Origin of the sequence: Pseudomonas kairouanensis, from assembly GCF_004682055.1 — a bacterium.
GTDB classification, from domain to species: Bacteria; Pseudomonadota; Gammaproteobacteria; order Pseudomonadales; family Pseudomonadaceae; genus Aquipseudomonas; species Aquipseudomonas kairouanensis.
Genome location: NZ_QUZU01000028.1, coordinates 1 through 57,216, shown reverse-complemented (window position 1 = coordinate 57,216; position 57,216 = coordinate 1). Strand labels below are relative to the sequence as shown.

At 61.3% G+C, this 57,216-nt stretch carries 53 protein-coding genes, 1 tRNA gene and 3 pseudogenes (1 of these 57 only partly in view); 19 read left to right on the top strand and 38 right to left on the bottom strand.

The genetic code is table 11. The features are described from left to right. The 4 genes in view from DYL59_RS20500 to DYL59_RS20485 are tightly spaced (at most 15 nt apart) and all read left to right on the top strand, a layout consistent with a single transcriptional unit that may run on beyond the window. Window positions 1-51, top strand: the end of a protein-coding gene (locus DYL59_RS20500) for a type III secretion protein (RefSeq protein ID WP_238340738.1). 369 nt of this gene lie to the left of the window's left edge; the window shows 51 of its 420 coding nt (coding positions 370-420); its start codon lies off the left edge, out of view; the stop codon is at window positions 49-51. 15 nt (window positions 52-66) lie between these two features. Then, complete coding sequence (gene sctC, locus DYL59_RS20495) at window positions 67-2,208, top strand: type III secretion system outer membrane ring subunit SctC (protein ID WP_135290791.1); 2,142 nt, start codon at window positions 67-69, stop codon at window positions 2,206-2,208. After that, window positions 2,205-2,408: an HrpT family type III secretion system protein gene (gene hrpT / locus DYL59_RS31760; protein ID WP_135290790.1), complete on the top strand. Its 204-nt coding sequence runs from the start codon at window positions 2,205-2,207 to the stop codon at window positions 2,406-2,408. The genes sctC and hrpT overlap by 4 nt, the downstream gene beginning before the upstream one ends. After that, a complete protein-coding gene (locus DYL59_RS20485; RefSeq protein ID WP_135290789.1) occupies window positions 2,405-2,722 on the top strand; it encodes a transcriptional regulator in 318 nt (105 codons plus the stop codon). Before hrpT ends, DYL59_RS20485 begins: the two co-directional genes overlap by 4 nt. Here the strand turns inward: DYL59_RS20485 and sctU are convergent, their stop codons facing one another. From sctU to sctW, 11 genes are read right to left on the bottom strand one after another with little or no spacing between them, the layout of a single operon-like run. Next, complete coding sequence (gene sctU / locus DYL59_RS20480) at window positions 2,723-3,820, bottom strand: type III secretion system export apparatus subunit SctU (protein WP_135290788.1); 1,098 nt, start codon at window positions 3,818-3,820, stop codon at window positions 2,723-2,725. Next, complete coding sequence (sctT, locus tag DYL59_RS20475; protein WP_135290787.1) at window positions 3,817-4,605, bottom strand: type III secretion system export apparatus subunit SctT; 789 nt, start codon at window positions 4,603-4,605, stop codon at window positions 3,817-3,819. The genes sctU and sctT overlap by 4 nt, the downstream gene beginning before the upstream one ends. Before the next feature lie 11 nt (window positions 4,606-4,616). After that, window positions 4,617-4,880, bottom strand: a complete 264-nt coding sequence (gene sctS / locus DYL59_RS20470) for a type III secretion system export apparatus subunit SctS (protein ID WP_135290786.1) — start codon at window positions 4,878-4,880, stop codon at window positions 4,617-4,619. Between the two features lie 7 nt (window positions 4,881-4,887). Continuing rightward, window positions 4,888-5,541, bottom strand: coding sequence for a type III secretion system export apparatus subunit SctR (sctR, locus tag DYL59_RS20465; RefSeq protein ID WP_135290785.1), 654 nt, complete (start codon window positions 5,539-5,541; stop codon window positions 4,888-4,890). Then, window positions 5,538-6,569 carry a FliM/FliN family flagellar motor switch protein gene (locus DYL59_RS20460; RefSeq protein WP_135290784.1) on the bottom strand — a complete coding sequence of 344 codons (1,032 nt, stop codon included), beginning with the start codon at window positions 6,567-6,569 and terminating at the stop codon, window positions 5,538-5,540. The genes sctR and DYL59_RS20460 overlap by 4 nt, the downstream gene beginning before the upstream one ends. After that, complete coding sequence (locus tag DYL59_RS20455; RefSeq protein ID WP_135290783.1) at window positions 6,566-7,015, bottom strand: type III secretion system HrpP C-terminal domain-containing protein; 450 nt, start codon at window positions 7,013-7,015, stop codon at window positions 6,566-6,568. The genes DYL59_RS20460 and DYL59_RS20455 overlap by 4 nt, the downstream gene beginning before the upstream one ends. Further along, window positions 7,012-7,425, bottom strand: coding sequence for a type III secretion system stalk subunit SctO (sctO, locus tag DYL59_RS20450; protein WP_135290782.1), 414 nt, complete (start codon window positions 7,423-7,425; stop codon window positions 7,012-7,014). Before sctO ends, DYL59_RS20455 begins: the two co-directional genes overlap by 4 nt. Continuing rightward, window positions 7,412-8,770, bottom strand: coding sequence for a FliI/YscN family ATPase (locus tag DYL59_RS20445; protein ID WP_135290781.1), 1,359 nt, complete (start codon window positions 8,768-8,770; stop codon window positions 7,412-7,414). Before DYL59_RS20445 ends, sctO begins: the two co-directional genes overlap by 14 nt. After that, window positions 8,767-9,660, bottom strand: coding sequence for an FHA domain-containing protein (locus DYL59_RS20440; protein WP_135290780.1), 894 nt, complete (start codon window positions 9,658-9,660; stop codon window positions 8,767-8,769). Before DYL59_RS20440 ends, DYL59_RS20445 begins: the two co-directional genes overlap by 4 nt. 9 nt (window positions 9,661-9,669) lie before the next feature. Continuing rightward, window positions 9,670-11,763, bottom strand: a complete 2,094-nt coding sequence (sctV, locus tag DYL59_RS20435; protein ID WP_135290779.1) for a type III secretion system export apparatus subunit SctV — start codon at window positions 11,761-11,763, stop codon at window positions 9,670-9,672. Further along, window positions 11,760-12,833 (bottom strand): type III secretion system gatekeeper subunit SctW, encoded by a 1,074-nt coding sequence (gene sctW / locus DYL59_RS20430; RefSeq protein WP_135290778.1) that lies wholly within the window; start codon window positions 12,831-12,833, stop codon window positions 11,760-11,762. Before sctW ends, sctV begins: the two co-directional genes overlap by 4 nt. 260 nt (window positions 12,834-13,093) lie before the next feature. On the opposite strand from sctW, the gene DYL59_RS20425 reads away from it, so the two are divergent. Both DYL59_RS20425 and DYL59_RS20420 read left to right on the top strand, forming a co-directional pair. After that, complete coding sequence (locus tag DYL59_RS20425) at window positions 13,094-13,645, top strand: RNA polymerase sigma factor (protein WP_135290777.1); 552 nt, start codon at window positions 13,094-13,096, stop codon at window positions 13,643-13,645. Window positions 13,646-13,857: 212 nt separating this feature from the next. Next, window positions 13,858-13,934: transfer RNA gene (locus tag DYL59_RS20420), tRNA-Met, on the top strand. Window positions 13,935-14,138: 204 nt separating this feature from the next. Here the strand turns inward: DYL59_RS20420 and DYL59_RS20415 are convergent. The 10 genes and pseudogenes from DYL59_RS20415 to DYL59_RS20375 form a co-directional block, all read right to left on the bottom strand. Further along, on the bottom strand, window positions 14,139-15,716 hold the full coding sequence (locus tag DYL59_RS20415; protein WP_135290776.1) for an ABC transporter ATP-binding protein: 1,578 nt from the start codon (window positions 15,714-15,716) through the stop codon (window positions 14,139-14,141). A gap of 15 nt (window positions 15,717-15,731) precedes the next feature. Further along, window positions 15,732-16,754, bottom strand: coding sequence for an ABC transporter permease (locus DYL59_RS20410; protein WP_135290775.1), 1,023 nt, complete (start codon window positions 16,752-16,754; stop codon window positions 15,732-15,734). Beyond that, on the bottom strand, window positions 16,754-17,818 hold the full coding sequence (locus DYL59_RS20405; protein ID WP_135290774.1) for a microcin C ABC transporter permease YejB: 1,065 nt from the start codon (window positions 17,816-17,818) through the stop codon (window positions 16,754-16,756). The genes DYL59_RS20410 and DYL59_RS20405 overlap by 1 nt, the downstream gene beginning before the upstream one ends. Then, on the bottom strand, window positions 17,805-19,655 hold the full coding sequence (locus tag DYL59_RS20400; protein WP_420359296.1) for an extracellular solute-binding protein: 1,851 nt from the start codon (window positions 19,653-19,655) through the stop codon (window positions 17,805-17,807). The genes DYL59_RS20405 and DYL59_RS20400 overlap by 14 nt, the downstream gene beginning before the upstream one ends. Before the next feature lie 63 nt (window positions 19,656-19,718). Then, on the bottom strand, window positions 19,719-22,607 hold the full coding sequence (locus tag DYL59_RS20395; protein ID WP_420359295.1) for a TonB-dependent receptor: 2,889 nt from the start codon (window positions 22,605-22,607) through the stop codon (window positions 19,719-19,721). Between the two features lie 116 nt (window positions 22,608-22,723). Beyond that, a pseudogene (locus DYL59_RS20390) lies at window positions 22,724-22,918 on the bottom strand (hypothetical protein); the annotation flags it as partial. 14 nt (window positions 22,919-22,932) lie between these two features. Next, entirely contained in the window at window positions 22,933-23,058 is a 126-nt protein-coding gene (locus tag DYL59_RS32130) for a hypothetical protein (protein ID WP_272948867.1), read from the bottom strand. Window positions 23,059-23,073: 15 nt separating this feature from the next. Then, on the bottom strand, window positions 23,074-23,448 hold the full coding sequence (locus DYL59_RS31755) for an STN domain-containing protein (RefSeq protein ID WP_238340737.1): 375 nt from the start codon (window positions 23,446-23,448) through the stop codon (window positions 23,074-23,076). A gap of 192 nt (window positions 23,449-23,640) precedes the next feature. Further along, window positions 23,641-24,594 carry a FecR domain-containing protein gene (locus DYL59_RS20380; RefSeq protein WP_135290772.1) on the bottom strand — a complete coding sequence of 318 codons (954 nt, stop codon included), beginning with the start codon at window positions 24,592-24,594 and terminating at the stop codon, window positions 23,641-23,643. Beyond that, a complete protein-coding gene (locus tag DYL59_RS20375) occupies window positions 24,591-25,103 on the bottom strand; it encodes a sigma-70 family RNA polymerase sigma factor (RefSeq protein ID WP_135290771.1) in 513 nt (170 codons plus the stop codon). The genes DYL59_RS20380 and DYL59_RS20375 overlap by 4 nt, the downstream gene beginning before the upstream one ends. A 312-nt stretch (window positions 25,104-25,415) precedes the next feature. Between DYL59_RS20375 and DYL59_RS20370 the strand changes: the two genes are divergently transcribed. Next, window positions 25,416-26,195 (top strand): PhzF family phenazine biosynthesis protein, encoded by a 780-nt coding sequence (locus DYL59_RS20370; protein ID WP_135290770.1) that lies wholly within the window; start codon window positions 25,416-25,418, stop codon window positions 26,193-26,195. Between the two features lie 35 nt (window positions 26,196-26,230). Further along, window positions 26,231-28,060, top strand: coding sequence for a gamma-glutamyltransferase (ggt, locus tag DYL59_RS20365; protein WP_135290769.1), 1,830 nt, complete (start codon window positions 26,231-26,233; stop codon window positions 28,058-28,060). A gap of 15 nt (window positions 28,061-28,075) precedes the next feature. Here ggt and ddlA read toward each other — a convergent pair whose 3' ends face one another. From ddlA to DYL59_RS20345, 4 genes are read right to left on the bottom strand one after another with little or no spacing between them, the layout of a single operon-like run. Next, on the bottom strand, window positions 28,076-29,170 hold the full coding sequence (gene ddlA, locus DYL59_RS20360) for a D-alanine--D-alanine ligase (RefSeq protein WP_135290768.1): 1,095 nt from the start codon (window positions 29,168-29,170) through the stop codon (window positions 28,076-28,078). Window positions 29,171-29,214: 44 nt separating this feature from the next. After that, on the bottom strand, window positions 29,215-29,850 hold the full coding sequence (locus DYL59_RS20355) for a LysE family transporter (protein ID WP_135290767.1): 636 nt from the start codon (window positions 29,848-29,850) through the stop codon (window positions 29,215-29,217). Window positions 29,851-29,875: 25 nt separating this feature from the next. Further along, window positions 29,876-30,097, bottom strand: coding sequence for a helix-turn-helix domain-containing protein (locus DYL59_RS20350; protein WP_135290766.1), 222 nt, complete (start codon window positions 30,095-30,097; stop codon window positions 29,876-29,878). Between the two features lie 7 nt (window positions 30,098-30,104). Then, window positions 30,105-30,668, bottom strand: coding sequence for a DUF2975 domain-containing protein (locus tag DYL59_RS20345; RefSeq protein WP_135290765.1), 564 nt, complete (start codon window positions 30,666-30,668; stop codon window positions 30,105-30,107). 207 nt (window positions 30,669-30,875) lie between these two features. On the opposite strand from DYL59_RS20345, the gene DYL59_RS20340 reads away from it, so the two are divergent. Further along, window positions 30,876-31,685, top strand: coding sequence for an AraC family transcriptional regulator (locus tag DYL59_RS20340; RefSeq protein WP_135290764.1), 810 nt, complete (start codon window positions 30,876-30,878; stop codon window positions 31,683-31,685). 121 nt (window positions 31,686-31,806) lie between these two features. Here DYL59_RS20340 and DYL59_RS20335 read toward each other — a convergent pair whose 3' ends face one another. Beyond that, window positions 31,807-33,150, bottom strand: coding sequence for an MFS transporter (locus DYL59_RS20335; protein ID WP_135290824.1), 1,344 nt, complete (start codon window positions 33,148-33,150; stop codon window positions 31,807-31,809). Window positions 33,151-33,272: 122 nt separating this feature from the next. Between DYL59_RS20335 and DYL59_RS20330 the strand changes: the two genes are divergently transcribed. Beyond that, window positions 33,273-34,157 (top strand): LysR family transcriptional regulator, encoded by an 885-nt coding sequence (locus tag DYL59_RS20330; protein ID WP_135290763.1) that lies wholly within the window; start codon window positions 33,273-33,275, stop codon window positions 34,155-34,157. 3 nt (window positions 34,158-34,160) lie between these two features. Here the strand turns inward: DYL59_RS20330 and DYL59_RS20325 are convergent, their stop codons facing one another. From DYL59_RS20325 to DYL59_RS32120, 3 genes and pseudogenes are all read right to left on the bottom strand, one after another. Continuing rightward, entirely contained in the window at window positions 34,161-34,736 is a 576-nt protein-coding gene (locus DYL59_RS20325) for a flavin reductase family protein (RefSeq protein WP_135290762.1), read from the bottom strand. Between the two features lie 49 nt (window positions 34,737-34,785). Further along, window positions 34,786-35,217 (bottom strand): annotated as a pseudogene (locus DYL59_RS32125) (methyl-accepting chemotaxis protein); the annotation flags it as partial. A gap of 108 nt (window positions 35,218-35,325) precedes the next feature. Further along, window positions 35,326-36,012, bottom strand: a pseudogene (locus DYL59_RS32120) (PAS domain-containing protein); the annotation flags it as partial. A gap of 298 nt (window positions 36,013-36,310) precedes the next feature. On the opposite strand from DYL59_RS32120, the gene DYL59_RS20315 reads away from it, so the two are divergent. Next, window positions 36,311-37,681: a GntT/GntP/DsdX family permease gene (locus DYL59_RS20315; RefSeq protein ID WP_135290760.1), complete on the top strand. Its 1,371-nt coding sequence runs from the start codon at window positions 36,311-36,313 to the stop codon at window positions 37,679-37,681. Between the two features lie 41 nt (window positions 37,682-37,722). On the opposite strand, the gene DYL59_RS20310 is transcribed toward DYL59_RS20315, so the two are convergent. The 3 genes from DYL59_RS20310 to DYL59_RS20300 form a co-directional block, all read right to left on the bottom strand. Continuing rightward, a complete protein-coding gene (locus tag DYL59_RS20310; RefSeq protein ID WP_135290759.1) occupies window positions 37,723-38,220 on the bottom strand; it encodes a DUF4411 family protein in 498 nt (165 codons plus the stop codon). Further along, the gene (locus DYL59_RS20305) at window positions 38,217-39,353 is read right to left on the bottom strand and encodes an XRE family transcriptional regulator (protein WP_135290758.1); all 1,137 of its coding nucleotides are present in this window, start codon (window positions 39,351-39,353) and stop codon (window positions 38,217-38,219) included. Before DYL59_RS20305 ends, DYL59_RS20310 begins: the two co-directional genes overlap by 4 nt. Before the next feature lie 71 nt (window positions 39,354-39,424). Then, the gene (locus tag DYL59_RS20300) at window positions 39,425-40,729 is read right to left on the bottom strand and encodes an MFS transporter (RefSeq protein WP_135290757.1); all 1,305 of its coding nucleotides are present in this window, start codon (window positions 40,727-40,729) and stop codon (window positions 39,425-39,427) included. A gap of 185 nt (window positions 40,730-40,914) precedes the next feature. On the opposite strand from DYL59_RS20300, the gene DYL59_RS20295 reads away from it, so the two are divergent. From DYL59_RS20295 to DYL59_RS20280, 4 genes are all read left to right on the top strand, one after another. Continuing rightward, the gene (locus tag DYL59_RS20295; protein ID WP_122514145.1) at window positions 40,915-42,333 is read left to right on the top strand and encodes a short-chain fatty acid transporter; all 1,419 of its coding nucleotides are present in this window, start codon (window positions 40,915-40,917) and stop codon (window positions 42,331-42,333) included. Window positions 42,334-42,403: 70 nt separating this feature from the next. Further along, on the top strand, window positions 42,404-44,104 hold the full coding sequence (locus tag DYL59_RS20290; protein ID WP_135290756.1) for an acid phosphatase: 1,701 nt from the start codon (window positions 42,404-42,406) through the stop codon (window positions 44,102-44,104). Between the two features lie 122 nt (window positions 44,105-44,226). Next, complete coding sequence (locus tag DYL59_RS20285; RefSeq protein ID WP_135290755.1) at window positions 44,227-45,396, top strand: hypothetical protein; 1,170 nt, start codon at window positions 44,227-44,229, stop codon at window positions 45,394-45,396. A gap of 158 nt (window positions 45,397-45,554) precedes the next feature. Further along, window positions 45,555-46,052, top strand: coding sequence for an SET domain-containing protein (locus DYL59_RS20280; protein WP_135290754.1), 498 nt, complete (start codon window positions 45,555-45,557; stop codon window positions 46,050-46,052). Between the two features lie 5 nt (window positions 46,053-46,057). On the opposite strand, the gene can is transcribed toward DYL59_RS20280, so the two are convergent. Further along, entirely contained in the window at window positions 46,058-46,702 is a 645-nt protein-coding gene (gene can, locus DYL59_RS20275) for a carbonate dehydratase (RefSeq protein WP_003188288.1), read from the bottom strand. Window positions 46,703-46,841: 139 nt separating this feature from the next. Here can and DYL59_RS20270 point away from each other — a divergent pair, with 139 nt between their 5' ends. Further along, entirely contained in the window at window positions 46,842-47,144 is a 303-nt protein-coding gene (locus DYL59_RS20270; RefSeq protein WP_135290753.1) for a serine kinase/phosphatase, read from the top strand. A 57-nt stretch (window positions 47,145-47,201) separates the two neighbouring features. Here DYL59_RS20270 and rimI read toward each other — a convergent pair whose 3' ends face one another. After that, window positions 47,202-47,654 carry a ribosomal protein S18-alanine N-acetyltransferase gene (gene rimI, locus DYL59_RS20265; RefSeq protein WP_005784514.1) on the bottom strand — a complete coding sequence of 151 codons (453 nt, stop codon included), beginning with the start codon at window positions 47,652-47,654 and terminating at the stop codon, window positions 47,202-47,204. Continuing rightward, complete coding sequence (locus DYL59_RS20260) at window positions 47,647-48,393, bottom strand: energy transducer TonB (RefSeq protein WP_135290823.1); 747 nt, start codon at window positions 48,391-48,393, stop codon at window positions 47,647-47,649. The genes rimI and DYL59_RS20260 overlap by 8 nt, the downstream gene beginning before the upstream one ends. Before the next feature lie 187 nt (window positions 48,394-48,580). Between DYL59_RS20260 and mksB the strand changes: the two genes are divergently transcribed. The 3 genes from mksB to mksF are packed head-to-tail and all read left to right on the top strand — an operon-like array spanning window position 48,581 to window position 53,380. Continuing rightward, window positions 48,581-49,858: an Mks condensin complex protein MksB gene (gene mksB / locus DYL59_RS20255; RefSeq protein ID WP_135290822.1), complete on the top strand. Its 1,278-nt coding sequence runs from the start codon at window positions 48,581-48,583 to the stop codon at window positions 49,856-49,858. Next, window positions 49,848-50,555 carry an Mks condensin complex protein MksE gene (gene mksE, locus DYL59_RS20250; RefSeq protein WP_135290752.1) on the top strand — a complete coding sequence of 236 codons (708 nt, stop codon included), beginning with the start codon at window positions 49,848-49,850 and terminating at the stop codon, window positions 50,553-50,555. The genes mksB and mksE overlap by 11 nt, the downstream gene beginning before the upstream one ends. After that, entirely contained in the window at window positions 50,552-53,380 is a 2,829-nt protein-coding gene (gene mksF, locus DYL59_RS20245) for an Mks condensin complex protein MksF (protein WP_135290751.1), read from the top strand. The genes mksE and mksF overlap by 4 nt, the downstream gene beginning before the upstream one ends. 167 nt (window positions 53,381-53,547) lie before the next feature. Here mksF and DYL59_RS20240 read toward each other — a convergent pair whose 3' ends face one another. The 3 genes from DYL59_RS20240 to DYL59_RS20230 are packed head-to-tail and all read right to left on the bottom strand — an operon-like array spanning window position 53,548 to window position 57,113. Beyond that, complete coding sequence (locus tag DYL59_RS20240) at window positions 53,548-55,851, bottom strand: PqiB family protein (RefSeq protein ID WP_135290750.1); 2,304 nt, start codon at window positions 55,849-55,851, stop codon at window positions 53,548-53,550. After that, complete coding sequence (locus DYL59_RS20235; RefSeq protein ID WP_135290749.1) at window positions 55,844-56,467, bottom strand: paraquat-inducible protein A; 624 nt, start codon at window positions 56,465-56,467, stop codon at window positions 55,844-55,846. Before DYL59_RS20235 ends, DYL59_RS20240 begins: the two co-directional genes overlap by 8 nt. Further along, window positions 56,454-57,113, bottom strand: a complete 660-nt coding sequence (locus tag DYL59_RS20230; RefSeq protein WP_135290748.1) for a paraquat-inducible protein A — start codon at window positions 57,111-57,113, stop codon at window positions 56,454-56,456. Before DYL59_RS20230 ends, DYL59_RS20235 begins: the two co-directional genes overlap by 14 nt. Between the last annotated feature and the right edge of the window lie 103 nt (window positions 57,114-57,216).

Genomic DNA, 57,216 nt, shown 5'->3' with positions numbered 1-57,216 from the left:
AAACCTGCGCACACGCGCCAGGCCTTGGCGCTACGTAAGCCGCTGCACTGAAACCGAGAACCTGCCATGTACAACAAGACCCCCAAGCACGCTGGCTTGCACTCACGCTTGCTCGCTGCGGTTACAAAACCCGTCGGCTGGCGCAGCCTGTTCGCCCTGCCGTTGTTGCTGTTGCCGGTGCACAACAGCCTGGCGGCCATCCCCGCCGAATGGAAAAACACGGCCTACGCCTACGAGGCCGAGCACAAACCGCTGCGCGAAGTGCTCGACGATTTCGCCCAGACCTTCGGCATCCAATTGCAGATCGAAGGCCTGCTGGATGGCAACGTCAATGGCAAGATTCGCGCAAATACCCCGCAGTCGATGCTCGACCGCCTGGGGGTGGAACATCGCTTCCAATGGTACCTGTACAACAATACGCTCTACATCAGCGCCCTGGACCAACAGGACTCCGCACGCCTGGAAGTGTCGAGCGAAACCGTGAGCGACCTCAAGCAGGCGCTCACCGATATCGGGTTGCTCGACAGCCGCTTCGGCTGGGGGGAGCTGCCCGAGGACGGCGTGGTGCTGGTGTCCGGCCCCAGGCGCTATATCGAGCAGATCAAGCAGTTCAGCAGCCAGCGTCGCTCAACCGACGAGAAGCACAGCGTGCTGACCTACTCGTTGAAATTCGCAAACGCCGCGGACCGTCAGATCGATTATCGGGGTGAAAAGATGATCATCCCCGGCGTCGCCAGCATGCTGCGCGGGCTGCTCGAACCTCGCTCGGCCACGTCGCAGGTCACCCAGGCGCCGTCATCGGGCGCTGCGGCGGCGGTGCCCTTGGCCCAGGGTTTCCCCAGGCTTGGCAACCCGCTGCTGGGCCAGATGCTAGCCCAGCCGACCAGCCAGGCGCCGCTCAACAACGCAGTGGCCGTCACCCCCCGGGCAGCGGTAGCGCCTGGTCGTATTCGGGTTGAGGCCGATGTGCGCAACAACGCGGTGATGATCTATGACTTGCCGGAACGCCAAGGCATGTACCGCGACCTGATCACCCAGCTCGACGTGGCGCGCAAGCTGGTGGAAATCGACGCCATCATTCTGGATATCGAACGGACCCAACTGCGGGAACTGGGCGTGAATTGGGGCTTTCGCAACGGCAACTTCCAAGGTGGCGTCAACAACATTGCACCGGGCACCTCATCGCAACTGTCGATCAACAATCGGGACGGTTTCTTCGCTGCGGTAAGGGCCCTGGAACAGCGCGGCCTGGCGACCCTGGTGTCCAACCCCTCGGTACTGACCCTGGAAAACCAACCGGCGGTGATCGACTTCAACCGCACGCAATACCTCACCGGGGGCAGCGAAATCGCAACCATCCTGCCGGTCACCGTTGGCACCAGTTTCCGGGTGGAGCCTCGCGTGATCACCTCCCGTGGCAGCCACCAGATTCATTTGTCGGTCAACATCGAGGATGGCAATTTCGATGAATCCAACCCCAACCGTACCCAACTCGATGTGCGCAAGGGCTCGGTCAGTACCCAGGCGGTAATGGCGGAAAAACGCTCGCTGGTGGTGGGTGGTTTTCATGTCACGGACAACACCGACCAGCTCAACAAGATCCCACTTCTGGGTGATATTCCCCTGCTGGGCAAGGCCTTGTTTTCATCCACCGAACGAAAGAACAACCGGCGTGAGCGCCTGTTTATCATCACCCCGCGCGTCATCGGTGATCAGGCTGACCCGTCGCGCTACTTGCCACAAGCCGACCAGGCAGAACTGCAGGCCGCCCTCAAGCCCCTGGCCCGACGCATGGCCCCTCACGCCCCCGAGATCAAGCGCAATGACCTGATCCACGCACTGGCCACCCTGGTCAGCGGGCAAGTGCCCAAGGCCTTCATGGCGGCGCCTATGCCGCTGGGCCTGAACACCCTGTGCTCGACCCGTGACCTGCTCGCGCTCAACCCCGAGCGCAGCCAGTGGTACAGCGGCCCGCAGTTCAACGTCGCGGTGGTGGTGCTACGCAACCAACACGACCGGCATGTGCGCATCGATGAAAAAGAGTGCAGCAACTCACAAACACTGGCAGTAACGGCCTGGCCACGGGCCTGGCTCAAGCCGGGTGAAGAAGCGGAAGTGTTCATCGCCATGCGGCCAGTGGTCAAAGACGAACACATCGGCGTCTCGCGCCCCTCCTTGATCGTACCTACCGGAAAGAAACCAGAATGATCCGCCTACTGCGTTGCCTCACGCTGATAAGCCTGCTGCCGGTCGTGGCCAGCTGTACCTCTACCTGCCGCGGCGACTCCTGCTCCCGTCCGCAATCGAGCGCCGATACGATGGTGATCTGGTGGCCCGAACACATGCGTACCCAGCCCGGCCCTTCCGGCGAACGTTCGGATCACCAGACGATTTCTCTGGAACGATGACCCCTGGCCTGCATGACCTGGTGAGTGGCGCGACCACTCACCTGCCCCTGTCAAAAGGCATCGTGTTGCGCATGCTGAACGCCGGAGCGCAACGAGGCCTGGCGCTGCAGATCAACCGCGAGGCATTGCAAGCCAGGCAAGTGCAACGGGCGCTGGAACGGCGCTTTGAACAAGCCCTGGCGTACGACGGGTGTTTTGTATTTTCCACTGCCGATGACGCCCTGGTGCTTTGGCACAACATCGACCCTGCGGGCACGGCGCCGGAAGGCGTCCTCGACCGCTTACTGTCGCTGGCGGGGCTGGACCACGGCTGATCAACGTTGATCCAGTTCGGGCAACTCCAGGGTTTCGCGCTTGGCCTGCGCGTCCAGCTCACGCAAGGTGCGGTAGATGAAGGCAACCGCTTGAAGCGTATCGCGAGGAATGCTCTTGCCCAGTGCCTGCTTGTACAGCGTACGCGCCAACCACACGCATTGGATCACCGGTATATCCGCCGCCTTGGCTCGGTCGATCAATCGACGGGCCTGGGCATCGGTGCCTTTTTCCACTAACCGCGGCAAGGGTGTCTCGCCGGGTCGGTAGTACAGGGCAACGGCAAAGTGCGTTGGGTTGACCACCAGCATGTCGGACTCCTCAAGCTTGGGCAGCTTGACCTTAGGTTCCTCATTCGCCAGTTCGTAGGCCAGCTGGCGGCGCTGGCCCTTGACGTGAGGGTCGCCCTCCATGTCCTTGTACTCCTTGACCACCTCCACCTGGGTCATGCGCATGCGCTTGGCAAAAAAATACTTCTGCAGGGCCAGGTCGATCAGCGCCAATACCAGCAGCAGCCCGAGGCACACATGCAGCAGGTGGCGAAACAACGCGATCAAGGCCCGGACATAGCTCTGTAGATCGCTGTTGGCCAGACTGATCAGCACCCCCAATTCCGGACCAATCACCACGTATAGAATCAGGCTCAGCAGCACCGCTTTGGCCAAGCCCATCAGCAGGGTCATCAAGGACTGGCCAGAAAACATCTGCTTGGCTTGATTGAGCGGATTGAGCCGATTGAAATCAGGCTTCAAGGTGTGCGGTGCGAACAGCAGCCCGAACTGCATCCAACTGCTGATCAGTTTGACGGCAATCGCCACCCCAGCCATCAACAAGGCAAAACCGATAAAAACCAGCAAGCCCTCCACCAGCACTTCTTCCAGTGCCCGTACAAAGGGTTGGCCCATGCGGTTCATGGGCAGCACCAGCAATTGTTGAAAACGCTGCATGCTGGGCTCGGCAGTGAACAACGCGATTTCGCTAAGGGCGGTGAGCACCAGCAACTTGCCGACGTCCTGGCTCTGGGCGACCTGGCCCTTCTTGCGCTGATCTCGAAGTTTTTTGGCCGAGGCCGGGTGTTTTTTCTCGCCGGAATCGCTCAAGGTTGTGCCACCCGAAACATCACGCCAAGGGCATGCTTGAGGTCGCCCAACAGGCTCATGCGGCCAACGATCAGGTCTTGCAGCAACGGTAGATACAACAGCAGGAACGCCAACCCGGCCAGGCATTTTACCGGCATCGCCAGCGACGATACCTGCAACTGCGGGCTGTAGAGGCTCAGCAGCGCCACGCCGAACTCCAGCAACAGCAACACCGCGATAAAGGGCGCCGCGTACAGCATCATGTGGGTAAAGGTATCGCCCATCACCCCCAGGAACACCGTGAAACCGCCCACTGCGGGGAGTGGCAACCAGCTCGTGGCGGGCCAGATCAGGTAGCTGTCCCAGATCACCTGGGTCAGCACGCCCAACCCCAAGGTGACCATCAACAAGAAAATCGCCAACTGTTTGAACATATGGCCAATGGGCGTGGCGTCCGGCCCGAGGGAAGGGTTGATCTGCCCCCCCGTCAACGCGCCGCGCTGGTTGTCCAGCAAAGCCCCTACCGACTCGAACAACCAGAACGGCATAGCCAACAACACGCCGAGCAGAATGCCCAGGGCAGTCTCTTTCAACACCAGCCCGGCAATCATCGCGGCTGAATGATCCTGGTCTTGCAAAGCCGCGTGGATACCCGGCGTCGGCAGCAATGCCATGACCATCACGATGACGTGGCGGGGCATGCCGCGAATATGCTGAAAGCAAAACGCCGGCACCAGAATCGCGCAGGGATAGATACGCGCCATGCCGATCACGAGGCTGGGCAGATATTCAAGATAGGCCTGCAAGCGTATTTACCTCAGTTCAATGCCGAGCGCGCGATCATGTCGAAGGTCAGGTTGATCAACTGGATCAATTCCACGCCAATCCAGCGGCCCGTCATCACCAGCGTGATGCCCACTGCGACCAGCTTGATACCAAAGGGCAAGGTCTGGTCCTGGATCTGCATCAACGCCTGCACCAGGGAGGTGAGCACCCCCACGATGACGGCCACAATCAGCGGTGGCGCCGAAAGCACGACCACCAGCAACATGCCCTGTTTGAACAGCATGGTCGGGTCCATAAGCGCCTCAAAGGTAAGACAGGAACAGGCTGTCGAGCAGCCGAGACCACCCGGAAACCAGCACGAACAGCAGCAGTTTGAGGGGCAGCGAAATGGTCATGGGCGAGACCATCTGCATGCCCAGTGCCAGCAGCAGGTTGGAGACAATCAGGTCGATGACGATAAACGGGATGTAGATCAGGAACCCGATCTCGAACCCCGACTGCAACTGCGACAGCACGTAGGCGGGAATCAGCAGGACCAGGTCGTCACGATGCGTCGCCTGGGCCATTTCCGGTGGCCACAGGCGCACGCTGCTTTCCACCAAGTGGGTAAGAATGTCGGGGTCGGTATTGCGTGCCATGAAGGCGCGTAATGGCTGGATCGCGTGGCCACTCGTGTCCTGAAATGCTTGCACACTGCTCATATCCACCGGCGTGGCCTTGACCGCCTGTGCGATTTCATGGCCTACCGGCGCCATGATGAACAGCGTGGCTGCCAGGGCGATGCCATTGATGGCCATGCTCGGCGGCACCTGCTGCACGCCGAGGGCGTTGCGTGTGATCATCAGCACAATGACGATCTTCAGGAACGCCGTGCACACGATCAGCAGCATCGGCATCAGTGACAGCGCGCCGAGAAACAGCGCCAGCAGAACGGGATCGATGCCCTGCAAATTCATCGAGAAAAAATCACGCGGGACAACTGCAGACCCAAGCGGCCATCCACGTCCACCAATTTGCCGTGGCCGATGGGGCGGTCACCGTAATACAGCCCGGCCATCCCCGGCGCATACCCTGTAACCCCCACAATCGCACCGGGCGCCAATTGGCGTAATTCCCCCAGGGACAACTGCAACGCACCACAGCGCACGTTCAAGTTCATCGCCAACTCATCAAACGGCTCATGCCCGAATACATCCACCGGTGCCCGATCCCCGGCAGACGATGCGTCGGTCAAATCGTAGCCCTGGCCCTGGTCTGTCAACACCTCATCCACACACATGTCCTCGATAGAAATAAGAGTGAACCGCAAGGCGCCCTGGTCATCGTCCAGGCGCCCCTGCAGGCGATGGCGGCCCAGCCGCACATGCCCTTCGCCGCTGGGGTAAAACATCGGGTGTTGCACCATCAGCACGTCACCGCAGCGTATGCAGCTGACCTGGCTGATCGGCAACTGCGAATGCCCAAGTAGCAGTGATACCGAGAGCGGCAACGACGTCGGTAGCGGTTGCGCCAGCGGTTGCCAGGGGCCAGCCGCGCACAAGGCCAGGAACGTATCCGGGGCCAGCGCCAGGCAATCGACCACCCGCGACGCTCCCAGCCTCACTGTCAGCCGACAGCGGAACGCGGCGGGCCGCACACCTGCTTGCAAGCGTATGAAGCCGAGCAGCGACTGCACTTGAGGGCTGAGCTGATGCTGGAAGAACGCCCAGAACCAGGCATCCGGGTCGTTGCCCTGTGCGGCCAACGTCACCGGGCAATCCCCAAGCAAGCTGAGCACGGGGCCCGGCTCACCGAATACCAACACGCCACAGGCGGTTTCAAAACCAAAGGAGGCCCGCCCGGACGGCGCAATGCCCGGTTCCATGATCAACTCGCCGTGCTGGCCCGCCACCTGAAAGGGCATGCGCAAACCACGCCCAAGCCGACGTAGGGCGGCTGCCGTCATGCTGTCGACCACAGGCAATGTCAGCGCAGAAATCCTCATGAGCGAACCGCATCTGCCAGGGACAGATGCACAGGCCCTCCAAGATCGGCGCTCAAGCGGTCCTGGCAGTGCTGTCGCAGGCCTCCCAGCCATGCACGCGTGCGCTCCTCCTCTGCGGCCATCTCCAGGTGCCAGGCCCCTTGCTCGCGCCGCACGCTGACATCGACCCGGCCCAGGCGCGGTAGAAAAAAAGCCGCCTGCAAGGGCCATTGGGTTGCGGTGGTGAGGCGTGGCACCAGTTGCTCGGCAAAGGCCTCGACCAGTGCCAGGTCGGCAGTGGCTTTTGCCGCCCCCAGGGAACGGCTGGAGCCTTCCCTTTTGCCCTCGCCGGCAAACAGTTGGGAAAAGAGGCGCCCCTGCTGCTCCCACGGCAACACAACGCCTGGTCCCGACTCGCGCTCATCACGCGGCGGGCGCTCCGTTTTGCTGGACGCGACCTGAGTCATGACGCCTCCTGTGCCAGCAGCGTCGAAAGCTCCTGGAGTTTTTCCACTTGGCGCAGGCATTGGCTGACCTGCTGTTGGGCGACTTGCACTTCGCTCACCTGTGCCGCCTTTTGCCCGTGCAGAGCCTGCAAACGGCCCTCCTCGCGGCGCGTATCGGCGGACAAGGTGTGCTCCTTGGCGGCCCAGGACTTGAGCGCCTGCAACGAAACGACCTGGCCCTGATGCGCGTCCAGCAACTGTGCGCTTTGCAGGGCTTGCTGTTGCCGCGTCTGCTCCAACGTTGCCTCGGCGTGTTGAATGTGCGCGAGCAAGGTTTGCTGTTGTCGTTTTGCCTCACGCAACGTGCGCTCGGCACGGTCGGCCCGGTGCCTGCGCAGGCGCCTTAGGGTCTCCAGTTCAGAAAGGGACATACGCCGTCAGCTCCGTCAGTTGTTCAAGGGTCGAGGCCAGTGGCGAAGGCTCGCGCAGGTCCTGGCGCAAAAAGTCATCAACCGCCTGCCGGGTTTCCACCGCCTGGTCGGTGAGGGCATCGTTACCGGCCTGGTATTCCCCCAGCTTGAGCATCAGTTCTATTTGCTGATACGCCGATAACAGCCGCCGCAGCGCAGTGCCGGCCTGTATGTGCGCGAGCTCGGCCACATTGCCGAGGATCCGCGAGAGGCTGGCCAGCACATCCACCGCCGGGTAATGCCCGCGCTCGGCAAGCTTGCGCGACAGCACGATGTGGCCGTCCAGCAATGAGCGCACTTCATCGGCCACCGGGTCGCTCATGGAGTCCTGTTCGATCAGCACGGTGTAGATCGCCGTGATCACGCCCTCCTGAGTCAAGCCGGCGCGCTCCACCAGTCGCGGTAGCAGGCTGTAGACCGACGGCGGCAGCCCCCCTCGGCCCAACGGCTCGCCCGCCGCCAGACCGATTTCTCGCTGGGCTCGCGCAAAGCGGGTCAGGGAGTCAACCAGCAGCAGTACCCGCAGGCCCTTGCGGCGAAACCCTTCGGCCAGGGCCGTGGCGGTAAACGCGGCACGCGCGCGCTCCATGCTGGAGCGATCCGAAGTGGCACATACCAACACCGCCTTGGCGCGCAGTTGCTCGTCCAGTTCATGATCGAGAAATTCACGCAGTTCGCGACCGCGCTCGCCTATCAAGCCAAACACAATCACGTCGCACGTCACGTTACGGGCGATCTCCGCCAGCAAGGTGGTCTTGCCGCAACCGGCACCGGCAAAGAGGCCAACCCGCTGGCCTTCGCCCAGGGTCAGCAACCCATCGATCGAACGCACGCCGGTGGCCAGCGCCTGGCTGATCCGGGGGCGCTCGGTGGGCAGCGGCGCCTCACACAGCACGTTGGTCGCCGCCTCGGTGTCGCCATCGACAAATGCACCCGCGCCCTCCCCCGAAATGGGTCGCCCAAACCCATCGAGCACCTGCCCCAGCAGGTCATCGCCCACCCGCACGCGATGGGGTACGCCGAGGCGCTCAACGCTGGCGCCCACCTGCACGCCTTCCAGGTTACCCAAGGCGCTGAGCACCGCATCTTGCTGGTCGAAGCCGATGATTTCGGCCAGCATGCTGTCACCGCCCGCCTTGTCCACTTTGCACAAATCGCCGATGCGCGCCTGGGGCAATCGGCATTGCAACAACATGCCGTTGACACGCTGGATGCGGCCTCGCACCGCCACCGGTGCAAACGCGGCCAGATGAGTGGCCTGGCGCAGTTGCCAGGCATCAAGACGAGCCTGCAGGTCCTGGGTCACCAGCGCACCTCGTAGCGCTGATGGCCGTCGAAGACCAATCGCCCGTTGTCGATGGACACCAGCCGCAAGCCATCCACTTCATCCCCCAGGAACAGACGCTGCCCGTCCTCCAGGACGACGTGGCCGTTCGGTCCACCGACGATCTGCACAATCTTGAACGGCGGCTGGCTGCTGCCCTCGCGTACGCGGCTCAAGACCGGTACCGGGCTGTCGAACTGCTCGGCAAAGCGCACGAGCATGCGTGACAGCAATGCCATTTGTTCCTGGGATACATCGCCACTGAGGGCAACCTGGCCATTGACCACCTGCAACGTGACGCGCTGCGCCAGATCGCGCTCGCTGAGCATTTTGAGCAACTGCTGGCGCACCTCGGGCACCGTGGCCAGCTCAATGCGTGATGACGCCGCCGGCATCAGTGAGGCTTGGGGCTGACTGTCTGAGGCGTTCATCATTCCCACCACCGTGACCAGCACGGCGACCACCAGCAGCCCTCCCAGCCAGCGCGTTTGGGTCGACTTGGGCATCGTGCTCAACGGCAGGTCCTGCGGTGTATCGCGGGACGTTTCCAATACCGCTGGCTCAGGCTCTGCGGGCCACGGTCGATCCGCAAGGGACACACACAGTCGAATGCCGCTGATGGAAAACGGCAGGTCCGCCGCCAGGTCGGCGATCTGCGCGACCAACGTTCCCGAAGCGTCCAGTACCAGCCCCGCCTCGGCTTGCACACTCCAGCGGTCCGCCACCCGGCGCACCCACACATGGCGCTGCGCAATGGCCGGATCGTGAAGCACCAGGTCGGCTTCCGGACTGGCCCCGATGCACCACTGCTCTCCGAACAACGGCAAGGCAGCGCCCTGTTGCGAACCGTTGAGCACGCGCAACTCAAACATCGTGCCCCCTCATGCCACCGCCTCATGCAATTGACCGTCACCGTCCAGGTCAAAGCGCCCCAGCACTTTCACCTTGGAGGCACTGCTCAACTCGGCAAAAGACAGCACCGGCACATGGTTGAATTCTTCGAGCAACAACGTGCGCAGAGGGCTGCGCAGGTCTTGCGCCACAAGCAGCACACGCTTGCTTTTAACCCGCAACGCGAAAGCCTGTTTGAGCAAGCTGATCAGCACCGCGCTGCTGTCGTTATCGAGGGCGAAGAACACCCCGGTCTGAGTCTGGCGCAGGGCTTCGCGCAGGATGTTCTCGGTTTGGGGCGACAGCAGCCAGGCATGCAGTCCGTCGGCTTCGCTGTATTGGTGGAAGATATGGGCCTTGAGGGCGATACGGGCATAATCGGCCAGGGCTTCCGGCTCGCGTTCGTGCTGGCCGTACTCCACCAGTGACTCCACAATCAGGCGCACGGCGCGCAGCGGTACACCCTCACTCGCCAGGCGTTGCAGCACGGCGGAGAAACGGGACAACGGCATGATGCGCTGCACCTCCTGGACCAACTCAGGCTGGCTGGCTTCTAACCAACTGAGTATCGACTTACTCTCCTGCACGCCCAGAAACTGCGGGCCGCTGAGCATCAGCGCCCGGCTCATGCGCTCCAGGAGCAACGCCTCTGCCGTAAAGCGCTCCACCTGCGGGTCATCGAACAACGGATGATCCGGTGCCAACCACGTCCATGCCTCTTCTTCTCGGCAGACCTGACCCCTTGTGCCCTGTTCCACCGGCGTCGCCAGGGCGGCGTGCTCCACCGCGACCCAAGGGCCGATGGTTGCTCTGAGCACGGGGATTTCATGCACGCAAAAGCACAGCTCATCGTCCTCAAGGGTTGGCAGGAACTCGACTTCAAACGCCGGCAGGGTCAGGCCCAGGTTGGTCACCAGGCCATTGCGGGTCTGGCGAATGCGCTGCATCAACTCCGTTGCAAGGCGGCTGCCGTGCAGCCGGGAGGGAAACTGCAGCACATAGGGCCGTGAAGGATCGAAGGCGCGCAAGTCTTCATCGCCATTGTCGTGTGGCGCCACGGCGTGGGTGTCCGCCATCTCGGGCATGTCCTGTTTTTTACGCTCCTGCGCCAGGTAATACCCCAGCAAGCCGGTCACCAGCGCAATGAGGATAAACACCAGCGTCGGCATCCCCGGCAACGTGGCAAACGCCAGCATGCCTACCGAAGCGATCATCCAGCTCTTGGGTTCACTGGTCATTTGCCGGGCAATTTCAGCGCCCATGTGGGTCACGCCACGGCGCCCGTCCGGGGCGACGCGGGTGATGATCATGCCGGCGGTCAGGGAGATCAGCAGCGCGGGGATCTGCGCGATCAGGCCGTCACCGATGGTCAGTACCGAGTACAGCGCCATGGAGTCGCCGGCACTCATGCCGTGCTGGAACATGCCGGTGGAGAAGCCTCCCAGCAGGTTGATCAGCACGATCACCAGGCCCGCAATCGCGTCGCCCTTGACGAACTTCATCGCGCCGTCCATGGCGCCGAACAACTGGCTTTCACGGGATAACTGCTCGCGCTTGTCCCGCGCCTGCGCACCGTCGATCAGGCCGGCGCGCAAGTCGCTGTCGATGGACATTTGCTTGCCCGGCATTGCGTCCAGGCTGAACCGCGCGGCCACTTCGGCCACCCGTTCCGAGCCCTTGGTGATCACCAGGAAGTTGACGAGGGTGAGGATCATGAAGATCACCAGGCCCACTGCCAGGTTGCCGCCCACCACAAAATTGCCAAAGGCCTCGACGATGTCACCGGCGTCCTGCTCCAACAGGATCAAACGCGTGGTAGCGATCGACAACGCCAGGCGGAACATGGTGGTCAGCAGCAGAATCGATGGGAACGACGAGAACGCCAAGGGCCCGGGCAGGTACAACGCCAGCACGATCAACAGGCAGGAGATACAGATGTTGAGCGCGATCAGGATGTCCACCAGCCAGGTGGGCAGCGGCACAATGAAGATAAACACGATGGCCATGACCACCACCGCGCCCAGCACTTCGGCACGTTGCGCCACCTTGAGCAGCATACGGTTGACGCTCGCCAGTGCCGTCACCCGTTGGCCCTCGATGCATCAGCAAGGCGCGGGGCCAGTTTTTCCTGGCGCGTGAGTTCGTCCATCACCAGCAGAACGTTATGCAAGCCCTCTTGGCGCCCACGGTTGTCGCGCCACAACGCCAGCGGCAGGCTCTTGAGCATCGGGTACAACCCGTTCAGCGTGGTCAACTGGCCCGCAGGCGCGGCACCGGTCAAGTCTGCGGCCAACCGCTGAACCTCGGCACACGCGATACCGCCACCGGCATACCCCAACAAGCGCTGCAACAACACCACCGCGTCGTGCTCGATCTTCAGGCGCTGGATCAACAGCCCGCAGTCGCTCAAGACACTGCCCAGTTGCCCGCAGCTTTGCAGCCCCAGCAGAAGCGTGCGCAACTTGGCGCTGGGAATCGATGAGGCCTGCGCGGCGATATCGTCCGCCAAGGCCCGGCGCATCACATTGAGCCCGGCCGCGAACTGCTCGCCCCCATACACCCCCAGCAGTGACTGCATCATGGTCGCCAGGGATTGACGCACCACCACGCTGGCGTAGTACAGCGCACGCATCGCCTGGCGCTCTTGAGGGTCATCACTGGCGGCTTGCAATGCCAGGGCGATGTTGAGGCCGGCCTGTATCTCGCGCTGGTACCGGGCCTCCAACCGGGCCAGGGCATCCCGGGCCAGCGCCGCTTCGGTCTTGCGCACCTCGGCTTCGGCCTGGGCCGTCACCTGGCGCAGCACAACGTAGGTGCGGGCCGGATCATTGCCGGTGAGGTCCAGCAGCTTGTCGACGCTGGGCTGTTGCAACAGTTGCAGGCGCACACGCCGCGTGATTGCCGCAAGGCTCGCCTGGGCAGGGTGCCCCAACTGGTCATACAGCTGCGACAGCTGTTCGACCGGCGTTACGCGTGCGCCGATGGCGCGCTGGCTCAGGGCCTTGCTGTTGAGCGCCACTTCCTGGCTGAACAGATTGGCCAGGTGATCGGCACTGTGCGCTGGCGCCGAGACGGAGGAACGGGCCGCGCTGCCAGCGCCAACCAGGTCAAGGCTTGGGAGCGTTTGCACATCGCAAATGGATTCGATTTTCATGGGCGTGCCGCACAGGAAGTGTGTGCTTGTGTGGCAAGCCCTCTTGATTCGGTTCCACGACGCTCAACTTTACCCGGCACATTGAAAAGGTCGGCACAGCCTTGGGCGGCCTTGTGCAAACAGTTGCACGAAAAGCATCAATTTCAAGATATTTATTTATATAAATCAACTAGTTATGCGGTTTTTCCATTTGGCACAACCAGTGCTAAAGGGCTTTGCGTCGAACCCGTTTCGATCGCGTCTACCCTGAGGAAAAAATCATGGATATCCCTATTGGTGCTTTAGCTCACCTTGTTGGCGGCTCGCCTCAATTCATGCTCCACCTGACGGACGACCATCAGAAAAAACTCCGACGTTTTATCCACAAACGCGTACTCAACCCCGAGGATGCCGATGACATCCTGCAACTGACCTACCTGGAAGCCTGGCGCAACCGCGATCGCTTCAGCGGCCAGGCCACCCTCAGCACCTGGATGTGCGGGATCGCCCAGAACCTCATACGCAACCACTTCCGGCGCTTGTATGCCAAACCGGTGCATTGCGAATTCGATGAGGCGCTCTGGCATGGACAAGAGGAAAACAACAACCTGGACTGGGAGTTCGAGATCAACCGTCGACTGGAAAAAACCCTGATCGCCATAAAGCACCTGCCATTGGAAATGCGCAGAACGCTGTACGCCTCCCTTGAGACCGATGGCAGCTACCAGGACACTGCCGACGCCTTGGACATCCCCATTGGTACCGTGCGCTCACGCCTGTCGCGAGCACGCGAGCAGCTCAAACGCGTCACCCACACCCCGCAGCACCGGTAAGCCCGGCTAACCGGCAGTCGTTGGGCGGCAGGGATATCTGCCCAACTCGCACCCTCTGAAAACCACCGCTGCCACAATCGATCGCCCTCACCGCAAAGCCCGCCGCTCGTCGCCCAATCGGCTGTTTTTTCTTAAACAGTTGAAAGCGTAGATAAAAATTCAAATTAAACGCTTGACGCATTCCCGTTCTACGCGAATAATGCGCGCCACTTGGCTACATAGCTCAGTTGGTTAGAGCATAGCATTCATAATGCTGGGGTCCGGGGTTCAAGTCCCTGTGTAGCCACCAAGTACCGATCCATAGATGTCTACAGCAGTCTATGGATCACCTCAAGAAGCCCGCCTAGTGCGGGCTTTCTTGTGTCTGGCCATCTCTGTTTGTATTGCCCTGTACCCTCTCTCCCTGTAGCGCGCAAGCAGCCCTGCCCCTAGCGCCGCTGATCCGCAATGGTGCTGGGGCGGGAAACTGGCCAGAACGCCTCTGGTACGCCACTCACTCCCGCCGCAACGAAGACGCCACCAACAAGTCCCGCGTATAGGGGTGCTGCGGCGCATCGAACAGTTGCTCCGTACTCCCCGCTTCCACGACCACGCCGTCCTTGACCACGATCAGGTCATGGGCCAGGGCGCGGACCACGGCGAGGTCGTGGCTGATGAACAGATAGGTCAGGCCGTGCTCTTCCTGCAAGCGACGCAGCAGGCTGACCACTTGTTTTTGCACGGTACGGTCGAGGGCCGAGGTGGGCTCGTCGAGCAGGATCAGTTCGGGCTTGATCACCAACGCCCTCGCGATGGCGATGCGTTGGCGCTGGCCGCCGGAGAATTCGTGGGGGAAGCGGTGCCGGGTATCCGGGTCGAGTCCAACATCCTTCAGGGCCACAATCACTTCGGCCTCCCGTTGCGCCGCGTCCAGGCTGGTGTGCACGCGCAAGCCTTCCTCAATGATCTGCTGCACGCTCATGCGCGGGCTGAGGCTGCCGAACGGGTCCTGGAACACCACTTGCAGTTGCCGACGCCACGGGCGCAAGGCCTTGCCCTTGAGCCGGTCAAGGGCCTGCCCCTGGAAGCGGATGCTGCCTTGGGCGTCGATCAAGCGCAGGATCGCCTGGCCCAGGGTCGACTTGCCCGAGCCGGACTCGCCGACAATGCCCAGCGTCTTGCCGCGCTGCAGGCGCAGGTCAATCCCGTCTACGGCTTTGATCGGCGGTTTGCGCCGCAACAGGCTGCCCTGGGCGAACCACACCCGCAACGCGTCCACTTCCAACAGGTTGGGCGCCGGCGCACGACTGACCGCACGCCCCTGCGGCTCGGCCTCCAGCAGTTGGCGGCTGTAGGCATGCTGCGGCGTAGCGAACAGCACCTCACAATCGGCCTGCTCGACGATCTTGCCCGCCCGCATCACCGCCACGCGCTGGGCGATGCTGCGCACCACATTGAGGTCATGACTGATCAGCAGCAACGCCATGCCCAGGCGCTGCTGCAGGTCTTTGAGCAACGCCAGGATGCGCCGCTGCACTGTCACGTCCAGTGCCGTGGTGGGCTCATCGGCGATCAACAACAGCGGCTCGCACGCCAGCGCCATGGCAATCATCACCCGCTGACGCTGCCCGCCGGACAATTGATGCGGGTAGGCATTTAGGCGCTGACGCGGTTCGTGGATACCCACCAGTTCCAGCAATTGCACCACCCGTTCGCGTGCGGCGCCGCCGCCCACCCCCTTGTGCAGCGCCAGGGTTTCGGCCACTTGCCGCTCCACGGTGTACAGCGGGTTGAGCGAGGTCATTGGCTCCTGGAAGATCATCGCGATGCGATCACCGCGGATCTGGCGCAGGCGTTGCGCCCGTGCTCCGAGCAGTTCCTCACCCTGATAGCGAATGCTGCCACGGGTTCGGGTGATGTGCGGCGGCAACAATTGCAGGATCGAATGGGCCGTCACCGACTTACCCGAGCCGGACTCGCCCACCAGCGCCAGGCACTCGCCCGCGTGAATATCCAGGTCAATGCCCCGCACGGCTTTATGCCCTTCGAAGGCCACCTGCAAGTTACGGATTTGAATCAGTGCATCGCTCACACACACGCTCGCTTATCAGGATCGAGGGTCGAAGGCATCGCGGCAGGCTTCGCCGATAAATACCAACAGGGACAGGATCAGCGCCAACGCAAAAAACGCGGTCAGCGCCAGCCACGGGGCTTGCAGGTTGTTTTTGCCCTGGCCGATCAACTCGCCCAGGGACGCGGTGCCCGTGGGCATGCCAAAGCCAAGGAAATCCAGGGCGCTCAGCGTGGAAATCGCACCGGTCAAAATGAACGGCAAGTAGCTCAAGGTGGCCGTCATCGCATTCGGCAGGATATGCCGCAGCATCACCTGAAAGTCGCCCACGCCCAACGCCCGCGCGGCCTTCACGTACTCCAGGTTGCGCCCGCGCAGGAACTCGGCGCGCACCACGTCCACCAGGGCCAGCCAGGCAAACAGCGCCATGATCCCCAGGAGCCACCAGAAACTGGGCTCTACAAAACCCGACAGGATGATCAGCAGGTACAGCACCGGCAGCCCGGACCAGATCTCGATCAGGCGCTGGCCCAACAGGTCGATCCAGCCTGCGTAGTAGCCTTGCAGGGCGCCGGCAGCCACACCGATCAGCGTGCTCACCACGGTCAACGCCAGGGCAAACAACAACGACACCCGCGTGCCGAAAATCACTCGCGCCAATACATCCCGTGCCTGATCGTCGGTGCCCAGCCAGTCTTGCGCGGAGGGTGGTGTGGGCGACGGTGCGTTGAGGTCGTAGTTGACCGTGTCATAGCTGAACGGTATCGGCGGGAACAGCAGCCAGCCACCCTGCCCTTCAATCAGTTCACGCACGTAGGGGTCGCGGTAATCCGGTTGAAATGGCAGCGTGCCGCCAAAGTCCTGTTCGGTGTAGCGCTTGAAGGCCGGGAAATACAGCTCGCCCTGATACGACACCACCAGCGGTTTGTCATTGGCCACCAGCTCACCGCCCAGGCACAGCGCAAACAGCGCGGCAAAGATCCACAGCGACCACCAGCCCCGACGGTTGCGCTTGAAATGCAGCCAGCGTCGCCGGGTGATCGGAGAAAAAACCGCCATCAATGGGACCTCCCGGCAAAATCCAGGCGCGGGTCCAGCAGCCGATAGCACAGGTCGCCCAACAGCTTGATCACCAACCCCACCAACGTGAAGATAAACAGCGTGCCAAACACCACCGGATAGTCCCGTGCCACCGCTGCTTCATAGCTCAAGCGCCCCAACCCATCGAGGGAAAAAATCACCTCGATCAGCAGCGAGCCGCCAAACAGCATGGTCGTCAGCGCCTGGGGCAGGCCGACCACGATCAATAACATCGCATTGCGGAACACATGCTTGTACAGCACCTGTTTTTCGCTGAAACCCTTGGCCCGCGCGGTCACCACATACTGGCGACTGATCTCATCCAGGAAGCTGTTCTTGGTGAGAATGGTCAGGGTGGCAAACCCACCGATCACCAGCGCCAGCACCGGCAGCACTAAATGCCAGAAGTAATCCACCAGCTTGCCTGCCCACGACAACGCGGCGAAGTTTTCCGAGACCAGCCCGCGCACTGGAAACCAGTCCAACAGGCTGCCGCCACCAAACATCACGATCAGCAGCAAGGCGAACAGAAACGCCGGCATGGCATGGCCGATGATGATCGCCGCACTGCTCCACACATCGAAGCGGCTGCCATGGCGCACCGCCTTGCGAATGCCCAGCGGGATCGACACCAGGTAACTGATCAGCGTGGCCCAGATGCCCAGGGACAAGGTCACCGGCAGCTTCTGCAGGATCAGGTCGGTGACCTTTGCACCACGAAAAAAGCTGTCGCCGAAATCCAGCCGTGCATAGCTGCTGAGCATCAACCACAGGCGTGCGCCCAAGGGCTTGTCAAAGCCATATTGGCGCTCGATATCGGCGACCAGCGCCGGGTCCAGGCCCCGCACCGAGCGCGACTCCCCGCCGACGCTTTCCACATGGCCACCGGCCAGCGAAGCCTGGCCGCCAATACCCTGCAAGCGCGCGATGGCTTGCTCCACCGGCCCACCGGGCGCGGCCTGCACGATAAAAAAATTCACCAGCAAGATGCACAACAAGGTGGGCACGATCAGCAGTAATCGACGCGCGCTATAGGCCAGCATGTTGGCGCTCTCCAGTGTGTTGGCGCATTTGCGCGGTGGTCAGCGGGCTTGGGCTGATTTCCCACCAGGTATCAATGCCCACATCGTTAAGCGGCGCGGTCTGCGGGCGGCCGAAGCGGTTCCACCACACCGACGACGTACCCGGCGGGTAGTAGTTGGGAATCCAGTAGAAGCCCCACTGCAGCACGCGATCCAAGGCATGGGCGTAACGCACCATGGTGGGCCGGTCGTTGGCACGCACCAGGCCATCGATCAAGGCATCCACTGCCGGGTTGCGCAGCGCCATGAAGTTGTTGGAGCCCGGATCATCGGCACTTTCCGAGCCGAAATAATTGGTCAGCTCACGGCCCGGCGAAAGGCTGACCGGATAGCCATTGACGATCATGTCGTAGTCGCGCGCACGCACGCGGTTGGCGTACTGCGCTGCATCGATCAGGCGGATATGGAAGCCGATGCCGATCTGCGCAAGGTTGCGTTTGTAAGGCAACAACAAGCGCTCGAAACCCTTCTGGTTGCTAAGAAAGGTGAACTGCAACGGTTCACCCTGGGCATTCACCAACTGGTCGCCCCTGGGCGTCCAACCGGCTGCCTCCAGCAGCTTTAACGCCTGCGCCTGTTGCGGGCGTATGCGCCCGCTGGCGTCGGTGTGCGGGGGCTCGTAAACGCGGTCAAACACCTCATCGGGGACTTGTCCGCGCCAGGGTTCGAGCAGCTTGCGTTCCTCGCTATCCGGCAGTTGGCTGGCGGCCAGTTCGCTGCGGGAAAAGAAGCTGCGCTGGCGCAGGTACATGCCGTGCATCATTTGCCGATTGCTCCAGTCGAAATCCCACAGCAGGCTCAACGCCTGGCGCACACGGCGGTCCTGGAACTGCGGCTTTTGCAGGTTGAACACAAACCCCTGGGTGCCCTGCACCGCTTCAGGCGCCAGATGTTCACGCTGGAGGCGGCCGTCGCGCAGGGCCTCCCCGTCGTAGCCCACGGTGTAACTGGTGGCCGAGAACTCGCGATTGAAGTCATAGCCCTGGGCACGCAGGATCTGGCGCGCCACGTCGGTGTCGCCAAAAAACTCCAGGCGCAAGGTGTCGAAGTTGTACTGCCCTCGATTGATCGGCAGGTCGTTGCCCCACCAGTCCTTGACCCGTTCGAACGTCACGCTGCGGCCGTTGTCCACCGCACTGATGCGATACGGGCCGTTGCCCAGCGGCGCTTCAAAGCCACCACCGTTGGCGAAATTGCGCGATTGCCACCAATGCTGCGGCAGTACCGGTAATGACGCGATGTCCAACGGCAAGGTGCGGTCGGCCGTGGTTTTGAAGGTGAATCGCACCTGGCTGGGCGACTCCCGCAGCACTTGATCGACATCGGCGAAACGCTGGCGGTACACCAGGCTGCCTTCGCGGCGCAGCAGGTTGAAGGTGTAGATCACATCCTCTGCCGTCACCGGTGTGCCGTCGGCGAAACGCGCCTTGGGGTTGAGGTAAAAGCGAATCCACGAATGGTCATCTGCCAGCTCCATGCGTTGTGCGACCAGCCCATACACGGTGTAGGGCTCATCCTGCGAGCGATAGGCCAATGGGCTGTAAAGCCAGCCCTGGATCTGCGCGACACCCATGCCTTTGTCGACATAGGGAACCAGGTGATCAAACGCGCCATCCTCCATTGACGAACGTCGGAACGTGCCGCCCTTGGGGGCCTGTGGGTTGACGTAATCCAGGTGACTGAAACCCGCCGGGTACTTGGGCGCCTCGCCGTACACCGTCAAGGCATGCACCGGCTTGGCCAGCAGCGACGGCGCCCACAGGCCCCATAACAACGCCCAAACCACTGAACGAAACAGAATCACAGACGCAGCTCCACGCAATAGTGGCCGACACCCGCGTGGGTGTCGGCCATGACCTGATCAAAAGTTGTAGGAAACCCGGCTGTATAACGTGCGGCCAAAGGGGTCTGAGTAACGCGGGTCGTAGCCGCTCTGGAAGGTTGAGGTCTGGTTGCTGAACGGCGGCTCCTTGTCGAACAGGTTCTGCACGCCGACGGTGATCTGCGCGGTGTCGCGCCAGGTGTAAGTGCCAGCCAGGTCCCACACGCTCCAGGCGCCGACCTTGTCGTGGAACGCACGGTTGTAGTCGTTGTAGCCACTGGTGTAGCGGTTGGTCAGGGTTGCGCCGAGCGGGCCTTTGTTCCAGGTGCCGTTCCAGCTGTGGCGCCAGCGAGCCACGGCACCGGCCGAGGCAAAGTCGCCACCGCGATAATCACCGGCCTTGTCGATGTAGGCGCCCTTGATCTGCTGCTGGTACACATAGCGGTCGACATAGGTGCCTTGCAGGTTGGTGCCGAACTGGCCCAGCCTGGTTTCGGGCAAGCGGTAGTCAAAGGTCACGTCGACCCCGTTGGTCTTGACCTTACCCAGGTTGGCCAGCCCGGTGACGATGTGATCGATGGAGCCGTCGGCCTTGCGTACGATGCGGTCGGGGTACAGGTCTGGCTGTTCAAACACCGCCGATTCCGGGAATTCGGCGATCTGATTGGCGATCTTGATCCACCAGAAATCCAGGCCCAGGGACAGGTTGTTGATGGGCTGGTAGACAAAGCCCAGCGTCACGTTGCGTGCGGTCTCGGGATTGAGGTCCGGGTTACCGCCACTGCGGCTGAAAAACTGTTGCGCGCAATCGCGGTTGGCCAGGCCGCCGTTGCTCGGCGTGCCGCCGGCACACAAGCGCGGGTCGTTGTAGTTGGCCACGGTGAAGGTGGTTGCGGTGGGGTTGTAAAGCTCATACAGGGAAGGCGCGCGGAAGCCTTCGCTGTAGGCGCCGCGCATCACCAGTTCGCGGAACGGCTGGAAGCGGAACGAGTATTTCGGGTTGGTGGTGCTGCCAAAGTCACTGTACTTGTCGTGCCGCACCGCCGCCGACAGTTCCAGGCTATCGAGTACCGGCACGTTGACCTCCGCGTATTGCGCCGACACCGAACGGTCGCCGGCCACGCTGGCGGCGGGGTCGATGCCAAGGCTTTGCACATTGGCGGCGAAGTCTTCGAAGTTTTGGTGAAAATCCTCCTTGCGGTACTCGCCGCCCAGGGCCAGGGCCGATGGGCCCGCACCGAACCAATCACCGATGTCGCGGCTGATGCGACCATCGATGCTTTTGACCCGGCCAACACCGGTGGCGTAGTCGCCGTCCACCGCATTCGCCGCCAGCAACGCGGCACCCGCCGCCGACTGTGGCCCGAACGGGTTGATGATGCCGTTGTTGATGCCGTCGGTAACGGCGCGGTCATCCACATAACCGCTTTTGATCGTGTTGGTGACCTTGTTCTGGTTGTAGGCGGCCCCGACGTTGTAGTCCCAGCCGAGCAGCGTGCCTTCGAAGGTCAGCAAGAGGCGCTGGCCGACGTTATCGTCTTCATGGCGGCGCGGGCCCACTTCGCTTTCACGCCAGTTCGTGTCTACCGGCTGAGTGGGGTCGAGGGCGAAGGTGGTGGGGCCGGGGATAATGCCGTTGCCAGGGTAGTACGGCGTACCGGGTTGCACTTGCAGCCCTTGCAGCAGGCCGGGGCCGATCTGGGTACGGTTCTGGTTGCGCGCCCAGAAGTATTCGAGGCTGACGCTGTGGTCGTCGGCAAACTGGCCGGTGGCCTTGCCGAAAAACGAGGTCTTTTCCGTCTCGGGCACCAGGTCCAGATAGCTCCACAATGACTGCCGGCAAATACCGCTGCGTGAGATAAGACCTGGCGCATTGCAACCGGACGCCGCCAACGGGTTGCTGGCGTTCGAGCCCTGGCTGTAGTTGGCCGGCGAGGCGATCCCCGAGGAATAATCCAGGCCCTTGCCCGGCTGATAGTTGTAGGTGTAGTCGCGGTCGCGGGCCTTGAGGCTTTGCTGCTTGTCATGGCTGACCACGCCGAACACGTTGAAGCGATCGTCTTCCAAATCGCCAAAACCCCAACTGCCGCTGAAGTTGCTGGTGTCACCGCCACCTGCGTGGGTGGGGGAGCTGCCGCCTGCGGTGAACTGGCCCTCGGTCACGCTCTTTTTGGTGATGAAGTTGATCACACCACCGATGGCATCGGTGCCGTACAACGCTGAGGCACCGTCACGCAGCACTTCCACGCGGTCGATGGCGGCAAACGGGATGGTGTTGAGGTCAACCCCAGAGCCGTTGATGGCGGTGGTGGCGTTGTTGCTCAAGCGGCGCCCGTTGAGCAGCACCAGGGTTTTGTTCGGGCCGATACCGCGCAGGTCCGCAAACGACGCCCCGCCACTGCTGGAACCCACCGAGCGGCCCGAGCCGACCGAGGACTGGTTGGCCGAAATGCGGTTGATCAATTGTTCGGTGCTGGTGACGCCCTGCTTTTTCAGCTCTTCGGTACGCAGGATCGTTACCGGCACTGCCGTCTCGGCATCCACGCGGCGGATCGCACTGCCGGTGACTTCAATCCTTTGCAACTGCGGGATCGCCGCAGCGGGCGCAATACTGTCCTGCGGGCTGGCTTGGGCGGGCACGGCGCTGACCACAATGCCGTTGGCGCCTTCGCTGTCGCGCAGGTCGGTGCCCTGCAAGGCAATCTGCAACGCCTCGCCCGCGCTCAGTTCACCTTTGATCGCAGGCGCATTCAAACCGTCCACCAGCGACTGATCGAACGAAATGCGCTTGCCGCTTTGCTGGGAAATGCTCAGCAGGGTCTGGTCCAGCGACCCGGCGGGAATATCCAGCGGGCTGGCGGCCACCGTACCTGCGGCAATCGCGGCGGCAAGCGAAAGTAATAATCGGGGGGGTCGTGCATTCATCATGGCGTCGCGGGCTCCCTGTTCTTTTGTGTAGGTGTGCAGGGTTGTGCGTCGATGTCGGATTTTTTATAGAGCGGCCGTTAGATCGATAACGCATGTCCTTATGCGTTGCTCAACCGTCAGTTGCCGAAGTGGTAGCTCACGTCCAACCAGAACTGGCGACCATAGGGGTCGTAGTTGCCCGTGGGGTAATACGGCCATCCGGCAGAGTCGTCGTGCTTGACCTGATTGAGCAGGTTGTTGACGGTCAATCCGACACTGGCTTGGTCATTGACGCGATAACGCGCACTGGCGTTGAAGGTTGTCCAGGGCGAACACGCCGTCGAAGTCACCCCCAACTGTCGCCGCCGCAGATCTGTAGACGCTGGTTGTCACCCCCGCCGCGCTCGGTGGTGCCGCCACGCAGGTTGACGTCGACATCACTGATTTTGTCTTTGAGGATGATGTTCACCACCCCGGCAATTGCATCCTAGCCATACACCGCTGACGCGCCGCTGCTGAGGACACGCTGCAACACCCAACCGCCTTCGCTTTGCAGCGCCTCCAGGCCCGAGCCACGCAACGCCTGTTGCAGCGCTTGCTCAATGCTCAGACGCCCGCGCACGGCCGTACTATTGAGCCCCTGCACCAGGTCCTGCTGGAACGAAATACTCAAGCCACTTTGCCGGGAAATACTCAGCAGCATGTGGTCCAGTGGCCCGGCGGCGAGGTCGAACTCGAAGGTCTGGATGTGGCCTGCATGGGCGGGTGATGGCGTCGAAGCAGTCGCGCCATGGGTAAAAAGCATCGCGCCAATGGCCAGGCACAGCGCCGCTGGCAACCGGCGGCGGTAGGGGGTATGCATGATTGAGCTCCCATCATTGTTGTTGAGTTGATGGGTTGAACAATCCGAAGGGGTTTTTTATAGGCCCGCACTAGGCCGTTTAAGCATGAGTTTATAACGGCAGATGGCGAGCGATACCCGTGGGCGAAACCGTGCTTGCATGCTGTTGTGCAACAACCACGGCGTTTTTATAGGGCGGCGTGCATTTATTTTTCAACGCAACTCGATACTGACCCAGTATGCGCTGTGATAGTCGATCTGCACGGGCAACGATTTGGCCAGCAATTGCAGGGCGCTGTTGGTGTCGTCCAACGGGAAAATCCCGCTCAGGCGCAGGTTTGCCGCCGCCGGGCTGACGCGGATTATGCCGTGCCGATAGTCCCGCAGCGTCTGCACCACCTCCCCCAGGGAACGGTTGCGCACTTCCAGCAGCCCTTGGGTCCAGGCCGCCTCATCCCCCGTCGCCGCGTGCAGCGACACAATGCCCTGCGCATTGAACGTGGCCTGTTCGCCTGCCTGGATGACTTGCTTGGCGCCCTCACGGGTGGTGATTTCCACCTGGGAATGCAGCAGGGTGATCTGGGTCTTGTCCGGCAGTTGTTGCACCAGAAAGCGCGTGCCCAGGGCGCGCATGAATCCGTCAGCGGTTTGCACAATGAACGGCCGGGCATTGTCCTTGGCCACGTCCACCAGCAATTGCCCATCGAGCAATTTCAGCAGGCGCCGCTGACCATCAAACAACGGCACCACCTTGCTGCGCGGGGCCAGCGCCAAGGTACTGCCGTCGTCCAGTGTGAGGTTCAAACGCTCACCGGTCCCGGTACTCAGCGTTCCCACCGACGCCCAATTATCCGACAACCGCGCGACCAACCCCGCCAACGAGAAAAAGCCCGCCACGGCCAAGGTTGTGCGCAAAAATTTGCGCCGCCCCGATGGCGCATTCAAGGTGTGCAGCAAGCTGTCCCTGGGCATGCGTCGCAAGTCGTCATTGCCCAACACCGCAGCGCCCGCACCCATGCGATTGAAAATTTCCTCGCGTCGGGGGTCTGACTCGCGCCAACGCCGAAACGCCACCTGTTCCTGCGCGCTGGCATGCCCCGACTGCAATAACGCCATCCACTGCGCGGCCTCGTCGATCATCACGTCATCTGGTGCACCGCTGGTCATGGCTGTTCCATCGCCAGGTAGCAGCGCTTGAATGCATCGGCCATGTATTGCTGAACCCGACTCACCGACACCTGCAAGCGCTCGCCGATCTGTGCATAGGTCAAGCCGTCCAATTGGTGATACAGGAACGCCGCCTTGGCCTTGGCCGACAAACCATTGAGCAGGCGATCCACCTCCAGCAGCGTCTCGATCAACAACAAACGCTCCTCCGGCGATGGATGCACCTGCTGCGGCGCCAGGGCCAGCGTCTCCAGGTAAGCCCGCTCCAGGTCCTGCCGACGCCACCCCTCATACATCAACCGCCGCGCAATCGTGGTCAACAACGCCCGTGGCTCACGAATCGCCGAGGGGTCCGGCAACGCCAATACGCGCAAAAACGTTTCCGACGCGATGTCCTGGGCGCCATGGGGGCAGTCCATCGCGCGGGCCACACGCGCGCATAACCAGCGGTAATCGCTCTTGAACATCTGCCCAATCAGACCAAGGTGCAGGTTCTGATTCACACTCATTGCGTGCTCCGTGCGCAAAGCGGCCATTCAGCCTTGCCATTAAGAAATGATGAAAATCCATCGCATAAGGGCGGACTCTGCATGAAGGGCGCGTAGATGAGGAAAGAATAAAAAATTGCAAAGACCTTCATAATGAACATATAGGTGTCCCGCGCCGACCCGGCTAATCAGCGCCACGCAGCCGGTCGTCGAGACCCGCACCCAGCACTCCCCAGGCCGGTTGATGCGCTCAAAAAAAACCACTGTCTGTACTTTGCGCTCCACCGAACCCACTGTTAGTGTCCAGCCTCCCCCACAACGGAGTGCTGCACGGTGAAACTGGATATCTACCAAGTCGATGCTTTCAGCCAACACGTTTTTGGCGGCAACCCCGCCGCCGTGTGCCCGCTCACCGAGTGGCCGAGCGATGATCTGTTGCAGAGCATCGCCGCTGAAAACAACCTCTCGGAAACCGCCTACTTCGTGCCCCGTGGCGATATCTATGAGCTGCGCTGGTTTACCCCTGAAGTTGAAGTGGACCTGTGCGGGCATGCCACCTTGGCGGCGGCTTGGGTGCTGATTCACCAGTTGCAGGGTGCGCCGCACGTGCTGCGCTTTGCCACTCGCAGCGGCGAGCTTCGGGTAATGCGCAACGGCGACGAACTGGCGATGGATTTCCCGGCCAGGCAACCCGAACGCTGCGAGCCGCCTGCTGGCCTGTTGGAAGCCCTGGGGATTGAACAGGCCGAAGTGTATGGCACCGACGACTACATCGTGTTGGTGGACGATGAGGCCCAGGTGGCGGCACTGAAGCCCGACTTCGCACGGCTCAGGGGCCTGCCCAGGCGCGGGGTTGCCGTGACCGCCAAAAGCGCACGGTTCGACTTTATCTCGCGCTGGTTCGGCCCGAATGTCGGCGTAAACGAAGACCCGGTTACCGGTTCGGCCCACACCTCGCTGGCACCCTTCTGGGCCGAGCGCCTGGGCAAATCCCAATTGAGCGCCGAACAGGGCGGCCAGCGTCGGGGCCAACTGCGCTGTGAACTCAAGGGCGAGCGCGTGATCATTTCCGGCCACGCGGTGCTCTACCTGCAAGGCACGATTTACCTGTAAACAGCAGGCCCCAAGGACAACAGATCATTCTCAAAATGAACGGAGTTCAGCGCGTGTTTTCGATTTCCTGCCGGCGGTTGTCGGTGATTGCGGCCACCCTCACCCTGGTTGCCTGTCACCCCCCGATCCACGAACAACCACCGGCCCCGGAATTGGGCTCGGGTTATCGCAGCGACCTCGCCACGCGCCACGCCGAGCGGCATATGGCCGCCGCCGCCAACCCGCTGGCCGCCGAAGCCGGACGCGAGATGTTGCGCCAGGGCGGTTCGGCCATTGATGCAGCGATTGCGATGCAGGCCGTGCTGACCCTGGTGGAGCCGCAGTCGTCCGGCATTGGCGGCGGCGCGTTCATCCTACTGTGGGACGGCAAGGACGTGCACGCTTATGACGGTCGCGAAACCGCACCGGCCGGGGCGACGCCGCGGTTGTTCCTGAGGCCAGACGGTTCGCCGATGACATTTGCCGAGGCGCAAATCGGCGGGCGCTCGGTGGGCACGCCGGGGGTATTGCGGGCGCTGGAGATGGCCCACAAAAAAACCGGACACCTGCCATGGGCCAAGCTGTTTGAGCCGGCCATTGGCCTGTCTGAACAGGGCTTCGCGATTTCCCCACGCTTGCATGCACTGATCGCCGCCGACCGTTATATCCCCCAGTCGCCCGACCTGGCGGCGTACTTTCTGAATACCGATGGCACGCCGAAAGCCATCGGCACGCGACTGAAAAACCCGGCGCTGGCGGCCGTGTTCAAACGCATCGCCAAGGAGGGTCCGGACGCGCTGTACCACGGGCCGATTGCCGATGAAATTGCGCGCAAGGTCCAGGGCCATCGCAACGCGGGCAGCCTGTCACTGGCGGACCTCAAGGGCTATGCCGCCAAAGAACGCGCACCACTGTGCACCGACTACCAGCAATACCGGGTGTGCGGCATGCCGCCGCCGTCGTCGGGTGGAATCGCTATCGCGCAGATCCTGGGCACCTTGCAAGCCCTTGAAGCCCGCGACCCCGCATGGGTGATTGCATTGATGACGCCCGTGAAGAGCGCGTCGCCCGCAGGCCTTGAGCCCACGCCCGAAGCCGTGCACTTGCTCGCCGAAGCCGGGCGCCTGGCCTTCGCGGACCGAGGGTTGTACGTGGCCGATAGCGACTTCGTGCCGGTACCGGTCGCCGGCCTCGTCGCCCCTGGCTACCTGGCCCGGCGCGCCACGCTGATTGGTGAGCGCAGCATGGGCATCGCCAAACCGGGCACGCCTGCGGGTATCCAGGTGGCGTATGCGCCGGACCGTTCGCCGCTACGCATTTCCACCTCACAAGTGGTGGCGGTGGACGATGCCGGCGGTGCGGTGTCGATGACCACCACGGTGGAAGCGGCGTTCGGTTCGCACCTGATGGTCCAGGGCTTTTTGCTCAATAACCAGATGACCGATTTCTCGTTTATCCCAGAGGAAAACGGCCAGCCGGTGGCCAATCGCGTCGAGCCGGGTAAACGCCCACGCTCGGCCATGGCGCCCACCCTGGTGTTCGACCGCACCAGCGGCGAATTACTGGCCACCGTGGGCTCGCCCGGCGGCTCACAAATCATCGAATACGTGAGTAAGTCCCTGGTGGCGATGCTCGACTGGAAGCTCGACCCGCAAGCAGCCATCAGCCTGCCCAACTTTGGCAGCCGCAATGGCGCGACCGAACTGGAACAGGGGCTGTTCAGCCCCGCGTTGAAACAGGCGCTCAAGGACAAGGGTCACGCAGTAAGCGAAATGGACATGACCAGCGGCATCCAAGCCATCGTGCGCACGCGCGATGCCCAGGGCAAAGTGTCGCTCAGCGGCGGCGCAGACCCACGGCGTGAAGGCGAAGCGGTCGGTGACTGAAACCGCTCACTACAATCAGCGGCTGATCTTCAGGCCCTTACGCCCCGCATGCCGCTCCAGCGCCAATTCGATCAAGCGGCTGACCAGCTCGCTGTAGCTCATGCCCGCCGCCTGCCACAGCTTGGGGTACATGCTGATGCGGGTGAAGCCTGGGAGTGAGTTGATCTCATTGATCAGCACTTGGCCGTCATCGGTAAGAAACACGTCGACCCGCGCCAGGCCAGCGCAGCCGAGTACTTCGAACGCGTCGATGGCCAGGCGACGGATACGTTCGCTGGCCTGGGCACTGATAGCCGCCGGCACCACCACTTGGGCGGCCTGCCCGTCGATGTATTTGCTGTCGTAGGAATAGAAGCCGTTGCTCACCACGATCTCACCGCAACCACTGGCAATGGGATCGTCGTTACCCAGCACCGCACATTCGATTTCGCGCCCTTTGACGGCGGATTCCACCAGCACTTTTTCATCAAAGCCCAGGGCCAACTCGACGGCGGCGTGGTACTCGGCTTCAGTGGCAACTTTGCTGACACCCACCGAGGAGCCCTGGTTGGCCGGTTTTACAAACATCGGCAGGCCGAGCGTGTTGACCGCCGTCTCAAAGGACGTGCGCGCAGCATTGCGGCGGGTCAGGGTGATGAACGGCGTCACGGCGATCCCCGCATCGCGCAGCAGGCGCTTGCTGATGTCCTTGTCCATGCACACCGCCGAGCCGAGCACGTCGGAGCCGACAAAGGGCAGGTCGGCCATGCGCAGCAGGCCTTGCAGGCACCCGTCTTCACCGAGGGTGCCGTGGACGATGGGGAAGATCACGTCGATGTGTTCCAGCAGGCCGCTGCCGGTGGTTTCCACCACTTGTTGGCTGGCCTTGCCCGGCACTACCGCCAGTTCACGGTTGGACTGGTTGAGGGCGATCAGGGCCGGGTTTTCCTGGTTGATCAGGAAGTTGGAAGTGTCGTTGAGGTGCCAGTGGCCGGCCTTGTCGATGCCGATCAGCACCGGCTCGTAGCGCGTACGGTCCAGCGCATCAACGATATTGCGCGCCGATTGCAGCGAGACTTCGTGCTCGGCCGAACGGCCACCAAAAATAATCCCCACCCGCACCTTGCTCATGACCCTGCCTCACTGTTTGACGTTGCGCTTCTTAACATGGTCCGTCAGCGATTCGCTACCAGATGCGCGCCGAACAGCACATAGCAACCACCGGCAAAACGGTCGAGCCACTTGCGCGAACGGCTATAGAGGTTGGCCATGCGCTCACTGGAAAACACCAGGGCGACGCTGGAATACCAACTGAACGACAAGGTGGCCATGGTGATCACCGCCAAGGTCAGCAGCATCGGCGATGGCGACGGCGGCATGGTGGAGGCGAAGATGGTGGCGACGAACAGTGCTGCCTTGGGGTTGGACAGGTTACCCAGCAAGCCCAGGCGCCACGCGCTGAACAGCGAACGTCGAGGCTCGTCGGGCAATAGGCTTTGGCCCATGGCCGGTGCCGAGCGCTTGAACAGTTTGAGCCCGAGGTAGATCAGGTAGCAGCCCCCGAGGATCTTGAACGCCAGGTACAACATGGGCGCTGCGGTAAACAGCGACTTGATCCCCAGGCCGCCCGCCAAGCCCCACATGATCGTACCAGTAGCCACACCGGCCGACGCCACCACACCATGGCGGCGCGAGCAGCTGGCGGCCAACTGCGCCGTATTGAAAAAATTCGGGCCGGGTGTCACCACGGCGACGGTCCAAAGCAACGCCAGCGACAACAACGGTGCAGCGTATGGCAGGTCAGAGAACATTGATGATCCCTCTTATCGGTAGCCGTTATGGCTCAGCCTCAGGCTCGGGAATGTGTACAAGCAAGTCACCCGGTTGGCATTGCAGGTGGGTGCAGATGGCGTCCAGCGTTCCCAGGCGTATGCCCTTGACCTTACCTTGTTTAAGCAATGACAGGTTCTGCTCGGTAATTCCGATGGCGGCCGCCAAGTCTTTGGACTTGACCTTGCGCCGGGCAAGCATGACGTCCAGTTCAATCACAATGGGCATGTCGGTCTCAAACAAAAGTGCGGTTTTCAGAATCCACTTCACTGGCCTGCCACAGGATACGCGCGATCACCGCGATGCAGGCGGCCAGAAACAGTGCAACAAAGCTGGGGGCAGTCAGGCTCAGGGTGATTAGCCGCTCGCCGACCGGCGCGTGCATTGTTACCCAGACGCTGAGCAATGGCTCACATAAAAAATCCAGCAGCACCCAAATTGCCACTGCCTTACCGACTTTGCCCAGGTGCATCGCTGATGTACTGGAGAAATATTCGCCACGGGCGTAGCTCTTGAACAACTTGCGCAGGTGGTTCAAGCCAGACGCCAGCGCCATCAACGGGATGCTGGACAGCACGATGCCCCCCACCACTTGCCACAAAGGAAACTCGGCCACTTGCTCGGCCCGGCCCTGAATCAAGCGGTCGCTCAACGCAAAGCCAAGCCCCAGCCCGTCGGCGGATGAGCTCAGCACAGGAAACAGCCATACAGCGGCATTCAAGGCCAACATGGTGATGATCAATAGCAGTGTGAGCAGCGACATGCGCTGGCTAAGCTGAGCGAGACGTTGGGTATTCATATAAAACCTCAAAGAGCGTGAATGTGGGGGCAAGATAGCTAATTAATTATCGTAAAACAATAATAAATCACCTCAAAATAATAACTACCCATTCATCACGCAATGCCGTCGCCAGCGAAAAAACCTGCACAATCGTTCAAGACCTCAACAGACAACCCACGCCACACTGGGTTAACGTGTTTCCACCTCTTCTTGTGACAAACCACCATGGGCACCCCCACCGCCAACATTGACTGGATGCACCGCGCCCCGCATGCCAGCGGCCTGGACCGTATCGAGGCGTACTTTGCCGGCTTCGCGTTCGACCCGCATCGCCATGACACCTACGCCATTGGGCGTACCTTGTTTGGCGTGCAGAGTTTTCATTATCGCGGCAGCATGACCCACAGCCTGCCCGGCGCGACCATGGTGATCCACCCTGATGAAACCCATGACGGCCGCGCCAGCAGTGTGGAAGGCTTCAAGTACCGCATGATTTATGTGGAGCCGGCGCTGATCCAACAGATCCTGGGGGGCAAGCCGTTGCCGTTTATCCCCAGCGGGCTGACCAACGACCCAAGGCTGTTCCGCGCCAGCGAAGTGCTGCTGCAAGGGCTGGACTGCCCCATTGATCCGCTGCAGGAACAAGATGCGCTGTACGACGTGGCCCAGGCGCTCAGCGACGCATCTGGCGTGATTACCACGCGCAAGACGTTCGACTACGTGGCCGCCGAACGCGCCCGGGAGTTTATCCACAGCGCCCTGGGCCGTAGCATCACCCTGGAGGAAATGGCCGACCACGCGGGTCGCGACCGCTGGGCGTTATCGCGGGATTTTCGACTGTTGTTCGGCACCAGCCCCTACCGCTACCTGACCATGCGCCGCCTGGACCTGGTGCGCAGCCTGCTGGCCCAGGGCTATTCGCTGGTGGATGCGGCCATGACCGCAGGTTTTACCGACCAGAGCCACATGACCCGGCAATTTCGCAGCACCTACGGCATGCCGCCGTCGCGGTGGGTGAAGATGTTGGGGCGTTGATACCTGCCAGATTTGAAATGCGATAAAAATGTGTAAGCGGGCTTGTTCGCGAAGGCGGTGGGTCAGTTTGCACATGTATGACTGATCCACCGCCTTCGCGAGCAAGCCCGCACATTTGGAGCTACGTTGTTTCCGGAATCGCGCTCGGCTGGGCACCGCTTTCCCTCAGCCCCAAGGCCACCACCGCCCCCACCAACGCAACCCCCGCACTCCACCACAGCGCCAGCTCGATCCCCGCGACATTGGCCACCGACACCAACACCGCCAAGCCCAACGCCCCGCCAATCTGCTGGCTGGTGGAGGCCATCCCCGCCGCCACACCCTGCTCGCCCGGCCGGATGCCAAGGCCCGCCGCCACCCACATTGCGGTCCAAGTCATGCCCTGGCCAATGCTCAAGATGAAGATCCCCGGCAGCAACGACCAGAAGCCCACGCCCGTCGGCAAGGCCCAGCACAGCAGTGCGATGCCCACCGCGCCCGCCAGTTGCCCGCTGACCAAGGTGTTGCGCAGGCCAATCCTGGCCAATGAGCGCTCCGCCAGCCAGATGCCGAACGTGCATATCAGGGTCGCCGGCAAAAACGCCAGGCCCGCCTGCAACACGCTGTAGCCGTAGACCTGTTGGTAATACAGCGCGAGAAAATAGTACTGCACGCCAAAGCTGCTCATGAATACCGCTGTCAGCACCATGGCCATACGCAGCTCGCGGTAGGCAAACAGGCGCAACGGCATCAGCGGGTCGCGGCCGCGATGTTCGATCCAGGCGAACAGCCCCAGCAGCGTCGCGGCCACGGCGATACAGCCCAGGGTCGACGGCGCGGTCCAGCCCCACTCCGGGCCTTGCACCAGGGAGAACACCAGCAACGTGCCGCCCACGGTCACGGTCAACGCACCACTGATATCGAAATTGCGCCCACGCACCCGCTCACCATCGGCTGGGATCCAGTAACGTGCCGCCCACGCACAGCCGCCTGCCAGCGGTACGTTTACCAGGAACACCGCCTCCCAGCCCCACACCTGGGTCAACACGCCCCCCAGCAATGCGCCCAACGCCAGGCCCGCCGCGGATGCTGCGCTCCATACCGCAAACGCACGGTTTCGCTCAGGCCCCTCGGCGTAGTGGGTGTTGATCAATGCCAGGGTCGCCGGAAACAACAATGCCCCGCCCACGCCTTGCACCGCCCGCGCCAGCACCAGCAATACCGCGCTGCCACCGAGCACCGCCGCCAGGGACGCCAGCGCATACAGTGACTGCCCCACCCGGTACAAACGGCGCTTGCCCAGCAAGTCCGTGGCCCTGCCGCCCAGCAGCAAAAAGCCGCCAAAGGCCACGCTGTAGGCGCTCACCACCCACTGCAATTGCTGGGCAGAAAAATCCAGATGGCTGCCGATTTGCGGCAGGGCCACAAACACGATGGTGGCATCAAGGGCAATGATCAGTTGTGCAGTGGCCAGCAGCGCCAGCATCCAGCCTGAGGGTCGAGAGGGAGACATCACAGCGTCCTGTCCGAAAATGAAGTGCGGCCAGTGTCTTTTATGCGCACTAGATGATAAATAGCGCTATCACTCTTTCAGTAATGACTTTAATCATGGATCTGAACGCCGTTCGCCTGCTGGTCCGCGTCGCTGAAACCCGCAGTTTCACGCGCGCGGCCGGTGATCTGGGGCTGACCCAATCCGGCTTGTCCCGCGCCATTTCGCGCCTGGAGAGCGAATTGGGCGTGCGCCTGCTGCAACGCAACACGCGCAGCGTGAGCCTCACCCCCGATGGGCAGATGCTGTACGAGCGCAGCGCGCCGTTGTTGGCAGAACTGGCCGAAGCGGAAAAACTCATGCTCGACCGCCGCAGCACGCCGTCCGGCCTGTTGAAGATCAGCACGCCGTCGCTGTTCGGGCGCAAGGTGGTAATGCCGGTGATCGGCGAGCTGACGCTGCGCTATCCCGAGTTGCGCATCGAAGCAGTAATGACGGACCGCCTGGTGGATATCGTCGATGAAGGCTTCGACGCGTTGCTGCGCACCGGGGAGATCCAGGACCAGCGCCTGATCGCCCGCACGCTGACGCCGCTGCGGTGGGTCACCGTGGCTGCCCCGGCTTACCTGGCACGCTTGGGCACACCGCAGACCGTCGACGAATTGAAGGACCACCACTGCCTCACGGTGCGTAATTTACGCAGCGGGCGCATGGTGGACTGGCAGTTCATGCTTGATGGCAAGGTACGGGATGTCAGCGTTGAAGGGCGGTTGATCTTTGATATCGGCGATGCGTTGGTGGATGGCGCCGTGGGTGGTTTCGGCATCGCCCAAGTGATGGACTTTGCCGTACGTGACGACCTGGACGCCGGGCGCCTGGTGCCAGTACTGGAGGACTTCGCCGGGCGCAGTCGGGCGATCTCGTTGGTGTACCCGCCGTCGCGGCAGTACTCGCCGAAGCTGATGGCGTTTGCCGAAGCGCTGGCAAACGCCCGTTGGTAAGGCTTACAACTGACGCCCGGTAATCGGCTCACCAATGCTCAGGAAATTACCGCCCGCGATGTGGTGCAACGTCCGCAGAGGGTCCTGGCCTTCGAAGTGCCAATGGCCCTCGCTGAACACTCGTTCATCGGCATAGGCCGCGACCACTTCGCCCAGGAACAGGTCGTAGGTTTGCTGGTTGTGGGGCTCGGGCAGCAGGCGGCATTCCAGCCAGGCCACGCAGCCTTCCAGCAACGGTGCCTCGGTGTGTTCGCCGTTGAAGGTGTGCAGGCCGTAGGTGGCGAACTTGTCCGTTTCGGCGCCCGTGGTGCTGCCGACCGTTTGCACCAGGTCGGCCTGGGCCACACACGGTACCTGGAGCACGAAGGTGCCGCTGGCTTCCAGCAATTGGCGGGTCCAGGTGGCCTTGTCCAACACCACCGCGACTTTCGGCGGTTCGAAATCCAGTGGCATGGCCCAGGCGGCGGCCATGATATTGCGCCGGCCGTTGTGCGCTGCGCTCACCAGCACGGTCGGGCCGTGATTGAGCAAGCGGTAGGCCTTGGACAGCGGAACGGGGCGACGGTGGGTAGGGCTCATGGACAGTCGGCTCTTAAGACAAAAAACCTACGATACCTGAGCCCTGGGCTCAGCTCGACAGTTGGTTGGCGAACTGTCCTACAGCGCTCACAACTTTTTGCGCACCATCCTGAATCTCCACGATCACCGTGCCCGCCTCGGCCGCCAGGGCCAGGCCTTGCTCGGCTTGCAGGCGTCCGTCGGTCATCAGGGCCACGGCATCGCGGGCCATGTCCTGGTTCTGGCGAACCACGCCGACGATCTCCTCGGTGGCCTTGCTGGTGCGCGACGCCAATTGGCGCACCTCATCGGCCACCACCGCAAAGCCACGACCCTGCTCGCCGGCACGCGCCGCCTCAATGGCCGCGTTGAGGGCCAGCAGGTTGGTTTGCTCGGCAATCCCGCTGATAGTCTTGACGATGCTGCCGATCACCTGGGATTGGGCGTTCAGCGCCTCGATGCCCTCGCCCGCTTGCTGCATGTGAGTGGCCAGGTCGCGCATCACGTCCACCGCCTGGGTCACAACCGTGGTGCCGCGCTGGGCACTGCTGTCGGTTTGCAGCGAGGTGCTGTAGGCAATGTTGGCGGCCTCGGCGACGGCTTGTTCCTGGTTGACCTGGTCGGTGATCACCGTGGCGAACTTGACCACTTTGTACAGGCGGTCGGTGGCGTCCATGACTGGGTTGTAAGTAGCCTCCAGCCACACCACGCGGCCATGACTGTCCACGCGCTTGAAGCGCGCCGCCACGTACTCACCGTTGTTCAAGCGCTGCCAGAAATGCTGATACTCGGCGCTGGTGTGCTCCTGCGGCTCGCAGAACATGCGGTGATGCTTGCCCTGGATCTGCGCCAGGCTGTAACCCATGCCAGCCAGGAACCGGTCGTTCGCAGTAAGCACATGGCCACCCAGGTCGAACTCGATCACCGCCGTGGAGCGCACCAGGGCGGTAATCAGGTTTTCGTGCTCGCGAGATGCCTCGATGGTGCGGGTGAGGTCGCTGGAATAAATCGAAAAATGCTTGATGCGCCCGTCCGCCCCCCGCACCGGCTGCACGATTGAGCGCAGCCATGCTTCCTGGCCGTTACCGCGCAACAGGCGCACGGTCCCCGCGAAATGCTCACCGCGTACCAGCGCATTCTTGAAGCGCAACTGGAACTCATCCTTGCGCGCATGCACCGGTACCAGGTCTTCGATAGGACGCCCCTGCAACTGGCTGCCCTGATAGGCCAACTCCTGCAAAAAATTGCTATTGGCCCATTCAACACGGCCTTCGGCATCCAGCGTCAGACACAACATTTCGCTTTCCAGGCTCTCCTTAACCTGTTGCAAGCTGGACAATTCTTCGCGAAGAGCCGACAGCTCCTGCTTCAAACGGGTGTTGAACATTGGGCACCGATGGTCAATTGGAGAGAGATCTGACCTGCATCGGCGCTTCGGGCGTTTTCTGAAGGCTGTTGGGCCTATATTTTCGGGTTCATGAACCCTCGCACCAAAACGGCACAACAGCGCTCTGGAACGGTGTTATCCGGTATGCTTTTGGAACAGGAAACAAAAAGAAACAATTTCCCTAACCTGTTCGATAAGGAGTCCCGTCTTGGAGTTATCGACTGCCGCGTGGATGGTTCACGACACCCGTCTCATGTTCTGTGTGCTAATGGCCATTGCCAGCATTATCGTGTTGATCAGCGCGACCAAACTACCGCCTTTCCTGTCGATCCTGATCGGCACCTTTATCGCCGGTGTGGGCGCCGGGTTGCCACCTGAAGAAGTGGCCAAGGCCTTCAGTAAAGGCGCCGGGGCAATTCTGGGTGAAGCCGGGATCATCATTGCCCTGGGGTCGATGCTGGGTGCGCTGATGGCCGAGTCCGGCGCGGCCGACCGCATTGCCACCACGCTGCTCGGGCTGGGCAAAGGCAAGTCATTGCCTTGGGTGATGGCGCTGGTGGCGATGGTGATTGGCTTGCCGTTGTTCTTCGAAGTGGGCCTGGTGATGATGGTGCCGATCATCTTTGTGATGGCCAAGCGCTCGAACCAGCCCTTGCTGAAAATCGCCATCCCGGCACTGGCCGGCATGACCACCCTGCACGCCCTGATGCCACCGCATCCGGGGCCGCTGATTGCGGTCGGGGCGTTGCATGCCGACCTGGGCTTGACCATGTTGCTGGGCTTTTGCCTGGCGGTACCTGCGGTGATCCTGGCGGGGCCGCTCTACGGCAATTGGCTGTCCAAACGCTTGCACGTAGATGAGCCCGCCGATATCGGCGCACTGTTCAGTGCTCCGCCCAAGGCCCCGCGCCAGCCGGGTTTTGCGGTGTCGCTACTGATTATTCTGTTGCCGGTGATTTTGATGCTCGGCAGCACCTTGGCCAAAGTCGCACTGCCCGCCGAAAGCACCCTGGGCCTGACCTTGAAATTCCTCGGTGAACCGCTGATCGCCCTGGGCCTGGCGGTGATCGCCGCCGTGATCTGCCTGGGCTGGGCCGCGGGCATGCCGCGTGCGGAAGTCGGCAACACCTTGCGCAAAGCCCTCGCCCCCATCGCCGTGCTACTGCTGACCATCGGTGCCGGCGGCGGCCTCAAGCAAACCCTGCTGGACGCGGGCGTCAGCCAAACCATCAGCAAGGTCGCCGAAGGCGCCCACATGCCGTACCTGCTGCTGGCGTGGTTGATTGCCGTAGCCCTGCGCCAGGCCACCGGCTCGGCCACCGTCGCCACCACCACTACGGCCGGTATCCTCGCCCCAATGATGGCGGGGCTGGCCGCAACCCAAAGCTCACTGGTAGCCCTGGCGATTGGCGCAGGCTCGGTGTTCTTCTGCCACGTCAACGACGCCGGGTTCTGGATGGTGCGTGAGTACTTTGGCTTGCAATTGAAGCAGACGATTTGGGTGTGGTCGGTGTTGCAGACCATTGTTTCGGTGGTGGGGTTGATCGGTACGTTGGTGCTCTGGCACTTCCTGACCTGAAAATGCTGTATCGAGGGGAGGTGATCTTCCCCTCAACGACTTCATTGATGCAAAACAAAGCGAGCATCAAGTTTGCCGAGCAGCTCAAATGTATTCATGTACGGCACACCAAAGAGCGAACACACGTTGGGAATCGTGAATTTGCGTTTGATGTCGGGGTTATAGACCTCATGGGTGACAACCACGGCGCCTGTCGTCATCGCCTTGGCAATCAACCAGGGATCAGCCCCCTCAAGAAACTCTTCGAACGCTCCAGCCTTCATGACAGACGCCTGCTGCGCAATCGTCGCGACAACATGCCCAAAGGCAGCCTGTGTTGGCTCATCGCTTGCGTCTTCAAAAAGCTGCGTGTTTCCTTTTACCCACTGCGTCAGATCATCATTGCCTCTGGCCAGTTCATCACGGACCTGCACGATACTGGCAATCTCCAGCGCCTGATGCTGTTGAAGAATCCATGCCCAATAGCCAGGGCAAATTGTCATCCCGTAATACCGGTTCTTGGCCTCGATCAGCGTATTCGAATCCAGTAGGTGCTTCATGCCGATAGCTTCATCCCATAAGCCCTCAACTTGGCGGGCTGCACACCCAGCAACTTCCCGGCGTCCCGCAGCAAAATCCTGCCACTTTGCGCCTGCGCAAGAACGGCCTTGCTCAACCGGGTGCTGTTTCTGACGGCGGCCGTGCGGTAGTAGTCCCCTCCGGTACCGCCTTTATCTCGATACGCCTGCAAAACCTGACGGTAATAAGCGCCGTACTGATCATCACTGATATAGCCAAGATCACGGGCACGACGAGCAATCACTAGCGCACTGACGTGAAAGAGTGCGGCCAAGGGTGCAAGGTTTTCTTCCCAGTAAACATCCGAAACCCAGTTCGATCGAAAAACGCGTTCCGGCGCCAGAAACTCTCCCGCCACTGCATTGCAAAAAGCTTCTTCCTTGCGGGGATTTTGATTGCCGCCATCAGAGATACCCGTGCGGCCGATCCAGATATGCGCCAGCTCATGTATCAACGTAAAAAGCCGTGCCGATGGCGCATCCGCACTGTTGATGAAAACCACGGGCGCCATAGCGTTGCTAATCGCAAACCCTCGAAATTCGCTGACATCTAGTTTGCGATGGGTATTCCCCAAAGCAACGCCACTGCGCATCACAAGAATTCCGGCATCTTCCGCACCCATGACCAATGCCCTCACATAGTCCTCATAGCCCATGCGTGCATAAGCATCCGTCACGCCGAGGACACGACGGATATCTGCAACAACATCGTTGATGGGCGAATGGCTATTGAAACTTGCGACGAAGGGCAGCGGGGAGCTCTCGTGACTCTGCAAGTGTTCCAGGTACCAGTCCTGCTTGCGGAGCACGTCTCTGATGGTGTCCATTAAGTTCAGGCTGGGTTTTTCGGGCATCACGCCACTGACTGTACGCAGGTCTGGAAGCGGAAGTTGATCCTGGGGTGGCGTCTTGAGAAAGAGGAAACCGAAAGGGACATGCACAGTGGCCGCCCACCTTTGCGCTTGGGTAAAGGTAGGCAGGCTCTCACCGCCTTCCCACTGCACGACCCTTTCCAATTTGACCGTCATGCCCTTGGCAACTTGCGCCTCAGTCAACCCAGCCCGCTGGCGAGACCAGGACAGGATTGCAGGGTTGATAAAGGCGGTCTGGGTCATGGATAAAAAATCGCTAGTCAGAAGTGGACGTGACTATAGGAGTGGCTACCCGGCTCGTCAATTGATGGCCCCTAGGCCCCATTTGTAACTGTATCCAACGCATTGCGCTTGCCAAACAGCGCCACACACCCCACCCCCACCGCCCCCATCACCACGCAGTACCCCACGCAAATCCACGGACTCGTCGGCATCAGCGCAATCAACAGCAGCGGCGTAGTACTCGCCCACAACGCATAGGCAATGTTGTAGGTAAAGGAAATACCCGACACCCTGACCTGCGCCGGAAACAACCCGACCATCACCGACGGCACCGCGCCCACCACCCCACAACTCAAGCCCGCTACCGCATAGGCCGCGCCCAACCAGAGGCCGCCGCTGATCAGGCTGGCGTACAACACCGCCACCCCCACCGGCAACAACAGGCTGTAGACCAGCACCGCGCGCCAGGCGCCGATGCGGTCCACCAGCAGCCCGGCGAGGACGCAGCCGATGTTCAGGAACACGATACCCAACGCGCTCAAGGCGAAGGTGTGGCTGGGGGTCATGCCGAAGGTTTTCTGCATCATGGTCGGGGTGATGACCACCAGGACTACCACGGCGGACGTCAGCACGCAGGTGAGGATCATCGCCGGCAGCAACACAGCGCGGTGGTCACGCAGCACGGTCCGCAGGGGCAGTTCGGCGGCAGCCTGGCGACGGGCCTGCATGTCGAGGAACACCGGGGTTTCGCTGAGCCAGCGGCGCAGCCAAACGCCGATCACGCCGAACACACCGCCCAGCAGGAAGGGGAAGCGCCAGGCGTAGTCGAGGATTTCGGCGGGGGTGAAGACTTGCGCCAGCAGTGTGGCAGTGAGGGCGCCCAGCAGGTAGCCGAAGGTCAGCCCGGCTTGTAGGAACCCCAGAGCGTAACCCCGATGATTCGTCGGCGCGTGTTCGGCGACGAAGGTCCAGGCGCTGGGCACCTCACCGCCCACCGCCGCGCCTTGAAGTACGCGCAGTACCAACAGGATCAGCGGTGCGAAATAACCGATTTGCGCGTAGGTCGGCATGACCCCGATCAGCAGGCAAGGCAAGGCCATCATCAAGATGCTCAAGCTGAACACCCGCTTGCGCCCCAGGTGATCGGCAAAGTGCGCCATCAGGATGCCGCCTAGCGGGCGGGCCAGGTAGCCGGTGACGAAAATGCCAAAGCTTTGTAGCAGGCGCAGCCACTCGGGCATTTCCGGGGGGAAAAACAGTTGGCTGAGGGTCAGCGCAAAAAACACGAAGATGATGAAGTCGTAGATTTCCAGGGCGCCGCCCAAGGCGGCCAGGCCCAGGGTTTTGTAGTCGGAGCGGGAAAAGCGCTGCGCCTGTGGAGAAAAGGTGGCAGTCATGGTGAGGCTCGGCAGAGAAACAAAATGGCGTGCAGGTTATGAGGTGGGCCGGATGATGGCAATCGCGACAGATATATTTGTTTTCCTCATGGATCGATGAAGATAACTGCATTCCCATATCAATGGGGGTAGCGGAACATGCCGAAAAATTGCCCGCACCCTAATAATTACAAGAGGAAAGACTCGTGGCCGATGCTATCGAAGAAAGCCGCTATGCCCGTTTCGCCCTGCGCTGCTCCAACTTCGCCGAGCGCTGGTTCCCCGACTCGTGGGTGTTTGCCGCCCTCGCCGTGATCATCGTCGCCGTGGCGACCCTGGGCATGGGCGCGGCGCCGACCGAGGCCGCCAAGGCGTTCGGCGATGGGTTCTGGAGCCTGATCCCGTTCACCATGCAGATGGCCTTCGTGGTGATCGGTGGGTATGTGGTGGCCAGTTCACCACCGGCGGTGAAACTGATCGACCGCCTGGCGCGCATCCCTAAAAACGGCCGCTCGGCGGTGGCCTGGGTTGCCTTGATATCCATGGTTGCCTCTTTGCTGAACTGGGGGTTGTCGCTGGTGTTCGGCGGTTTGCTGGTGCGGGCGTTGGCCCGTCGTACGGATTTGCGCATGGATTACCGCGCGGCCGGCGCGGCGGCCTACCTGGGTTTGGGCGCGGTGTGGGCGCTGGGGCTGTCATCGTCGGCGGCGCAGTTGCAGGCCAACCCGGCGAGCTTGCCGCCGTCGATCCTGTCAATCACCGGGGTGATTCCGTTCACCGACACCATCTTTTTGTGGCAATCGGGCGTGCTGTTGCTGGCGCTGATCGTGGTGTCGCTGATCATCGCCTATGCCACCGCACCCGGCCCGAACAGTGCGCGTGACGCCAAGGCCTGCGGCGTTGACCCGGCGTTCAATTTGCCCAAGATTCAAGCGCCGACTCGCCCAGGTGAGTGGCTGGAACACAGCCCGTTGCTGACCATCTTGCTGGCCCTGCTGGCGGCCGGTTGGCTGTTCCACGAGTTTTCCACCAAGCCTGCGATCAGCGCCATTTCGGGGCTGAACACCTATAACTTCCTGTTCATCATGGTCGGTGCGCTGCTGCACTGGCGCCCGCGCAGCTTCCTGGATGCGGTGGCCCGTGCGGTGCCAACCACCACCGGCGTGCTGATCCAGTTCCCGCTGTATGGCTCGATTGCTGCGCTGATGACCGTGGTCAAGGGCGGCGACGGCCAGACCCTGGCGCACCATATCTCCACCTTCTTTACCTCCATCGCCTCCCACGACACCTACGCCCTGTTGATGGGCGTGTACTCGGCGGTGCTGGGCTTCTTTATCCCGTCGGGCGGCGGCAAGTGGATCATCGAAGCGCCTTACGTGATGCAAGTGGCCAACGACCTGCAATACCACCTGGGCTGGGCGGTGCAAATCTATAACGCAGCCGAGGCGCTGCCGAACCTGATCAACCCGTTCTACATGCTGCCGTTGCTGGGGGTGTTGGGGTTGAAGGCGCGGGATTTGATCGGGTTTTCCTTTGTGCAGTTGCTGGTGCACACGCCGCTGGTGTTGTTCCTGTTGTGGGCGTTGGGGACGACGTTGAAGTATTTGCCGCCGGTGATGCCTTAATTCCGTCACATTGCATTGCTACCGTCCTGCGAAATATCTTGCAACATCTCGCCAGCAAGGACCTTCCGCAATGAGTGATGAGCACGAAGACCGCCCTTCCCCCGATTCCACAGCCCAAACGCCGGTAGACACCAGCCGCCGGCGCTTCCTGGGGGGCGCGGCGGTGCTGGGGGTGGGCGCGACGTTAAGTGCCTGCGGCAATACCAACCAAGCGCCGGACAAGCCTGTGGCACGGCCGCTCACGCCACAGGAGTTGGACAAAGCTCTGCACGACCAGGTGAAAACCGTGGTGGTGATCTATGCCGAGAACCGCAGCTTCAACAACCTGTTCGCGAACTTCCCCGGCGTGGAGAAACCGCTGTCGGCACTCAGCCCAGCCGACGCCCAGCAACGCGACCGCGACGGCAGCCTGCTGACCACCCTGCCCCCGGCGTGGGGCGGCGTGCTGCAAGTTGGCCCGCAAAGCGTCGACGGCGTGACCTACCCCAGTGAGGTGCAGTTCCAGCAAAACCTGCCCAACGCGCCGTTCGCCCTCAAGGGCCCGAACGCCGAAGACCTGCCGCTGAGCCTGGTCACCCGCGACTTGTGGCATGTGTTCTACCAGAACCAGATGCAGATCAACGGTGGCAAGAATGACCAGTTCGTCGCCTGGGCCGATTCCGGCGGCCTGGTGATGGGCTATTACGCCCAGAGCCGTTACGCCCTGCGTCTGTGGGACGTGGCCAAGGAGTTTGTACTCTGCGATAACTTCTTCCAAGGGGCCTTTGGCGGTTCGTTCCTCAACCACCAGTACCTGATCAGCGCCACCGCTCCAATTTATCCAAACGCCGCACAATCGGTGGCCAAGGCGCAGATCGCCACCCTGCAAAGTGACGACCCCACCGACCCGCGCCTCAAGCCGCTGGAAAAATCCCCAGCCAGCGCCATGACCGGCGCACCGCAATTCGGCCCCAGCGCCCTGACCCCGGACGGTTTCGCCGTAAACACCCTGGCCCCGCCCTACTGGCCCACCTGGATCCGCGACCCGGAAAACCCGGACTACTCAAAACCTGACCTGCCCAACGTGCTGGTGCCCCAAACCCACGAGCATATCGGCGACAAGCTGTCGAAAAAGAACGTCGACTGGGCCTGGTATGCCGGTGCCTGGCAGGCCACGCTGGACCAGTTCAAGGACTCGGGCGGTATCCCCAAGATCCCGAACTTCCAGTATCACCACCAGCCGTTCAACTATTTCAAGCAGCAGGGCCCCCAGAACCGCGCCGAGCGGGATAAACGCTTGCGCGACGGCGGTTTGGGGGATGAGTCCAGCACCAACAGGTTTTTTGCCGATGCCCAGGCCGGCAAGCTGCCCGCCGTGAGTTTCTACAAACCCCAGGGCAACCTGAACATGCATGCCGGTTACGCGGATGTCGCCTCGGGCGACCGCCATATCGCCCGCGCCTTGAAGGTGCTGCAAGAGAGCCCGCAGTGGAAAAACATGGTGGTGGTGGTGACTGTCGATGAAAACGGCGGTTGGTGGGACCATGTGGCGCCGCCCAAGGGCGACCGCTGGGGCCCTGGCACGCGGATTCCGGCACTGGTGGTGTCACCTTTTGCGCGCAAGGGCACGATGGACCATACGGTGTATGACACCGCGTCGATCTTGCGGTTGATTACCCGTGTATTCCAACTGGAGACACTGGACGGCCTCAAGCAACGCGACGACGCCATGATCGCCCGCGGCCAGAAACCCATGGGCGACTTGAGCAACGCCTTGCAGTTCGACGTGTAGGTTTTCTTATCCATTAGCGACACGCCTGGCGATTTTGCACGCGATTTCACTCGTCAGCCGCTACTGTGTGGAGGTGGGCTTTCACCCCGCGCAGACGGGCTTTCGCTGACAAGGAATCACACATGTTTAAACCGACCAGGCTGTCCTTCACCCTGGCCGCACTGATGGCCAGTGCGGTCGTACAGGCCGACATCGAGGTACCGCTGGGGAGCACGCAACGTGTCACCCAGCTGTTCGCGTTCCCCAATAACTGCAATGTGATCTGCTTTCGGCCATGGACGCTTGAGCAGACCGCCGAGCATTACCTGGCCCAGAGCCTGCAGCGTGACGGCTACAGTCGCGCCAAAGTCAGTGTGAAGATCCACGACGGGCAGGTGGCGGCAACGTTTACCGGCGTTCCCGACCGCTACGGCCAGCCCTTGACCACGCTGCTCAATACCGCCGACCTGGCCTACCAAGGTGCCAGTAAACTTAACAGCGACGGCAAGTGGGCCTACAACTGGTACCTGTTCCTGCCACTGGGCATGGCCCTGGAAAACCGCAAGAGCATCGAACTGCTGCACTTCCCGCCGGACTATTCGCTGACCCAGGCCCAGGACTACCTGGAATCGGCCACCACCGACCGCTGGGCCAGCCTGCTCACCGACAATGGCGTCCCGGCCACTGAAACCCCGGCCTACCAGACCATCATCGATATCGCGCCCATCGCCGCGCCGTCCAATGCCGGCAAAGACCTGGAAAGCGTCTACGGCTACTTCACCGACTATCAGACCCGCATGGTCAAGGAACTGAGCCTGCTGCCCAACGGCTCGTTGCCGATGGTAGCGTTCGGTTCGCCGGTGCGCAGTTGGATCAAGCAGCAATACGGGCAGAGCGTAGGTGTACTGGGCCTGGCGCAGATCAGTCCGGAGGCGGGCAAAACCGTCTCGGTACTGGGGGCCAACCACCCAAGCTACATCTGGTATGCCGCCGACCCCGCAACCTATGACGGCAATGAACAGCAAGCCGATGAGGCCGGCTTGAAGGTGATGGGCCAGGACTTGAGCGCCGCCTGCTGGCAGGCCGGCATGGGGCAAAAGCCCGCGAGCGATCCGAATGTGTTGCTCAAGGCCTGCATGAATACCTGGCAGGTCACGCGCAAGGAACAGACCTGCGAACTGTTCTACACCTCAGTGCGCAACCTGCCAATTGAAAAGGCCAACGCCAAATGCGCCACGCCCGCCATCAAGGCACAGTTGAAACAGCTGAAAAATGAAGTGCCAGTGCCAGCAGTAGCGGTTCCGGTGCCGTGACTGAGAAGGCTTATCCACAAAAGAACATCTATTTCTACTGTCAACTTTGACAGTAGAAATCGGATCCAACATCAGCAAGTCTTGAGCCGCGTCCATTCGCTGCAAGACTGGTAGTCAGGTTCCACCCGCAGGTCGATGCAGCCGAGCCCAGGAGAGTTATGAAAACTCAAGCCATGGATAAGGCTAAAACCGTCACGCCTGCCTGCCTGTACCCGTTCAAGTCCCTGACGGTTGAACAGGGCTACCCCTCGACCCGGCACTTTCAGGTATCGGATAACGGCGTCAAGGCGCGTGTCCCGTTTGACAGTCGCGTGCGTATTGCCAGGGTCTCCGGTTGGGCCGTGGGCGAACGACGCCTGCACACCTTGCAGTTATCGTCGCGTATCCACCTGTACGACTGCTGGTTCTGCGGCCTGCTGAAGCACTCGTGCAACCCGAACGTTTTTTTTGACTCAACGTACCTGGAACTGTGGACCTTGCGACCCATTGCTCCCGGCGACCCCTTGACCATGGATTACGCCAGCACCGAGGAGGTGCTGGCGCGCCAATTCCCCTGCACCTGTAGCGAGTTACGCTGCCGGCGCTGGATCACCGGCAGCCAGGAACCGCTGAATGCCGAAGGCCAGGCGTTCATGGCCCAATACCTTGAGCGGTGATCGCCTCAGGCTTCGCCCAGCGGGCGCAGGCGATATTGCGGTGGCAACTGCTCAAAACCACTGATGGTGGTGTTCAAGCTCTTCCAGCGGCCGTCCTTGATGCCATAGATGCAACCATGGATCGACAGGCTCTGCCCGCGGTGCCAGGCGTTTTGCACAATGCTGGTGTGACCGACGTTGGCCACTTGCTGGATCACGTTCAGTTCGCACATGCGGTCGACACGTTCTTCTTCGGTCGGCAACTGGGCCAGCACGTCACGGTTTTCGTAGTACAGGTCACGGATAGTGCGCAGCCAGCCGTCGATCAGGCCAAACTGGCGGTCTTGCATCGAGGCACGCACGCCGCCGCAGCCATAGTGGCCAGTAACCAGGATGTGTTTGACCTTGAGCACATCCACTGCGTACTGGATTACCGACAAGCAGTTGAGGTCGGTGTGCAGCACCACGTTGGCGACGTTGCGGTGTACAAACAGATCACCGGGCAGCATGCCCACGATCTCGTTGGCCGGGACACGGGCATCGGAGCAGCCGATCCACAGGTACTCGGGGGTTTGCTGGCGGGCGAGCTTGGCGAAGAATTCGGGATCTTCCTGTTTGATCGCATCCGCCCAGCGTTCGTTGTTATCAAGCAGGTCTTGTAGTTCGTTCATCAGGGAAAGCCTCAGGAATGATGCGCAGGTTTGTGACTGACATCCCTTCGTCCGGGTCACGCCAAGCGCAAATTAGCTTGAATCTTTGGGGCGCGAAGCCTGTCCACACACTATAAGCCCCACAGTATGAGGATTGGCCATGACTGAATCACGACGTCCCTACGGTGCTACACAACCCGAACCGATCGATGACAACGAAGACCGCATGGGTTCGATGCGCGAGCTGGATTTTGATAAAGACACACCGACGGCGCAGAGCGGCGATGAATTGACCCCGCAAACGCTGACGCCTGAAAGCGGGGCGCGGGATGCGCTGGAGGAAGGGGATGATGATCCGGCGGATTATGATCTGAGCATCGTTGATGAGAATGAGATTGGCGGCGGCAATGGGTTGGATGAGGCTGAATTGGCTGACATTGACCCAGTAGACGCAAACCGCTGAGACGACGCCATCTAAAATGTGGGAGCGGGCCTGCTCGCTCCCACATGGGATCATCGCTTAGTCGACCAGCGTGCAGGCCATGACGACTGCATCTTCGCGGCCACCCACCGCGGGGTAGTAGTCCCGACGACGGCCAATCTCGTTGAAACCGTAGCGTTCATACAAACGAAACGCCCCGGTATTGCTGTCACGCACTTCCAGGAAACACTCCCGCGCACTGGCGGCATACGCCCGGGACATCAGATGCTCCAGCAGTGCCAAGCCCAGCCCACGCCCCTGGTTTTCCGGCTTGACGGTGATGTTCAGCAAATGAGCCTCATCGAGGATGATCTGCACCACCCCGTGCCCCACCTGCTGCTCACCTTCAAACATCAACCAGATCTGATACTTGCCCAGCCCGTCGAGAAAAATCCCACGGGTCCAGGGATGGCTGAACGCCGCGTATTCGATTTTCAGCACGGCGTCGAGGTCAGCCTCGGTCATCGGGCGGAAGGATAAAGCCTCACTCATCGGTTGTTTTCCAGCGCGCCATCAGCCGGCGCATGGCTTGCCAGACATCAGCCTTACGCTGTGGCTCTTCCATTAATAATTCCAGGCCCGGCAGGGCCCATACCGAACCCAGGCCTTCGACCTGCAGCTCGCGGTACCAGGCTTCGGCATTGGCCTCACCGGCAAAACGCACGGCGGGCAGGCCGATCAGCCACAGGCATACGCAGGGTTCGTCTTCCAGGCGCGCAGACACAAAACCTTGCACAAAATCCCGTGCAGCCTCCGGGCCCTGGTCCATGTTGCCGCGCACCAGCAACGGCCAGCGCACCGGGTCACCGACGATCTGCGGGCTGTCGGGCAGGCCGGCGGCGCGCAGCATGTCCTTGAGTAACAGGTAGGCCGGGTCGCGGCTCTGGAAGCGTTCGCCGGTGGGCAACTCCACCAGCAGCAGGCAGCGGCCGGCGCGCAGCAGTTGCAGGGCAAAGCGCGGCGGCGCAACGACCGGGGCCTTGACCACCGCAGCCGCTGCTTCGGCCACCACAGCCGCCTTGGCCACCGGCGACGGGCGCGGCACTTCGATCTTGGCCCGTTCTACCACCGGGCGCACGGGCGTTTCGGTCTTGACCACCGCTACCGGTGCAGCCGCCTCTTCGCCGGAAGACTCGAATGCCTCGTAGGGTTCAAGCGCTTCGAGCAACTCAGGCCGCGACGGCGCGGCAAACGGCAGTTCGGTGCGGGGCAGCCAGTTGACCACCTGCATGGCGGTCAAGTAAGCGCGACGTCGGGACTCGATAAGCACAGCTCGGCCACTTGTGGATAACTAAAGAGCGGGGATTCTACCGCTGTTCGGTAACAATCGCCCACTGCGCACTGACCGGCTGTGGATAAATCCCGTGCCTGATGCAGTACAATCGCGACTTTTCGTCGCCAACCAACCGGCCATTCCCATGATCGAACCCAAGCGCGTCCTACGCGCCCTCGCCGAACACTGGGCCTTACTTGAGCCTTTGTGCGAACACTTCGACCAAGGCACCTTGAGCCTTGGCGAGCTGCGCGCACAACTGGCCGCCCAACAACTGGACAGCACGCCACAGGACATCACCAGCCTGTTGGACGTGTGGATTCGCCTGGATATCCTGGTGCCTGTCGCCAAGAGCCCGAACCGTTTCGAGCTCAACGCGCAGATCCACGATTTCCTGGCCTATCTTCGCAAGGAGCACCGGCTTGGCCTGTGCCTGGAAATCGAAGCCTACCTGCGCCACCTTGAGCGCCTGGCCGGCTACATCCAAGACGCCTTCGACATCCGTGATGGCCACGACCTGGCCCGCCAACTGCGCCTGCTGGATATGCGCGTGCGGGATGTGCTGAAAAAACTCGCCAACGACGAACAAGCCCTCGCCGCCGTGGCCGACCGTGCCAAGACCAGCGACCGCCAGATCCCGTTGCGCCAGCGTTATGCAGAAGTACTGGCAACCTGGGACGAATACGTCGAACCGATGATCCAACTGGTGAACGCCGACGGCGCCTTCGAACAAGGCGTGCGCAAGGTTGAAAACGTACTGTTGCGCCTGCTCACCGAGCAACAACGCCTCGGCCACCTGGTGGACGACGACATGCTGCTGCGCACCCACGCGCGCATTCTCGAAATGCAGACCAGCGCCCAGTTGACCTTGCGCCATGCGCGGGAGCTGCTGCTGCCGCTGCGCGAAGAAGCACGTCGCCACAATGCCGTGACCCGTGGCGCGGCGCTGGCCTTGTCGGCAATTCGCCGCAAAGGCCTGGACGCGGTACCGCAAGCGGCCATGCCGATGTTTACCCGCCCGCAAAGCACCTTCCTGGGCAGTGCCAGCCAGGTGGAAGCCTATGTGTACGCCCTGGCGAATTTCGAGCCGAAACCGGCGCGCTTCCCCAAGGCCCACAAATCCCACAAGGGCGAAGCCCAACGTGCACCGCGCACGGTCAAGGAAATGCTCGAACGCTGCGAAGACGCGCTGCCGATGCCCGACCTGATGACCTGGCTGCTGGAGCAGGAACCGAACGGCGCCACCGACGAATTGCTGTACTGGTTCTCGCGCCTCTCGCGCGAAAAACGCTTCAAGCGCGAACGCCTGGAACGTCGCGATTACCACACACACGAGCACCAGGTCAGCCTGCGCTCCTTCGCCCTGCTCCCGGCCTCTTCTGATGTGGCCGAGCAATCTGCGAGTACACCTCATGCATCTTGATCTATCCGAACTGTCCCAGCTGGCGCCGATCTTTCGCGAGCTGTTCAAGGGTTATCACGTCAGCCGTCGCGACCCGGAGCTGTACGCCCAACTGTCGAACTTCCAGGACCAGTACCGCACGCTGTTCAAGGCCCTGGGTTTTGAGCTGGTATGCGACACACGGGGCTTCTACTACTTCGTGCCGGACACCGCCGTGGCCGCCGCGCAAGTGAACAAGACTGCCCAGCGCCTGGCGTTGTTCACCTTCATCATCGTCGAGCACTTGGCCGACCAGGGCCGCGACCCGATTGCCGTGCTCGACGGCGGTAGCCTGGGCCGTGATGAATTGCCGTCGTTGCTGGAAAAATACCGCGACCTGTTTATCCAGGCCGAAGTGCAGACCCAGGAAGAACTCGAAGAGAAAATCATGCGCCGCATGACCCAACTGGGTTTTGCCAGCGAAGATAACGGCGTTTATCGCTTCCTGCCGCCGATGCATCGCTTCCTCGATGTGTGCCTGTCGGTACAGCAAGACCGCGACCTCGCCGCCAGCGTACACAGCGTGTTGCCACTGCCGGCCCCGGTGATCATCGACGAGGACAGCGATGAGAAACTGCTGAAAACCGATGACCCGCTGGACCTGAGCGACTTTGCTGACGAAAGCGAAGAAGACGCCCTGGCCCGCGCCATTGCCGAAGAACAGGAGACCGACGCATGAGCAAGGAACGCTACGGCATCCGCCGCTTTGCCCTATTGAACACCGCCGGCTACAGCCTGGGTTTGTTCCCGCTGGAAGAACCGCTGTCGGTGTATGGCGCAAACAACCTGGGTAAATCCGCGTCGATCAACGCCTTGCAGTTCCCGATTTTGGCGCGCATGTCGGACATGAGTTTCGGCAAGTACACCCTGGAACAATCGCGGCGCTTCTACTTTGCCACCGACACCAGCTACATCCTGGTGGAGGTCTCCCTGCCCCACGGCCCCCACGTAATCGGTGTGGTCGGCCGCGGTCCGGGCGGTGGTTTCGGCCACCAGTTCTTTGCCTACGCCGGCAAGCTGGACCTGGCCCACTACCAGAAGAACGACACCTGCCTGCGCCAGAAAGAGCTGTTCACCAACCTTGAGCGCGAGGGCCTGAAAGCCTACGAACTCAAGCCGGACGAACTACGCCGTCTGCTGGTGGGCGGCCACACGTCGATCCCGCTGGACCTGACGTTGATCCCGTTGCGCTCTACCAGCGAGCAGAGCCTCAAGACCTTCCGCGCGCTGTTTATCAACCTGCTGCACATGCGCGAAATTACCGCCGCCAAGCTCAAGCAGTTGTTCCTGGATGCGTTCGAACACAGCCTGCGTTCCGGCAGCGTGGATTACATCGCGGCGTGCGAAGAAGCCTTCCGCGATGTACGACGCATGGAGCAGGACTACAACTCGCTGGTCGCCGCAGGGCCACTGGTCGAAGCACTGGCCAATGGCGTTCGCGTACGTGATGTATTGCGCGGCAAGTTGCATCGTTTGTCGCCGTTGCTCGACTCGTTGTTGGGCACCTGGTCGGACTACGCCAGTGCGCGCAAGGAAGAGCTGACCATCCAGGCCGAGCACTACCGCAACGAGCAGGATGCATTGCAGAACGACCAGCGCGGCGGCACCCAGGAGCTGATGCGCCTGGAACGCGAGATCAGTGGCATCCAGCGTTGGTTGGGCGAGTTGTCGGTGCTCAAGCATCGCTTTGCGCTGGTGGATGACGTGAAGGTGCTGGAGCAGCAATTGCTGGCGGCCAAGGATGCCCACGATGAACTGGCGGGCGCTTTGGCGCAGTCACGGCAGTTCAGCGCCGAGGACCTGGACGAACGCCTGCGGGATCTGGAAAAGCGCTTGAAGTCGGTCAAGCAGCAACTCGACCATGCGGACAACAACAGCTACGCCAAACTGCGAGAAGAATTCTCACAGCAGGATGTAGAGCGTCTGATGCGCCTGTTCAACAGTTCGCTGTTCAGCCTGCCGCTGGGCGAGCATGGCATCACCCTGGATGAGGAAGGCCAGTGGGTTAAATCCCTGGAGCAGATTCTCGATGGCTTCAAGGGCGAGCGCTTTGAAGTACCGGGGCTGTCCATCGACATCTCCCACATCGAACCGCCGGCATTGCAGGCCCTGGCGGATCGCGCCGCGTTGCGCGACCAGAAAGAGCGTCTGGAAAAAGAACTCAAGCAGCTCAAGACCCAGCAAGCAGTCGCCTCTGACCGCGCGGCGAGCAAGACCCAGACCGAAGCGCTGTACCAGCAGGTGCTGGATGCGCAGAAGGCGTTGGAAGACTTCCGCCGTGCGCAGACCCTGAGCGCCGAAGAAGGCGAGAAGCTGGAAAACCTGGCGCAGATGGAAGCGGCCCAGGACGAGTTGAAGCGTTCCAGCGATGCGTTTACCGAACGCGTCCAGCAACTGTCCGCCAAGCTGCAACTGGTGGGCCGCCAGATTGGCGATATGGAAGCCAAGCAACGCACTCTGGATGACGCACTGCGCCGTCGCCAGTTGCTGCCGGCGGACTTGCCGTTCGGCACGCCGTTCATGGACCCGGTCGACGACTCCATGGACAACCTGCTGCCGCTGCTCAACGACTATCAGGACAGCTGGCAAGGCTTGCTGCGCGCCGATGGCCAGATCGAAGCGCTGTACGCCCAAGTGCGCCTCAAGGGCGTGGCCAAATTCGACAGTGAGGATGACGTGGAGCGTCGTCTGCAACTGCTGATCAACGCGTATGCGCACCGCACCGACGAAGCGCTGACCTTGGGCAAGGCGCGCCGCGCGGCAGTTACCGATATCGCACGGACCCTGCGTAACATCCGCAGCGACTACGACAGCCTTGAGCATCAACTGGCGCTGTTCAACCGCGAGATCAACAAGCGCCAGGTGTCCAACCTGCAGAGCTTCCGCATCGTGCTGGCGCCGAACAAGGAAGCCCTCAAGCATATCGACCAGATCATCCACAGTGCCGGTCAGTATGAAGAAGGCGAAACCCTGTCGGTGTTCGACCTGAGCCAGAGCGCCGAGCAAGACAACAAGAACGAAGAGGCCAAGGAATACCTGGCCCGCCTTGTGGCCGCCAACCATAACCAGTTGGGCCTCAAGGATCTGTTCGAACTGGCGTTCGAGATCACCAAGGTACATGGCCAACCGGTGATCCACACCGACATCGACGGCGCCGCGTCCAACGGCACCACCATGACCATCAAGGCGCTGACCAACATGTACTTGTTGCTGCACTTGATGGACCGCGACCAGGCCGGGCGTGTGCGTTTGCCGTACTACCTCGACGAGGCGGCGGATATCGATGAGAAGAACCAGGCGGCGTTGCTGGAAACCAGTTTGCAGTTGGGTTTTGTGCCGATTTTGGCCAGTGTGAAGCCGCAGGTGTCGGCCCAGGTGGCGATCGACCTGGAAGGCGGCAGCGGGCCGAACGGGATCTATATCGATGAGGCGGATTGGAAGTACATCCGTCGTCATGATGTGGTTAAGGCGACGGTGAATGAGGCGGAGTTGGATGAGGTCTGATTTGTTTCGCTGAAATACGAAAGGCCCCTGGATGAGAATCCAGGGGCCTTTTTGTTGTTTGTCCTGGCCTCTTCGCGAGCAAGCCCGCTCCCACATTTGACCGAGTACATCCTTTGGAAAGCGGTCGAGTGTGGGAGCGGGCTTGCTCGCGAAGGCCGCGCTTCGGTCTACTTACCGAGCGGAATCTTCGGCGCCCAGGTCAGCCATTCCTCTTCAAACTTGTCGAATAGCGGGAACGTCTGCTGCGGCCGCGCCGCATTGCCCATGCGCTCGCCGTCTGGCGTGGCGAAAGCGATGCCACCGGCGACCAGGGTTTCCAGGGATTCGGTGCGTACCGTCGCGCCTTTAAACAGACCGAAGTCCAATCCAAAACCGCTGGTGTTCCAGAAGCGGCTGCCACCGCGAACCAGCGGAGCATATTTAGGCTCGATCAGGATGTGGATAAGTACACGGTCGGCGGTCTGGCCCAACTCGTAACCCGTGACTTTACCGACGGTGACTTCACGGTACGTGACTGGAACACCTTCCTTCAACGAACCACGACGTGCGGCACTGAGCGTCAGGCTCAAACCCTCTTCCCGGTGTACCGCCTCTGGAGGCTGGTCCAGCGCAACGAAGTTCTTTTGCGGTCCGGCATTTTTTGCCGCGGGTTGCACTTCGATGTACTGGCCGGTGACCAGGGTTTCCAGGTTCGACGTTTTCATCAGGCCCAACTCCGGCTTGACCACCCAGAACTGGCTGCCAACCCGCGCAATACGGTCTGCCACTTGGGTAATGCGCGCACTGAGCAGCACCGATTGCATGTCGGCACTCAGGTCCACACTTTCGATCTTGCCCACGTCCAGGCCCTTGAAGCGTACTGGCGTGCCAGGGCGCATGCCATCGGCACGGTCGACCTTGATGGTCACCAGGGTGCCATGTTGGTTGGCAGCTTCGCGGTCGGTGAACAAACGGAAACGTGGGATGCGTTTTTTCAGCGGTACGTTCGGCTCAGGGGTTTCGAAGGCAATACCGCCGGCCATCAGGCTGGCCAGAGATTCACTTTTCACCTGAATGCCGCCAGTAAGGCCACCCGTCAACGTGACACCGCTGGCATTCCAGAACCGCGTGGAGCCATTGACCAGGTTTTCGTATTCCTTCTCGATATGGACGCCGATCACCAGTTGCTTGTTCTTGCGCGAGAACTGGTAACTCTGCACCGAGCCGACCTTGACCTGTTTGTAGAGGATCGGGCTACCGACATCCAGGGAGCCCAGGTTGTCGGTGAACAACACCATATGCAGGCCAGGGGAACGCAGGTCCAGCGGTGGCGCTTTGGCACGGGCGACGAATTCGCGCTGGGGGGCGCTGCCTTTGTCGCCGGGGCGGATGGCGATGTAATTGCCTTTAACCAGGGCTTCCAGGCCGGTGATGCCCGCCAGGGAGATAGACGGCTTCACTACCCAGAACTGGGTGTCTTGCACCAAGTAATCTTCAGCGAGCGGGTCGAGGGTCAGTTCGGCATTGGCGCTGGACAGGTCCGGGTCGATCTTGAGGGTTTTGAGGCTACCGACCTGGATGCCTTTGTACATGACCGGGGTACGCCCGGCTTGCAGGCCTTCGAAGTCAGTGAGCTTGACCTTGACCTTGATACCGGCCGCGGCGGCGTCGAAATCCTCATATAAGCGGAACGGTAGGCTCGGATCAGTCGGTGGGCTGTCCTTGCGGTTCTCCGGCGTGGCGAAGGCGATGCCGCCGGCGACGATGCTGGAGAGGGATTCGCTGCGCACCTTCACACCCGAGAGGTTAGCGTCGATGCTGATGCCGCTGGCGTTCCAGAAACGCGTGTGTTTGCGCACCAGGTTGGCATAAGTCGGCTCGATATAGACCTTGATCTCTACAGTGCTCTGGTCTTCGGAGAGCAGGTAGCTTTTAACCTGGCCGACCTGGATCTGCTTGTAGAACACTGGGCTGCCGCGATTGAGAGAACCCAGGCGGTCAGCCTTGATGGTCAGGTGCAGGCCGGGCTTGGCATCGGACAAAGGCGGCTCTTCGGAGAGCGCCTTGAATTTGCGCGTGGGCTCACCGTCGCCTGGGCTGGCGGCGATGTAGTTGCCCGATACCAGGGTTTCCAGGCCGGTGATGCCCGCCAGGCTTACGCTGGGCTTGACCAGCCAAAAGCGCGTATTGGTCTTGAGGTATTGATCGACGTCCTTGTTCATCTCGATGGTGGCGATCACCCCGCGATTACTACCCTCGTCATCCAGAGCTAAGGCCTTGACCTTGCCCACAGGCATGCCCTTGTAGACGACTTCGGTCTTATTGACCTGGATACCTTCGCCACTTTCAAAGCGGACCTGGATCTCGATGCCTTGCTGGGTATAGGCACGCCACCCCAGCCAGCCGCCGATGATCAGGGCAATCAGGGGTAATACCCAAATGGCAGACCAGTTTGAGGCCGGGCGGGTTTTAGCTTTTGGCAAATCACTCATGGTCGTCGTCCGACTCCGTGTTATCCCAAATCAGTCGGGGATCAAAAGTTACTGCGGCAAGCATCGTCAAGATCACCACACTGGCGAACGCCGCAGCGCCGAGATTGGCCTCGACACTGGCAAGCCGCCCAAAGTTTACAACCGCCACCAGGATGGCGATCACGAAGATATCCAGCATGGACCAGCGGCCAATGAATTCGATAAAGCGGTACATCACAATGCGTTGTTGCGCGGAGAGCGGTTGGTGACGCTGCACCGAAAACAGTAGCAGACCTATGCCCACCAGTTTGAACGTCGGCACCAGGATGCTGGCGATGAACACGACTGCCGCAATGGGGTACATGCCGTGCTGCACGAGCTGGATCACGCCGGCCATGATAGTGCTCGGGTCACCCTGACCGAGAGAGTTGATGGTCATGATAGGTAACAGGTTGGCGGGGATATATAAAATGGCCGCCGTGATCAGCAATGCCCAGGTGCGAGTGAGGCTGTTGGGGCGGCGGGCATGAATCAAGGCACCACAACGGGTACAGATTTGCTCATCGCTCTGCGGGTCTTGTTTGTTCAATTCATGGCATTCGGTACAAATCAGAATGCCCGCATCAATCGCCCGCATGATCGTCCTCCCCAGACAGTGCTTGCCAGATCTGGTGGGGCGACATCACCACCTCAAGTAATACCTGGACCATTAATAGGCTGATGAAACAGACCAAGCCCAACCCAATCGTGATGGAGGCCATGTCGGCGAGTTTCACGATCGCTACCAGGACGCCCATCAGGTAGACCTCCAGCATTCCCCAGTCTTTCATATGGTGGTAGATGCGGTAGAGCAACAGTCCATAGCTGCGGCCAATCTTCCAACGAATGCTGAGGAGTACGGCCAGTTGGCAAAGTAACTTGAGCAACGGGATCCCCATACTGCAGAGGAATACTACGGCAGCCACGCCTTGCATACCGGTGTCGAACAGGCCGACAACGCCACTCCACACGGTATCTTCAGAGGACTGCCCAAGTAGATTGAGCTGCATGATCGGCAAAAAGTTCGCTGGTATGTACAGAAGTAGCGCGGCTATTACCAGCGCGAGACTCCGCTCAACGACATTGTGGCGGTGAGCGTACAGCTCATAACCGCAACGCGGGCATTGGGCCTTTTCGCCAAGGGCGAGCGCAGGCTTGCGCATCAGCAAATCGCACTCATGGCATGCCACCAGGTCGTCCAGTGGTAAATCCGATACCTCAAGGGCATCAACCGGATCGGGCATAAGTAGGGCTCGGACTCTAAAAAGGTTAGGTGCCTATTCTAGTGGTCTGGTTCAGAAATAACTGAGCAAATTTTTGCGTGCTTGGTCCGCTTTTCTCGCGTCC

Bases quoted from the DNA above. Each gene is read 5' to 3' on its own strand.
- DYL59_RS20485 (WP_135290789.1), top strand. From the start codon at position 2,405: ATGACCCCTGGCCTGCATGACCTGGTGAGTGGCGCGACCACTCACCTG.
- DYL59_RS20235 (WP_135290749.1), bottom strand. From the start codon at position 56,467: ATGCGGGCGATTGATGCGGGCATTCTGATTTGTACCGAATGCCATGAA.
- DYL59_RS20285 (WP_135290755.1), top strand. From the start codon at position 44,227: ATGTTTAAACCGACCAGGCTGTCCTTCACCCTGGCCGCACTGATGGCC.
- DYL59_RS20290 (WP_135290756.1), top strand. From the start codon at position 42,404: ATGAGTGATGAGCACGAAGACCGCCCTTCCCCCGATTCCACAGCCCAA.
- DYL59_RS20310 (WP_135290759.1), bottom strand. From the start codon at position 38,220: ATGAAGCACCTACTGGATTCGAATACGCTGATCGAGGCCAAGAACCGG.
- DYL59_RS20345 (WP_135290765.1), bottom strand. From the start codon at position 30,668: ATGAATACCCAACGTCTCGCTCAGCTTAGCCAGCGCATGTCGCTGCTC.
- DYL59_RS20455 (WP_135290783.1), bottom strand. From the start codon at position 7,015: ATGACTCAGGTCGCGTCCAGCAAAACGGAGCGCCCGCCGCGTGATGAG.
- DYL59_RS20240 (WP_135290750.1), bottom strand. From the start codon at position 55,851: ATGAGTGATTTGCCAAAAGCTAAAACCCGCCCGGCCTCAAACTGGTCT.
- DYL59_RS20425 (WP_135290777.1), top strand. From the start codon at position 13,094: ATGGATATCCCTATTGGTGCTTTAGCTCACCTTGTTGGCGGCTCGCCT.
- DYL59_RS20330 (WP_135290763.1), top strand. From the start codon at position 33,273: ATGGATCTGAACGCCGTTCGCCTGCTGGTCCGCGTCGCTGAAACCCGC.
- ddlA (WP_135290768.1), bottom strand. From the start codon at position 29,170: ATGAGCAAGGTGCGGGTGGGGATTATTTTTGGTGGCCGTTCGGCCGAG.
- hrpT (WP_135290790.1), top strand. From the start codon at position 2,205: ATGATCCGCCTACTGCGTTGCCTCACGCTGATAAGCCTGCTGCCGGTC.
- rimI (WP_005784514.1), bottom strand. From the start codon at position 47,654: ATGAGTGAGGCTTTATCCTTCCGCCCGATGACCGAGGCTGACCTCGAC.
- DYL59_RS20325 (WP_135290762.1), bottom strand. From the start codon at position 34,736: ATGAGCCCTACCCACCGTCGCCCCGTTCCGCTGTCCAAGGCCTACCGC.
- DYL59_RS20300 (WP_135290757.1), bottom strand. From the start codon at position 40,729: ATGACTGCCACCTTTTCTCCACAGGCGCAGCGCTTTTCCCGCTCCGAC.
- mksF (WP_135290751.1), top strand. From the start codon at position 50,552: ATGAGCAAGGAACGCTACGGCATCCGCCGCTTTGCCCTATTGAACACC.
- sctC (WP_135290791.1), top strand. From the start codon at position 67: ATGTACAACAAGACCCCCAAGCACGCTGGCTTGCACTCACGCTTGCTC.
- mksB (WP_135290822.1), top strand. From the start codon at position 48,581: ATGATCGAACCCAAGCGCGTCCTACGCGCCCTCGCCGAACACTGGGCC.
- can (WP_003188288.1), bottom strand. From the start codon at position 46,702: ATGAACGAACTACAAGACCTGCTTGATAACAACGAACGCTGGGCGGAT.
- sctR (WP_135290785.1), bottom strand. From the start codon at position 5,541: ATGAATTTGCAGGGCATCGATCCCGTTCTGCTGGCGCTGTTTCTCGGC.
- DYL59_RS20305 (WP_135290758.1), bottom strand. From the start codon at position 39,353: ATGACCCAGACCGCCTTTATCAACCCTGCAATCCTGTCCTGGTCTCGC.
- DYL59_RS20460 (WP_135290784.1), bottom strand. From the start codon at position 6,569: ATGAGGATTTCTGCGCTGACATTGCCTGTGGTCGACAGCATGACGGCA.
- DYL59_RS31755 (WP_238340737.1), bottom strand. From the start codon at position 23,448: ATGCATACCCCCTACCGCCGCCGGTTGCCAGCGGCGCTGTGCCTGGCC.
- sctO (WP_135290782.1), bottom strand. From the start codon at position 7,425: ATGTCCCTTTCTGAACTGGAGACCCTAAGGCGCCTGCGCAGGCACCGG.
- DYL59_RS20405 (WP_135290774.1), bottom strand. From the start codon at position 17,818: ATGCTGGCCTATAGCGCGCGTCGATTACTGCTGATCGTGCCCACCTTG.
- DYL59_RS20280 (WP_135290754.1), top strand. From the start codon at position 45,555: ATGAAAACTCAAGCCATGGATAAGGCTAAAACCGTCACGCCTGCCTGC.
- DYL59_RS20350 (WP_135290766.1), bottom strand. From the start codon at position 30,097: ATGCCCATTGTGATTGAACTGGACGTCATGCTTGCCCGGCGCAAGGTC.
- DYL59_RS20335 (WP_135290824.1), bottom strand. From the start codon at position 33,150: ATGCTGGCGCTGCTGGCCACTGCACAACTGATCATTGCCCTTGATGCC.
- DYL59_RS20395 (WP_420359295.1), bottom strand. From the start codon at position 22,607: ATGATGAATGCACGACCCCCCCGATTATTACTTTCGCTTGCCGCCGCG.
- DYL59_RS20380 (WP_135290772.1), bottom strand. From the start codon at position 24,594: ATGACCAGCGGTGCACCAGATGACGTGATGATCGACGAGGCCGCGCAG.
- sctS (WP_135290786.1), bottom strand. From the start codon at position 4,880: ATGGACCCGACCATGCTGTTCAAACAGGGCATGTTGCTGGTGGTCGTG.
- DYL59_RS20355 (WP_135290767.1), bottom strand. From the start codon at position 29,850: ATGTTCTCTGACCTGCCATACGCTGCACCGTTGTTGTCGCTGGCGTTG.
- DYL59_RS20440 (WP_135290780.1), bottom strand. From the start codon at position 9,660: ATGTTTGAGTTGCGCGTGCTCAACGGTTCGCAACAGGGCGCTGCCTTG.
- sctW (WP_135290778.1), bottom strand. From the start codon at position 12,833: ATGAAAATCGAATCCATTTGCGATGTGCAAACGCTCCCAAGCCTTGAC.
- DYL59_RS20375 (WP_135290771.1), bottom strand. From the start codon at position 25,103: ATGAGTGTGAATCAGAACCTGCACCTTGGTCTGATTGGGCAGATGTTC.
- DYL59_RS20340 (WP_135290764.1), top strand. From the start codon at position 30,876: ATGGGCACCCCCACCGCCAACATTGACTGGATGCACCGCGCCCCGCAT.
- DYL59_RS20270 (WP_135290753.1), top strand. From the start codon at position 46,842: ATGACTGAATCACGACGTCCCTACGGTGCTACACAACCCGAACCGATC.
- mksE (WP_135290752.1), top strand. From the start codon at position 49,848: ATGCATCTTGATCTATCCGAACTGTCCCAGCTGGCGCCGATCTTTCGC.
- DYL59_RS20230 (WP_135290748.1), bottom strand. From the start codon at position 57,113: ATGCCCGATCCGGTTGATGCCCTTGAGGTATCGGATTTACCACTGGAC.
- ggt (WP_135290769.1), top strand. From the start codon at position 26,231: ATGAACGGAGTTCAGCGCGTGTTTTCGATTTCCTGCCGGCGGTTGTCG.
- DYL59_RS20410 (WP_135290775.1), bottom strand. From the start codon at position 16,754: ATGGCGGTTTTTTCTCCGATCACCCGGCGACGCTGGCTGCATTTCAAG.
- DYL59_RS20260 (WP_135290823.1), bottom strand. From the start codon at position 48,393: ATGCAGGTGGTCAACTGGCTGCCCCGCACCGAACTGCCGTTTGCCGCG.